Below are 57,671 nucleotides of genomic sequence, written 5' to 3'. Positions count from 1 at the left end.
TTCCCGGCGGGGTGGGGCCCATGACTGTAGCCATGCTGATGAAAAATACGCTGCTGGCAGCCAAGAAGTCGATTTATCCGGGATAAAGGCCGTTACCGGTACGGAGCGTCCCGGTCAAAACGGCTAAGGATAAAGAACACCGTTGAACGGATCGCTTTTAACCTGGCAGCAGGCGTTTGTGAACTTCTCTCTGCGTACCGGCCATTTTGTTCGCCATGATGCGGAACACATTTCCTGGTGAAACATTGGCACCTTTTATTGTCGGTAACATATCAGCATAATAGTGCGAGCTGTTCCCTGTTGCCATGGGTAAGTGCCTTCCCGGCATTGCATAACCCGTCAGTTCCTCGTATATTTGACCACTCAAAATCAAAGGCAAAAAGAGTTTTACAATCATGAAAAAAGGAATTCACCCCGACTATCACGAAATTACGGTTGTTATGAGTGATGGCAGCGAATTCAAGACACGCAGCACGCTTGACACCGAAGATGGCGTTTACCGCAGCGAAGTCGATTCCAAAAACCATCCGTTCTATACCGACAACCTGAAAGTTCAGAAAAAAGCCGACCGTATCGACCGCTTCCACAAGCGCTACGGCAACAAAGATTAGGTTTTCTATTTCAGAGCGATACTGAAGGGTGCAGGACTCGTTTCTGCATCCTTTTTTTATTGGCCGAACCGGAAGAATAACCCCGTCCACTTATACCCCGCACCGATCAATACATAACTGAACAATGCAGCTATACCAATACAACGTCGGACCCTTTGCCGAAAACACATACCTGCTGACAAGGGATAATGCAGCGATCCTTGTTGATCCCGGATTTTATGAGGAATCTGAATTCAACGAGTGCAAAAAAGAGCTGGCAAGTCAATCCGGGACGCTGCAGGCAATCGTATTAACACACGCTCATGTCGATCACATTCTGGGCTTAAACCGGGTGTTGAAGGAGTTCGAGGTTCCGGTTTACCTGAGCGACAAAGACCGCTACCTGTGGGAAAACTATTCCTCCCAGGCCCAGATGTTTGGTTTTGACGTGGAACCGATTGAGACAGTTCCGAGCCGGCTGCCGATATCAGAAAACTGGAAATTGGGTCCATTTACTTTTGATGTGCGGTACACACCGGGACACGCGCCCGACCACGTTGTGCTGTACCTGCCTGTAGAGGGAAAGCTCATAGCGGGCGATACACTCTTCCGGGAGGGGATCGGTCGCACGGATCTTTACAAGGGCGACTTCAACACGCTGGAACATTCCATCAGAACGCAACTCTACAGTCTGCCAGACGACACGGAGATCTACCCGGGACATGGACCTAAAACAACAGTGGGCCATGAAAAGGCGAACAACCCGTTTATAAAAGGATAGCAGGAGAGAAGTTACTCCTCTTCGTCTGATGCGTTCAACTGCTTTTTCAGGCGTTCGATCTGCTCATCGTAGTACGTTTTTTTGTCGCTATTCAGCCGTTTTAAGCGTTCGTAGGTACGGATTGCAGCTTCGGTTTTTCCCTGCGTTTCATGAATTTTTGCCAGCGTTTCAGAGGCGATGTCATCAACCTCATCCTCGTCTTTTGACCTGACCGGGTGAGATCTGAGTTTGGTTTCACGTTCCGATATGGAGATAGGTTCGGAGTCAACCTCTGATAACCGGGCAATCAAGTTGTCGAGATCTAAAATCGGTTCAGGTCCTTTTTGTGGCCGGTATTTTTGGGATGAATATTCAGAAATATGCTCAGGTGTCCAGGCGGCAAAGGTGTCTGGATGAGACATATAATAGTGCAATTTTTCCAGGAACGGGCTGCCCGGGGCATACGCCTTCGCCTTCAGTGCCTGCTCAACAGCCAGGTCGCTGCGTCCCTTGAGGTGGTAGAACCAGGCCAGCAGGAAGTGCCCGACGGCATCCGGTCCCCGGCTTTCGAGGTGTTTTTTGAGCCTGTTCGTACTTTTCAGCGGATCATCTTCAAACTGCTCGGCATAGTTAGCAAGTGACTGTGGTATGTTGAAAGGAAAATCCGCCATGGGGTATGATTGTTTGAGTCGATAGTTATAATCTCACAGGCCGGGTGGAGCATGTCTTATGCCGGGAAATACAGTTGTTCACCTCCCAACGGCAATACAAGGGATCCCAATAATACAAACAGCATCAGATAACAATCAACATATTTTGAGATCCGGATCTACGTTTGATGTTACCAGTCGCTGACTGCGTCGTTAAACATGTTATTGACCACTTGTTCGATCGCTTCAGCGGCGGCAATTTCTTCGCCTTCAATCGGATTCTCGTTGGGATCGTAGGTAGCCTGCCCCGAAAACTGCTGATTCCATTCCGGCTGCTCTTCACTGGTATATTGATAGGTGGCACGCACCGTGACGGTCACCTGGTTTTGGGAAGTCTCCTCCTCTCCGGTAACACTAAAAGGCTGGTTGGTGTAGTTTATAATCTGTCCCTCGAGAACCGCGTCGGCATCGCTTCTGGAATTGGCTAGCTGCAGTCTTGTTTGATTGACAAACCGCTCAATGAGCACCTGGTTAAGCTGATCGCTCAAATTGCCGATGCTGCTGTTCGACTGGTCGGCAAAAAACGGTATATAGATGGAGTTGACCCCCTCGGGGATGGAGGTACCGGTAAAACTGTAGCTGTAGCATCCCGCAAGGGAAAAGGGCAGGATACAGAGCATAAGGAGAACAACGATCTTCCGCATGCGGTCCGGAATGTACTTCGGCCGCCCCGAGGCGTCGGGTAGTTGAACGGTAGAAGAGACAGCTGTTTTATCGTTATTCATCATTGAAGAAGCTGTAGTGCATTGGGGGCTAGTCAAGTCCATACTGGTCCAGTTTCCTGTAGAGCGTGCGCTCGCTGATTCCCAGCGCTTCAGACGCTTTGCGGCGGTTGCCGTCAAATTTTTTTAATGCCTGTTCAATCAGGAACTGCTCTGTCTTTTCGATCGAGGGGATGCGATCTCCATTAAAAAACCGCTGAAATTCAGTGGTAATCTCCTCTTCAGGTTCATCCTCTTCCGAAATATCGGCTTCGGCAAAGTTCTGCACGCCCAGGGTCCCGGCTTCTTCCGGCTCGTCACCGAAATCGATATCCGACATATTGGAGTGTTCCACCTCGCTCTGGATATTTTGGGGCAACGCCTTGAGCTGGCGGCCGGAGAAGGTACCATAGAGAAAGGTGGCAAGCATCTTTTTCATGTCGCTGATTTCGCTTCGCAGTTCAACAAGCGCCCGGTAGACCAGCTCGCGATCGGCTTTTCCAAAAGAAGACTCCGGTCCGCCGGACTGCTTGGAATCACCGGAAAGCACCGGCAGGTTGTCGGGCGATCCCGCATGCTGGCGACCTTTCAGGTATTTTTTCAGGGTTTCGGTGTCGATAAACTGAGACTTTTCCAGCACTACCAGCTGTTCTGCCACGTTCCGCAGCTCCCGCACATTACCCGGCCACCGATAGGAGGTCAACAGCTCCTTCGCCTCGTCAGAAAACCCCTTGAACACGGAGTCATATTTAGCGGAAAATTCGGTTACAAATTTGCGGAAAATCGGGATGATATCATCGGGGCGTTCGCGCAGCGGCGGCAGCTTGATCTTGACCGTATCGAGTCGGTAGTAGAGATCTTCACGAAATTCACCATTTTGTACGTGCTCCCAAAGATCCTTATTGGTCGCGGCGATAACACGAACATCGGTCTTTTTCAGTTTGCTTGAACCCACCCGAAAATATTCGCCGCTTTCCAGCACGCGGAGCAGTTTAACCTGTACATTCTTCGGGGTGTCCCCGATCTCATCCAAAAAAATGGTGCCGCCGTTCGCTTTTTCGAAGTATCCTTCTCGCGCCTCATGGGCTCCGGTAAAAGCACCTCGTTCATGGCCGAACAGCTCGCTTTCGATGATGCCTTCCGGTATCGCCCCGCAGTTTACGATTACGAGGTCGTTGTTTTTACGCTTGCTGATGGCGTGGATCGCGCGGGCTGTAACGTCTTTGCCGACGCCGCTTTCGCCCTGTAATAAGATGGTAATATCGGTATCGGCAACCTGAACCGTCTTGTCGATAACCTGTTTGAGCGCAGTAGATTCACCGATGAGTCCGAATCGTTCTTGAAATGCTTCGCGGTCCATTAAGCTTGTGTACGGTTAAAATTTTACGATCCCTGAGAATGCTAAAGCTTAAATTTAAGCATTCCTGATGGGGGATGCATAACTCTTTCGGAGCCCAATTTTTTTGCCGGATATTCTACTTGCCAAACAGGATTACATAAGCGCAGATACCAGTCGGAATAGCCGCTTTAATCCCCCTTACTTTTAAAAATCAATTTCTTAAATTTGGAATTGATTTGAACCGAAAATGAATCTCTGATATTGGCCGATATATCAAAAAACGATACAGAACAGTTGGAACTACATAACGATTTTGCATCGCACTTCAGAAAAATTTACGGTGAAGAGCAAGCCGGGGCGTGTGTAGAACGACTCAAGTCGATGATCCGGGAGTACAAGCCCAAAATTGATGTTCCGGAGACCGACCGCGACAAATGGTCCGAGAAGGACTCGATCCTGATCACCTATGGCGATGTGCTGCGGGACCTTAACCGTCCCGCAGAACCGCGCCTCAAAATTCTGCATGAGTTTCTGGAACGGTACGTGGGTGATTCCGTGACCTCGGTTCACATACTCCCGTTTTTCCCGAGCTCTTCCGATGGGGGATTCTCGGTCATCGACTACAAGAAGGTGCGGGAAGACCTTGGCAGCTGGGATCATATCGGGAAGCTTTCAGAAAAGTACCGGTTGATGGGCGACCTGGTGATCAATCACGCCTCGCGGTACAGCGACTGGTTTCAAAATTTTAAAGAGAACAGAAGACCGGGCAAAGATTATTTTATCGATGTCGATCCGGATCTTGATATCTCGCAGGTAACCCGTCCCCGCAATTCCCCGCTGCTGACGCCGGTACAGACCGACAAGGGGAATCGCTGTGTCTGGACCACCTTCAGCGAGGACCAGGTGGATGTCGACTTTTCCAATCCGGATGTTCTTTTTGAATACCTCGATATTTTCCTGTTCTACCTTTCAAAGGGCATACAGATTGTGCGGCTCGATGCGATCGCGTACCTGTGGAAACAGCTTGGCACCAACTGTATTCACCGGCCTGAGACGCATGAAGTGGTAAAACTGTTTCGTACCCTGGTTGACGAGGTGGCACCGCACGTAACGCTTGTTACGGAAACAAATGTGCCACACGAGGAGAATATAAGTTACTTCGGCAACGGAGAGGATGAAGCCCACATGGTGTATCAATTCAGCCTGCCACCGCTGCTTTTGCATGCCATTTTAACGGAAAATTCCCGATATCTGACCGAGTGGGCCTCCCGGCTTGAGGGGGTTAAAAAAGGGTGCTATTTCATGAATTTTACAGCCTCGCACGATGGCATCGGCGTTCGCCCGCTGGAGGGACTGGTTCCCGACGAGGAATTTGACGTTATGATTGAGGAGGTATTTAAGCGGGAAGGTTTTGTCTCGTACAAAAAAAACGAGGACGGCAGTGAAAGTCCCTACGAGCTGAACATCACCTATTTCGACGCGTTCTCCGTTCCGGGTACCGAAGAAAAGACAGTACAGGTGAAGCGGTACCTCTGCTCGCAGGCCATTATGCTGGCATTTAAAGGGGTGCCGGGGATCTATTTCCACAATCTTACAGCGACCGAGAACAACACCGGGGAAGCCGTATCAACGGGACATAAACGAGCTATCAACCGAATGCAGTGGGAGTATGAAGAGCTGGTCGACCGGTTGGAGGATGAATCGACCACCACGCACCAGGTTATGCAGAAATACAGGGAGATGCTCCGGGTTCGGGGAGAACACCCGGCTTTCCATCCCGATGCGCCGCAGAAGGTATATGACTGCGGAGCCAACCTGTTTGTAATAAAGCGAACAGCCCTGGACGAAAGCGAGGCTGTTGTTGCGGTCAGCAATGTTACCGGAGATTCGTTGAGTGTGGACCGCGAGCTGCTGCCGCTTCCCCCATCTCAGCGTTCGTGGAAGGATCTTTTGAGCGACAGCGAGCGGGGTGGCGATGGCACGCTTTTGCTGGAACCTTTTGAAACAGTTTGGCTGGTACCGCCGGAGGGAGATTGATTTCAACCCGTATCGATGGTTTTGCTCAGTATTTCGCCTTGATCCGGGTCTTCTCCGTGCCAGTGGTAAAATAAGATGCGATTTCCCGGGGCGTACCCATAGACATCGTTGAACTCGATCTTGACCGTGTGAAGGGGATCGATCCGGTTACTGTCTGAAGAGATGGGCGCCCAAAGTATCAGCATAGATAGATTTGATTCAACGGCAAAATAGTAGATCGGTTCTAAAAACCTGTTCTGAACAAGCAGTGCGTTATCGGTAACCTCCACAGCGATGTCGTCGTTCTCCCCGTGTATATCAAAGAGGTTCCCGGAACAGCCGGCAAAATTGATTGTCAAAATTAACAGCGCGTAGCTAAGTGGTCTTTTAGTGGATTGCATGGCTCAATGACAGCGGGTCTGTGCGCCCTGGATTCCGGGAGCATCCGCACGGGAGTTAATTTCCGATTAATTTCGGGCTGTAAAAGCTGTTGAAAAGGATTCAGATCCGATATCAAATGTAATACATCGGCTGGCCTTAGGGATCAGTTCCTTTTCCCGGGTTTGTGTCGTCATGGAATAATACACCCCGCATATTTGCTGTAACTATATTACTGATATGAACAGTAAGTTGAACAAGGTTATCTGAAGTAATGACAAAAGAAGAATGGATGAATAAATCGATTGATGAGCGATTGGAGTGGTATGTTGCCCAGGTAGGTTCACTTATGGAAGAGGAGGGGAACTCCGGGCAGAAGACGCGGAGACAGCTGTTACAGGAGGTTAAAAAGCGGATCATTTTTGACGGAACGCCCTCTGAAAACAGGATGAAAGAAGGCAACAAGCGCGAAAAAAGATATTATGCTGCCGTCTACAAGGCGTATAAAGCACTTCCGAATATTGATACGGAGCAAGAGAAATGGACTGATATGCTGGACGAGGCCCAGAAAATTTTAAGGGATACTTCTTCCTAGCCCGGATTTCGGCCGTTACTGCAGAACGCGGATACCACCGATCAGGCCAATCTACACGGATAGATCATGTGGAGATGCTGTTTGAACAACTACGCTGTGGTTAATCTGCAATATCAGTATCCGGTAAATCCGAATGGTTATGGTTGACTGCACACTGAAAGGTGATGAGCGGAAAGACCTCGCTGCAAGGTTTTTGAGACTAACCTGTAAGGGGTACTCACATAAAAGACAGAGGGAAAATCAGCTCAAAATATTGTTATACCAAATAATTTACCGAGACCTGAATTTGAATCTCTACAAGAGTTCTTAATTGACTTTGAGATTATTCAACTCGACAGCTCAGTTTCTCAAACAGCGGTTGAATTTTTTTAAAACTACCGGTTGAGCCATGGAGTATTAATTCCAGATATGTTCATAGCATCCACTGCCCTATTTCTTGATATTCCTTTGTTATCTAAGAACAGAAAAGACTTTCGGTTCATTGATGGATTGGAAATGCTGAAATACAAAATCGGGTAATTATTTGTTTTAAGCTTCAAGAAGGGGACGCGCCTAGCCCGGGCCTGCTCGTATTAAGGGTACTGGCGACAAATACTAAACTGGAGATGAATTAACACCAATTCGCGCGCCCGTTAAGCGCAATGTCGTTATGTTTCTCCCATTTTCAGACGGCCATCCCCAGGCACTCCGTAATCTGCCCCAGGTTGGTGATCATCAGGTCCGGCTTGACATCGGCACAGCGTGGATCCTCGGGCCGGAGCTTCAATGAGCGGGCATCACCGGCAAACAGCGCGGTTTTCATGCCCAGCCCGGAGGCCGGCATGATATCCTTGAGCATGTCGTTACCCACATAGAGCACCTGTTCCGGCTGCAAGTTGTGTTTGTTCTTCAGGACCTCCAAAAAGCGTTCATAAAAATGGGTAGAGGGTTTTTTGACACTGGCCTGGTATGACCATACCCGCAAATTCTTATCAAAGCCGACTGAAGTGAGCTCCCGATTTGTCAAGGCCTGGAACGCCAGGGGAGTATAGAACTGGGAATTGGAGATAATACCGAGGATATATCGTTTTTCCCGAAGCGACTCAAGGGTTGACATCAAATCGGGAACCGGCCATACAGCGTTGAACCGGAATTCATACTCCACGGCAAAGCGTTGTGCTGTTGCGCGATCAAGTGCTCCTTCTACAAGATCGTTTTCAATGAGGTGCTCCAGCACTTCATGCCAGATAAGCACGATATCCGGCTCAGGATAGTCTATACCGCGGGACTGCTGCAGTTCTGTATACTCCCGGATCGCCCGGTCAAACGTTTTAAGTCCGGTAAGCGGTGCTTCTTCGTCCCGCAGGGTAAAGCCGGTATCCTGCAACGCCTGCCCGAACAACTCTACGCTTTCTGTGTTCTGTTCCTCATCGATGCCAATATCCCCCACGCCCGAGAGGAACATGGTGCCATAAAAATCGAACGCCACGGAGTGGATACCAGAAAGCGACTGCAGCCGGGCCTGCTGTTCCGTTGGAACGGGGTCCATGGGAGAAGAAAGATCGCGGATACGACTGATTAGCAACGCCTTGTCCATCGGTTAAACAGATTAGGAGTTAGTGTTTGCAAATGTTTTGATCCAACACGACCACACCGGTATGGTTCTCCTTTCTCGGCGAAATGCAGCGAGAAGGATATGCCGTTGGGATGAGAACTATTCGGGGTTGCGGTCAAATTTTTTCCGGTATTCCTCAATCTCGATCATGGGGGGGCGTTCTTCCTCCACAATCTCGATCTCCTCCTGACCGTAGGAGTCTTCCACTGCCTGGGTTTGCCGCAGTATTGTCTCGTGATCGGCAATATCTTCGATGATATCCAGCGCCTTGGCCCGCTTTATGAAGGTCTGCAGAATGCCGAAAGCCATCTTGCCGAGCGCGCGCGTGGGCTTGTTTTCATGAATCCGCTGGTCAAGGTCGGTCTGGGCAAAAGCGTCGAGCCCGTACCTGGTGTACACATCGATGAGATGGGAGGTCTCCACACCGTAGCCGATCGGAAAGTGAATCTGTTCGAGTACCTCGCGCCGGACTGCATATTCACCGGAGAGCGGCTGGATGATACCGGTCAGTTCCGGGAAAAACAGGGAAAACAGGGGACGGATCAAAATTTCGGTCACGCGCCCGCCACCCGAGGGACGAATGCCGCCGGATACGGCCAGCGGTCGATCGTAGAACGCTTTCACGTACTGGATCTCCTGTCGCTGAATAAGAGGGGCCACCAGGCCGTAGGCAAAGCGTGGGTGAATGTTGCTGATGTCCGCATCTACATACACGATGATATCACCCTTGAGCTGGTATATCGCCTTCCAGAGGTTCTCGCCCTTCCCTTTTTTGGTTTCCAGGTTGGGCAAAATGTCGTCTGCCAGGTACGTGTCGGCACCAAATCCCTCTGCGATCTCCAACGTTTTATCCGTGGAACCGGAATCGATCACCGCTATTTCATCCAGCAGCGGGTATCGGTCCATCAGCTCCGACTTGAAGATCACCACCTCCTTGCCGATCGTCTTCTCCTCGTTCAGGGTGGGCAGGCAGAGAGAGATAGTCAGATCCTGCTCCTCCTTTTTTTCCACGAGTTGTTTGAGATCCCAAAATTGGGAATGGTGATAGGTATTATTCTTAATCCAGTTCTTAATCTTCTTCACAGTAACCTCCGTCAATTGCTAGCAGCGTGCCGATTACTTGGGCAATTCCCTTGAAAGTAGGGGCAATTTCGATGTTCTCGTTTACTTCGTGAATTTGGTCGCCGTGGGTAAGTCCCAGCGTAATGGCGGGGATATCATGGTCGATAAAGGCGGAAAGTTCCGACGTGCTGGGACCGGGACGCGATTCGATTTCCAGCTCCTCCATGATCTCCCTCGTCCGGCGTATGAGCGGGTGCGAAAAGGGGATTCCGCCCGGCTCGCGTTCGGCGAAAATATCGAGCTCAATCGTGTCTCCGCTTTTGGAGGAAACTTCGGTTACAATTTCATGGATCGCCCGGTTGATGTCGCTGACCAGCTGCGCCGATTCCGACCGTATCTCGAAACCGAGAGTCGATTTCAGAGCGGTTGTATTGAACGAAGTTCCACCTTCAATGGAGCCCATCACGATGCTGGTGCGCGGCCGCTGGGGCAGGCGAATGCCGTTTATCTTGTTGATCACCTCGTTAAGCGTCAGGATGGCGCTGGCATCACCAAAACGCGACCAGTCGTACTCTTCAGGCACTTTGCAGGTGATCTCCCCGCGCTGCATGCCGATGGAGGTGTGACTGAGACGTCCCAGCTCAACTCCCTCCAGGCCGATCCCCACTTTAACCGGCCGGTCGGCATTGGAAAGGAAGAAACGCAACCCCTCGAGATTTCCCCGGCCCAGGCTGCGGGTGGCACCCATCAGGAACAGGTTCTGCTTCAGCGTGATATCAAACTTATCAAGGAAAAAGGGGAGCGTGGCAAGTACGGCCAGCCCCAGGCTGTTGTCGGCGACACCGGCCCCGGTAACAGTATCGGGCTGAACCGTCAGGGTGTGATCGGTTTTTTTGGAGTAGACGGTATCGGCATGGGCAACGATCAGGATATTTTCTTCGCCCACTTCACCTTCAATCATACCGATGCCGTTTCCCACCTCATCTACCGAGGTTTTGTCGAGCTCGGCCTCCTTGAAGCGATTCAATAGGAATTCTATACGCTCCTCCTCCTCGAAAGTGGGAGCAGGTATCTCCCCGAGCATCACGAGGTTAGCGAGCAGAATCTCTTTCATCTCCCGCGACTGCTCTACCAGGGGGGCAAGTTTGTTTAAAATGTCATCAAATGATTTAGTAGCCAAAATGTACTAATTGTGATTAGGATAAATAGTTCTCGTTTGTTTAAATAAAAATTTTCTGCAGGAAAAAAGTTTCAAAAGAGATGTTCATACGCATTCAAGTATGGCGATTTCAAGTGGTTAATTCAACTGTTAACCGGGTTGTTTTGATAAATTCAGTAACGTTTTCCTTGGTTGATCGTCCTATCTTACAAGAAGCGGAAAGTTGTTCTTAACCGGTTCCCGTTTCAGGGACATCCAGGTTTTGCTGATGTAGTTTTAATATAGCCTGCAACGGAGTTAGCTGTAAAGGCACAAAGATAAGTTATCAGAATCAAAAGGTTGCAGAACCTGCTATTTTGGTGGAAGTTGGTTGTACCACCGACCTTGTTGACCTTTTAAACGGGAGTACAACTCCCTCAGAATGAGGATTTTGCAAAGCCCTCACTTAATAAGTAAATAGCTACTACCTGTAGCGAAGGTGTTAAGTCAATTAATGGGGGCAAAGGCCTCATTTATGAGCATTGATAGCGTAACAAATTGAGTATTGATGGAGCAAGCTGGCAAAGAATTTGAACTGGTAGAAAAAATCCTGGACGGAGAGGTACAGCGCTATCAACTACTCGTAGACCGGTATGCCCCGATGGTTTTTCACATTGTTCGCCAATTTGTAACGGATGAAGAGGTAGTAGAAGAGCTGGCACAGCAGATTTTTGTTAAGTGTTATGAACGACTCGGTTCTTTTAATATGAATTCCAAATTTTCTTCCTGGCTGTATATGATTGCCAAGAATCATTGCCGCGATTACGCCAGGAATGTGAGGCGGCACAACAAGCAGTTCAGCGAAATGGATGAATATGAGCTGGAAGCGATGATGGCTACAACCGAAACCCCGGACCAACAACTGGAGCAGGAGGAGTGGAACCAGCTGCTGGATGAAGGACTTGCCCGTTTATCAGAAGAGTATGCGCAGGCGTTTTTGTACAAATACAGGGATGACATGACATACCGGGCGATGGCAAAACGGATGGATGTTTCGGAGAGCGCCCTGAAAGTACGGGTTCACCGGGCGCGAAAAGCGTTGAAGGAATATTTTGAAACCAAAGGTCAATTGTGATGAATGCACAAAAAGAGGAACTTTTCAGGAACTATCTGGATGGGGAACTCCCCGGGAAAAAAGAGCGGAAAATCCTGCATCTGATCGCGGATGACGAGGAATTGAGATCGCTGCTTCGTTTTGAGATAAAACTCCGGCATTCATTTCGGGGCGGGCGGGATCCCTCATCATTCGAGGTTCCGGAGGGATTCAGCGACAGGGTTATGAAACAGATAACACGTTCAGCTCCTGTTGCTGAAACGTCAAAACAGGCGGAGGAGCACAGCACCTGGGTTGAGTGGCTCTGGCGTCCCCGGCCGATCCAGTGGAGACCGGCCTATACGATGGTATTGTTGCTGGTTCTGGCGGTTTTACTGGTCGTTCCCCCGTATCTGGGGCAGCAGCAGTCGCCCGACCGGGAGCTGGCCTCGGGCCAAACGGTGCGGGAAATTTCGGCCTCGGTAGACCAGGTCTGGACCCGTTTTGTGTATATCGATGAAACAGCTCGTTCCGTGGCGGTGGCCGGTGATTTTAATGACTGGGAGCCGCAGCCGCTCACCAAAGAGCAGGTGAACGGAAAAACCGTGTGGACGGGCCTTGTTTCGATGAACCGGGGCGAGCATCGCTACATGTTTGTTAAAAACGGGGAGCAGTGGGTAACCGATCCGCTGGCCCCGATGCACCGTGAAGACGGATTTGGCAATAAAAATGCTGTAATCTACTTATGAGAATCATATTCCTGGCTATGGCGGTATTATTTTTTATAGCGGGGCGGGCCCATGCCCAGCAGTGGCAGACGGTGTTGTATTTCGATTCCCGGGTGGGATTCTCTTCCAATACCTACCTGAATCCCTACTTTTCCGAGTGGGACCGCTCGGTTGAATCGGGCTATGGCACGGTTTCGCTCATGGGGCAAACAGCCTGGTTTGATGAAAAAAATGTGGCAGAATTTACCGGCAACGCCGTATGGGAGCCATATTTTGGGAATGATGATACCTGGAAGGGATTTCTGGGAATGGCCAATTACCGTCGATCATTGTCAGATAATTTGACGGGGGGCATTGAAACCGGCGGCAGTTATTTCAGCTCCTCGTTTAGTCGTACTCTCTGGTGGGCTCAGCCGGCTTTGAGCTGGCATATTACTCCTTTTTCAAGCCTAAGGATAAAAGCCGGTACGAGTTACCGGCAATACGACAATTATGTGGTGGACAGCACCCGGGTGAACTCTCAAGATCAGACCGGTATCTATGCCGTTGAATTTGAAACATGGCCCAGCTTCCGGTGGCAGCTGTCGGCGGGACTGTATGGCAGCCTGGAAACACTGCCTTCAGTGGGAGAAGGATTTCGAAGCACGGTAAGTGCCGCCCGCCTGTTTGAGGGAGGCACACAACTTCGTTTGACGGCGGGACTTGAGCAATACCAAAATGAATTCACCGCCACGGCGCCGGATGGAGGCAGTGGATTTCCACCTGTGGGAGGATCTGCAGGCGGCTCTGAAACAGTGGAAAAGACCAATCGCCTGTTTCGACTGGGGATTGAGGGCAGCTATCCCGTCAGCAATCGGATATCACTGTTTCTGAACGCTGAAGGGCTGCACTACCAGTCGGGGGCCTCAGCCGGTAGTCTTCGGGATCTACAGGTAGCGGGCGGTGTACGGCTGAGCTTTGAGCCCGACCGGCGGTCCGGCGGGAGGCGCATTGAGCCTGAATGGCAAAACAGTGCGAGCCGGCAACACGTGTATATTCGGTATGCCGGTGAAGGACAGCTATACCTTGTGGGCGACTTTAACAATTGGGAACGCCCGGGTATACCGCTGGTTGAGCAGGAAAACAACCGGTACATGGCAGAACTTTCCCTGGAAACCGGAGCGTATGAATACAAGGTGTTAAAGGTTCTGGGAGAAGAGGAAGAATGGATCTCCTTTTCGGATAACGTGTACACCGTGAACGATGGTTTTGACGGAACAAATGCAATGCTTTTGATTGAACAATGAAATCACAATAACGCTATGAAATATCTGACAAAAGATCGGCTGTTACAACTCTTGCTAATCTTGCAGTTGCTGTGTCTGGTCGGGATCAGTCCCGTTAAAGCCCAGCAGGAAGCGGTCGATCAACTCATGCAAACGGCAACTGACAACGGCATGGAACAGTCAGCTCTCAGCGAGTTGCGGAGCAGGGCTGACAGCCGGGGCATGCAGGCCGGACAACTAATCGATATCATCCGCCCTGCCGCGAGCCTGGCCGAGCAGAATCTGCCGGCAGACCATCTCATCCAAAAAGCCCTGGAGGGCCTCTCTAAAGGGGTGCCGGATCGGCAGATCGTCTCTGTAATCAACAGAATCCACAGCGCAACAGAGCAGGCCGCCCAGGTCGTGGATCCCTGGATGCAGAACCCCGGCGTGCAAAAGATGATTGAGCGCACCGATGGACCGGGGAGCAACCAGCGGGTGCGCAACCGTATGATCGAAGCCTCCTCGAAGGCAATTTCCCAGGATATTCCTGTGGAGTCAGTCAGCCAGATGTTGTCGGAAATGGGCAGCGAATCGATCCTTTCCAGGGCCACCGCTTCTGACATCATAACGGCCATCGGCATTCTGCCGGATATCGGGGCGGCAGAGCAGCCCCGGACCGCCCGCGCATTCGTTATTCGGGCTCTTAAAGGAGGGTTTAACAGCAGTGAACTCCAGAAGCTGCCGATGGCGGTCAATATGGCACAAAAACGGAGCCGGCTTCCGGCAGCCGGGGTACTTAAGGGAGCCTCCCAGCAACTGCAGGTCGGCACCCCCGCATCCCGGATATTGCAAAATCTTTTTAACGGCAATATTGGGGGCGGACCGCCGGGCTCTGTTCCAGGGGGAATGCAGGAAAACCCGGGGCAGGACAGGGGACCGGGACAGAGTCAGGGGAGAGGGAATAATTAGGCTTTCTTTTAGAGACCTTTGCCAAACCCTCTATTCCTCGTTCGGAGAGCGTTATACTACCGTTTAAAGGCCCATAAGGTCGGTGGTACAATCTCACCACCCAACATAATAGTAGGTTTTGTAAAGATCCTTTTTCGCAAATTACCCATCAGCATACCAATAGCGAGGAGATAAACAGACTGTTTGGGAGGCAGGGTTTTCGAGTGTTTGTCAAATTCCTGAACCATGGGTGTATTTCAGCAGGAACCTGGGGCAGGTCGGTAACAGTTGACTTGTTCCTGCGAGACCGGTCGGAACAAATATTCAATAATTCAGTAACCATTTCCTGTGCTGTTCGTCACACTGTTGCAGACGGTATCAAAATAACTCTAAAAAATATATCTACAGCTATGCTACAGACTAGACTGCGTAATCACGTAATATTGTTAATAATGGGACTGGGACTGCTTATTTCCGGGTGCGATGAATCCGGAACAAGTACCAATTCCGGTATGGGAACGCTGGAGGTGCGCATGCACGATGCCCCGGCCAGCTACGATGAGGTAAACGTGTTCGTAGAACGCGTCGAGATCAACCGGGAGGAAGATTCCGAAGGATGGATGACGATCAGCGAACCGCAGCAGACATATAACCTGCTCGAATTAACCAACGGTGCCTACACGGTGCTGGGGGATACTACGCTTGAGACCGGAACCTACCACCAGATCCGGCTGATATTGAACAGCGATGGTCACAGCGTAGTTGTTGACGGAGAAGAAAAAAGCATGTTCGTACCCAGTGGTGCACAAACCGGCATAAAGCTGAATGTAGACGCCGAAATAGAGGAAGACCTGGAGTATGTACTGTTGCTCGATTTTGATGCCAGCCGGTCGGTTGTCAAACGGGGACAAGGACAAGCTAACCCGGAATACCTGTTGAAGCCGGTGATTAATGCCACCAATGCGGCGGTTACCGGCAACATAGACGGTACCGTTACGCCGGTCGAATCTGAGCCGGTCGTGTATGCCATTGCCGGTTCCGACACGTTGGCTACCACGTATGCAGACACCACTGATGGCTATTTTAAACTGATAGGGCTCGAAGAGGGGAGCTATACGGTTGCTTTCGACCCAACCAACACCGATTTCAGTCCTGAAGATACAAGCGGTGTTGAAGTAACGGTGGGCGAAACGAATGAACTCGGTACAATTGAGTTGGAACAGGCTCAGTAAATAATATTGTACAAAAAAACATCCAGGAATGTTGAATTCCTGGATGTTTTAATTCTTTGAAGGCTTTACAAATTCCTCTATTCCCCGTTCTGAGGGGTTGTACTCCCGTTAAAAGGTCACCAAGGTCGGTGGTACAAACCAATCCTCCATAAAATAGCAGGTTCCGCAAAGGTACCTTCTTTTTGGAAAAAAGACTGTCAGGCCGCCACCATTTCGCGGTTAAATTCTTTGATGCTGCTTCGACCGATCACATCTGCCATCAAGGTAGCTGAGGTGCAGTCGGTAATTTCGACTTCCACGTACTCACCTTTCTGAAGATCTCCGCGATCAAACACCACCATTTTGTTGGTATCCGTACGGCCCTTTAGCTGCTCATCAGAACGTTTACTCGTGCCTTCAACCAGCACAAGGTGTCGTTTGCCGATCTCCTGCTTGTTGCGCTCTTCCTGGATCTGCATCTGTTGCTCGATGATCTCCGTAAGCCGACGTTTTTTGACCTTTTCGGGGACATTATCCTCGTATTTGCGGTGCGCCAGGGTTCGCCCCCGCTCGGAATAGGCAAACATGTAGGCCAGGTCGTACCGAACCTCGGCCATCAGCGACATGGTATCCCGGTGCTCCTCTTCGGTTTCATCGCAGAAGCCGGCAATAATATCGGTAGAGAGGGAGACGCCTGGAATGATATTGCGCATTTTTTCCACAAGCTCAAGATATTGCTCGCGCGTGTAGGGGCGACGCATCCGCTCAAGCACAGACGTACTGCCCGACTGTGCCGGAATATGGATATAGTTGCACAGGTTGGGCCGCTCCGCGATAAGGTGAAGAAGCTCTTCGGGAAAATCCTTCGGGTGTGGCGAAGAAAACCGTATCCGCATCTCCGGGTCCACGTTGCTGGCTTTATCCATCAATTCCGTGAAATCCGTACCTTCAAAATTGTAGGAATTGACATTTTGTCCCAACAGGGTAACCTCTTTATAACCTTGCTCACTCAGATCGTGCAACTCATTTAAAATGCTTTCCACCGGTCGACTTCGTTCGCGACCGCGGGTGAAGGGCACCACGCAGAAGGCGCACATGTTATCGCAGCCGCGCATAATGGTTACAAAGGCGCTGACTCCGTTGTCGTTGGTGCGCACGGGAGCGATATCGGCGTAGGTCTCTTCCAGGGAGAGCAGCGTGTTTACAGCTTTGCGCCCGTCGTCCACATCGGTCAGCAGCTCTGGGAGATCACGATAGGCATCGGGACCGACCACCAGGTCTACCAGGTGTTCTTTTTCAATAATCTTGTCGCGAATCCGCTCGGCCATGCAGCCCAGCACCCCGACAGTCAGCTTCTCTTTCTCCTCTTTCAGAGAGCGGAATTCGGTGAGCCGCTTCCATACCTTGTCTTCGGCATTTTCGCGGATAGAGCAGGTGTTGATAAAAATGATGTCCGCCTCATCGGGTTGCTGTACGGGCGTCATACCCTCCTCCATTAGTATGGAGTTTACAATCTCGGTGTCCGAGACATTCATCTGGCAGCCGTAAGTCTCAATATAAAATGTGCGTTGATCCAAAATACAGAAGTGATCTTTTTGGGTTTACTGCGTTTTATTTAGAGCAGTAAATATAACAATGTTTGAAAAGAAATTAAGCATATTTGCTGTGGCACCATGCGGCAGGTATATGGCTTCTTTTTCAGCAACCTGAATGTATTATATGAAGCGAAAATGACGATATTGGCCAAAACAACGATTGTGCAAAGACCTCTGTGAGAATAAGACAGCATCAACCATCTTTCGGCCAGGTTTCTGGATTGGTCCTCCATTCACTAAGGAGCTCCAGGTCCGTTTTTTCGATAAATCCTTCCTGGACCGCTACATCGATCAGAGTGGTGTAGTCGGTAAGGGTATGTACGGTGACTCCGGCATCCTTAAATTTTTCCATCGACTTGTCGAAGCCGTAGGTGAAAATACTGGTAACAGCCTGGATATCCGCCCCGATAAATTTAAGCGCTTCCACAACCGAGAGGACTGATCCCCCGGTGGAGATAAGGTCTTCGATAACCACGGTTTTTTCGCCCTTTTCAACTCCGCCCTCAATCTGGTTGCCCATACCGTATGCTTTGGCCTTGGAGCGCACGTAGGCCATCGGTTTCTCCATTCGGTCGGCCACCCATGCGGCATGGGGAATACCGGCGGTTGCAGTGCCGGTAATTACGTCTACGCCGGGATATTTCTCTTCGATAAATGAAACAAACTGGTCTGCAATTGCGGATCGTATTTCCGGGTAGCGAAGCGTCAGGCGGTTGTCGCAGTAGATCGGTGAATTCCAGCCGGAAGCCCAGGTAAAGGGATCGTCCGGCCGCAGTACCACGGCGTTGATCTCCAGTAGATGAAGCGCTAGTTTTTCCGCAAATGAAGCGTCGATTATCATAGTTTAACTCTGTCAGTTTTAATTTTATTTTGGCCCCCTCCGGACAATCTTCAAAAGTAAGAAAATCTTGTTAATAATTTATAAAGCCAATATGGTTAAAGTATAATTAAAAGTAGAACTTTCAGAACGATAAAAGCGTAGAACCCAGCCAGCAGGTCGTCTACCAGTATGCCCCAGCCTCCGGGCAGCTTCTGCAGGGCATCAACTCCAAGAGGTTTGGCGATATCGAAAAAGCGAAAGATGATAAAACCTGCGATCAGGATGAGTATGTTTGTGGTCAGGTCCGGCGTAAAGGAGATCGCAATAAAAGCCATGCCCTGTCCCGCAAACTCATCCATAACCAGCGGGGAGGGATCGCCGCCCCACACCCGTTCGCACTCATCGGAAACCCAGAGGGTAAGGAATGAGCAGACGGCGGTAAAAAGGGCGATTCCATACCAGGGGGCATACACTCCGACAAAATAGATTGGAAAGAGTGCAAAAAAGCTGCCCCAGGTTCCCGGAGCATTGGGTAGAAAGCCGGCGTTAAAAAAACTGCCGATAATCGGTTTAAGTCGTTGCATTGTTGTTTTTCTTGAAGATATCGCGATTAATAAATACGTATTCGAACCCGGAGTATACTGTAAGTATAACGATGGCGATCATAAGCCATCCCAGCAGTTCCGTTTCCAACAGCTGTTCGCAAAACTCGCTGAGCATCACATCCGTTTCAATGAAAACGCCCACCATCAGTGTAATATACAGGAAAAACATCTGGCTCATGGTTTTGAATTTGGCCGTTAAGCGGGTTTTCATCTCTACATTGCGCTGATCAGCCAGCATGCGCATACCGGTTACAAAAAGATCTCTGAGCACAATAAGTGCAACGGCCCACCACGGGAACTGGTCGGCATCAATAAAAGGTAAGCAGATAAAACCTGCAAATGTAAGTATCTTGTCAGCCAGCGGGTCGAGGAATACCCCATATGAGGTTTGCGCCCCGTAGAGCCTGGCAATGTACCCGTCAAAAAAGTCGGTGACAACCGCTACCGCGAATACGGCGATACTCAGGGATCTCCAAACCACTTCATCCTGGATATACATAATCAAAAAGATGGGAGCCAGGATAATCCGCAGCGTACTTAATATGTTGGGTATCCGTTGCACGGTGGGAAGATAGTAATAGTTTTACAGAATTAAATCTTTTCTGTTGATGAAATATGAGCTTCGAAAAGCGTACAGAGTTTGATATTTTCTCTTCATTCCATGAATCGCCAAATCCATTTATGAAAGCAGAGATTATAAGTATCGGCAATGAGCTTCTTATCGGTGACACCGTCAATACCAACGCCAGCTGGATTGGACAGCTGTTGACGGAAGAGGGAGTGGAGGTTCTCGGGATCCATACCATCGGAGATGATCTTGACGTGGTAAAACAAACCCTGAAACGAAGTATGGAGCAGTGCGACCTGGTTATTACCACCGGCGGATTGGGGCCCACCCATGATGATGTCACCAAGCTGGCGCTCCAGCAGCTGTTTGAGGTGGAAACTGTAATTGACGAGTCGGTGCTCAGTTTTGTGAAGGAGATGTTCGAAAAGAGGAATATCCCGTTTACAAAATCGAATTACCACCAGGCCGAGAGACCTGAAAACGCAGAGGTTTTATTCAACTCGCAGGGCACGGCCCCGGGCTTGTGGTTTGAAGAATATGGGTGTAGCCTGGCGGTATTACCCGGCGTCCCGTTCGAGATGAAGCACCTGATGCGCGAAAAAGTGCTCCCCAGGTTGCGCGAAAAGCTTCAGGATCAGTGGTTTCGGCGCTCAAGATACCTGGTAACGGCCGGCATCGGGGAGAGCACGCTCAGTGATGAAGTGATCGGGGAGTTAGACCATCTGCTGCAAAGCGGGACAACAGTCGCCTATTTGCCGAGCCCCTACGGCGTGCGTATCAGGATTACCAGTCCCGGGCGTTCAGTGGAGGAGATCGAACAAAAGATAAAGCCGGTCGCCGATTACATTTATCAAAAGGCCGGCGATCTGGTTATCGGCGAAGGGAAAGACCTGCAGCTCAGTGAAGCCCTCGGCGCAAAACTCAGGGAAAAAAAGCTGACAATAGCGACGGCTGAAAGCTGCACAGGCGGACTCCTGGCAAGTACACTTACGGATATTCCGGGCAGTAGTGACTACGTGACGGGAGGGACGGTTGCCTATGCCAACAAAGTCAAAACGGATGAATTAAACGTCTCCCGGTCCATGCTGGCTGAACACGGGGCCGTCAGTAAACCGGTGGCCCTGCAGATGGCCCGGCAAATTGCCAGGAAATACGGTACCGATATCGGGGTGTCCACCACCGGGATTGCAGGTCCCGGTGGGGGAACCGATGAGAAACCGGTTGGAACGATATGGGTCGGGTTTTGGTCAACCGGGAAACATTTTGCCCTCAACACACTTTTTACCAATAACCGGCTTGTCAACAAAGAACGAACCGTAGCAGTAGCGATGGAGATGGTCCGCCGCGTGCTGCTGGACCTCGATACGATGCCATACGGCCTAGAACCCGAGTGGGCTTGAGTCGACAGATTCTGACATACCTCATCACGCTCCTCATTTTTGCCGTGACCGGTGTATCTGACCTGCAGGCTCAGGTTGATTCGCTACGGATCGATTCACTTCCTGTTGACTCCCTTCAGATTGATCTGGCTCCGGATATCGATCTGGAAAATGCCCGGGTAAACGCGGCTGTTGCTGACACCACGCTCCAGGACACCACTTCCGGTCCACCTGAGCCCGCGATAACGATTGTTCCCTGGAAATATAACCAGGCTATTGATGCCCAAATGGTGTCAAATGACAGCCTGATGCGGTGGCAAAACTGGCCCGACTGGACGGTTAAAAAAAATCGGGATCCCGGGGTACTTAGCTTTCGTTTGGGTACGGTGGGTCGCAGCAATGCAATCATGATTGATGCTCACGAACCGCGTCATCAGCAGCTGCTTTGGGAAGATATCCCGATGCAGAATCGGGTAAGTGGCACCGTAAACTGGAATGTAATACCGATCCACAAGATCGAATCCATACATGAGCAGAACCGGGGGATCACCCACACAAGCAACTTTCACCTGAAACAGTATTACGTAAACAAGCCCCGATCAAGACTAATTTTTGATGAAAGTAAATATGACCGGCGGGCCCTTGAATTTTGGGTTACACAAAATTTTACCCAAAAAACAAATGCGGAACTGAGCTACTGGGACCGGCGCGGCGGGGGGGGATACAGTAACTCCTCGTTTACCGGCAGCCAGATATTCGCCCGGGTCTATCATCAATATGACAATAAGCAGTTTTTTAAACTGCGCTTTTTAACCGGCAGCAGGAATCTTGGGGAACCGTTTGGTTACAACATCCCGGACCTGCAGAATTTTGCTTTCAATCGTTTTTCCGCCACGGCCAATCAGTCGAGCGGCAGGTCGGAATCAGGGAACACCACGGTAGCCCTTTCCTATCACCGGCGGCCGGCCGACTCCACACTTGTGACCGAGCGGTTTCGGGCGGGGATGTTTATGAACAACCAAAAGCGTTTGGTTCGGTTTTCGGAGGATACGACCAGCTATACACTGGGTTCGGTCGGGGCCTACGCGCACAAGTGGATGGAGTTGAATCCATTCAGAGTGGAGGGGCTGCTGCGCTACGAGCTTTTTACGAACAGGGAACGGGAGGCATCCAGCCTGGATATCGGTCGCTGGAGCCAGCTGACGGCCACGGGAAATGCGGCGTTTGAACCCGTTGCCTGGGGAAAAGCTGTTGGCAGAGCTTCGTTCAGGCAGCGCGGGCAACAGCGTGACTACTCGATCGGGGCTGACATGGAACTGGATTTCAGCGGCCGCCTGAAGCTTGTGGGAGGAGGGTCGCGCGGCACCCGCATGGCAACCCTGCAGCAGCTTTACTGGAGTTCATCGGGAGTGGAGGGATCTGAAAACCTGAATCCGGAAAAGATTACGGAACTCCACGGATCTGCTGAATTACGCCTTTTCAGCGGGGGCAGCGTGGGGGGCAGGGGGCAGCTCAAGCAGATAGAGGATGGTATCCTGCTGAATACCGATGGCCAGTTCGTGAATATACCGGGATATGAAGCAGTTTCGGTTACCGGCTTCATGGATTTTGAGAATTCCCGTTTTGAATTGTCGGGCTCCGGCACGGTACAGCAATATCGAAATATTCAGCTGGATCCGGCTGGTGAGATACCCGCCTTTAACACGACCCGCATCTGGCTGAAGGGAGGGGCGTACTGGAAAGGATATCTTTTTAACCGGGCTACCTACGTGAAGGCGGGACTCTCTGGGATGTTTTCTCCCAGACAGTATCTTGCCGAACATTACGATCCGGCCCTGGACTACTGGCAGCCCGCCAGCACCGATCAGCCGCTGCCGTGGTACAGTCGACTGGATGTCGATATTTCCGCACGGGTGCGCTCCATCATGTTTGTGCTCCGCTTTGAAAATGTGCTTGACGATGTTAGTCAACTCGGCTACTTTGAGACGGCCGGTTACCCGATGCCGCCCCGCCGGTTCATGTTTGGCGTACGGGCGGTATTCAACAACTGAAAACAGGAAAAATCATCTTGCGGCATCCCCGATAAGGGGTGAAACAGCTGTTATTGATACAAAGTATAAAACATGAGTTTAGGTTACGTTATTAAAGAGGGTCTGGCAGGCTTCAAGCGGGCGCGCCTGGCCTCCTTTACGTCCATTTTTTCGTTGTTTATTGCAGTCCTTTTGCTGGGGATACTGGCGCGAATATCATATAACGTTTACGAGGTGGGCAACGCGTTGAAACAGTCGATTGACGTGGAGGTGTTCCTGGCAGACCTGGATGAACGGACAACCGGGGAACTCCGGGATAAACTGGAAGAGGAGCCCCTGGTACAGTCGTTTACCTATATCTCAAAAGACAGCGCTGCGGCCATTTTTCGAGAGGAGTTTGGTGCGGGAGGAGAGTCGCTGGCAGAGCTGAAATTTCTGCCGGCCTCTTTTCGACTCAGTATAGATCCGGAGGCTGAAGTCAGTGATATAGCAGTCCTGGTGGAACGGATTGAGGAGTATCGGGGAGTCGAGGAGGTCCAATTTAACCAGCAGCTGCTGGAGATGCTGCAATCGCGGTTCCAAACGATCGCCGTTGCAGGCGGAGGGATCGGGCTGTTGATCTTGTTAGCCGCTTTAATCCTGGTGTTTAACACCATACGCCTGACCATCTATGCCAAACGCGGCCTGATCAAGGCGATGAAGCTGGTCGGAGCCACCAATGCCTTTATTCGTCGTCCCTTCGTGGTGGAAGGGATCATCCAGGGACTGATAGCGGGAGTGGCGGCCGTAGGAGTTATGTACCTGTTTTTCCTGTTCCTGCTGCCGGAATATATCCCGCAGTTCGGGGTCTTGTCCTGGCCGTTTGGGCGCTGGTATTATCTCTGCGGGGCGATGCTGTTGCTTTCGGTCTTTATGGGATACCTGGGAAGTTTGTGGGCCGCACGCCGTTTTATCCGGAAAACATCGGTGTCTGAATAAAACCGGCTGTAACAAAAGAAAGTGGATAGCCTCAACTCGTTAAATCTTCTGAGAATGGGACATGTCGTGAGGTTGCTGCGCCGATTAAATGTGGCAATCAAAAAATACCTCATCCAGAATTTTTAACCGAAACGGGCTTCCAGGGCACGGTAGCGGTAGTCAAAAATTGACTCCAGCTGATTCCTGATAAACAGCCGGTTTGCAAGCTTTCCAAGTACACCGAAGGGAGGCAAATAGGAGACCTGGTCGGTCATCACCACGCCGTCACTGGTGGTCTCCAGCCCGTGGAAGTGGTACCAAAAGCGATACGGGCCGATCCGCTGCTCGTCGATAAACTGCCGGCTGGGGATAATATGTTTGATCTCCGTCACCCAGTCTGATACTCCCAGCAGCGGAAGCGTCACCTCGTACCGGATCAGCAAACCGTTGTGCATGGTATCCGGAACGGGAGAAGTGATCACAAAATTGAGTTCCGGGGGCGTGATCTTGTTGAGGTTGGCCGGATGAGCAATAAACCGCCATACCTCTTCGATCGGGGCTTGCAGGGTCTGCGTTTGATTCAGCTGATACATGCGGTTCCTGTTTCCTAATTTTCAGTTGAGGTTGAGATTTTCAATAGAAAGACATCGTTGATTCAATCTTCGTTCAGAAAATCTGGTTCACCCCGGGGTTCTTTGGGATAAAATAGGGTTAAAGGAATGCTGATGCAGCGGAATGAGAAGACGACGACTGCGCAGAGAAATAGGAATTCCTATTTCTCCATTCATTATCAGAACCAATAATCCTCTCTTCGATACACCCCTTTTTTTCCTTATCTTTGGCGACTAATCCTAAATTTAACATTTAGTTAAAACAGACTGCATGAGCTCGTACAATCCGGAAGATATTGAATCCAAGTGGCAGGAATACTGGCAGGAGAATAAGACTTTCAAGACGCCGGAGAACCACGACAAGCCCAAATATTACGTGCTGGATATGTTTCCCTATCCCAGCGGTTCCGGCCTGCATGTAGGTCACCCGGAGGGCTACACCGCCACCGACATCCTGGCGCGGTACAAGCGCATGCAGGGCTTCAACGTGCTGCACCCCATCGGCTGGGATGCATTTGGCCTGCCCGCCGAGCAGTACGCCGTGAAGACCGGCACCCACCCGCGCGACACCACTGAAAAGAATATCAACCGGTTTCGCGAGCAGCTGCAGTCGCTCGGCTTCAGCTACGACTGGGACCGCGAGGTCAACACCACGGATCCCGACTACTACAAGTGGACCCAGTGGATCTTCCTGAAGCTGTACGACATGGGCTTGGCCTACGAGGATGACGTGCCCGTGAACTGGTGCCCCGAGCTGGGAACCGTGCTGGCCAATGAAGAAGTGATCGACGGCAAGAGCGAAGTGGGCGGCTACCCCGTCGTCAAAAAGCCGATGCGCCAGTGGGTGCTCAAGATCACCGAATATGCCGACCGCCTGCTGGAAGGGCTCGACGACCTGGACTGGCCCGAATCCACCAAACAGATGCAGCGCAACTGGATCGGCAAGTCAATCGGTGCCGATATCGACTTCCCGATTTCCGGCTACGAGGAAGACATCAGAGTATTTACCACTCGTCCTGATACGATTTTTGGTGCTACATACATGGTGTTGGCGCCCGAGCATGAACTGGTCGATAAAATCACGACCGATGATCAGAAAGAAGCGGTCAAAGCCTACCAGGAAGAAGCGGCCCGGAAATCCGACCTGGAGCGCACCGAGCTCAGCAAGGAGAAGACGGGCGTATTTACCGGCGCGAATGCGATCAATCCCGCGACTGGAGAAGAAATTCCGATTTTAGTGGCCGATTATGTCCTGGCTACTTATGGCTCGGGTGCGATTATGGCCGTTCCGGGTCACGATGAGCGCGACTGGGAGTTTGCCCGGGAGTTTGATCTGGATATCGTGGAGGTCGTCAAAGGCGGCGATATCACCAAAGAAGCCTATACCGATACCGAAGAGGGCGTGCTGGTCAATTCCCAAAATGATGAGGTTTCCCTGAACGGGCTTTCGGTGGATGAGGCCAAGAAGAAAATCACGGACTGGCTGGAAGAAACAGGGCAGGGGAAGAAGTCTGTCAATTACAAGCTGCGCGACTGGCTGTTCTCCCGCCAGCGCTACTGGGGCGAACCGTTCCCGATTATCCACGTGGATGGCGAGCCGAAGCCGCTGGATGAAGACGACCTGCCGGTAACGCTGCCGGAGGTTGAGGATTTTGAACCTACGCCCGATGGCGATCCGCCGCTGGCCCGGGCCAAAGACTGGGTGCAAACCACTGATCCCGAAAGCGGCAGGCCGGCCCTGCGCGAGACCAACACCATGCCGCAGTGGGCGGGCTCCTGCTGGTACTACCTGCGGTATTGCAGTCCCGATTTTGACGGGGCACCTGTGGACCCTGACGAGGAAAAATACTGGATGCCGGTGGATATGTACGTGGGCGGCGCCGAGCACAGCGTGCTGCACCTGCTCTATGCGCGGTTCTGGCACAAGGTGTTGTATGACTGCGGGGTGGTCTCCACCAAAGAGCCGTTCCAGCGGCTGGTGCACCAGGGGATGATCCTCGGGGAGATGGAGTATACCGGTTTTAAGAAAGATGGAAAATGGATTTCACCGGACGAAGCAGAAGAGCTGGAGGATGTGGAGCAGGTCAGGCTCGACGAGAGCGAAATCGATAAGAAAGGTGACGGGTTTGTATTGAAAGGGACCGACATCAAGGTGGATGCGAAGGCCCACAAGATGTCGAAGTCGCGCGGAAATGTAGTGAACCCGGATGATATTGTAGCTCAATACGGGGCCGATTCGATGCGCTTGTACGAAATGTTTATGGGTCCGCTGGAGCAGGTCAAACCGTGGAGCACCAAGGATGTGGACGGGGTCTATCGCTTCCTGGGTCGCGTCTGGCGGCTGATTATCGATGAGGAGAGCGGTGAAATAAACAGCGCTGTACAGGATACGGAGCCGTCAAAAGCGCAGTTAAAAGCGCTGCATGAATGTATTAAAAAGGTAACTGGTGATGTGGAGAACCTCTCCTTTAACACGGCAATTTCTGCAATGATGATTTTTATCAATGAGGCGTATAAATGGGACCAGATTCCCCGTGAAAGCCTGGAGTCGTTTCTTGTTTTGCTCTCTCCCTTCGCTCCTCACATAGCGGAAGAGCTTTGGAGCAGGTTGGGACATGACCAGTCCATAGCATATGCTGCATGGCCCGAATTCAACGAGGAATACCTGGTCGACGAAACAACGACCTACGCCATACAGGTGAATGGCAAAGTCCGCGGAGAGATTGAAGTATCCACTGATAAGGCTGAGAACAGGGAGCTCGTGCTGGGTCTGGCCAAGGAGGAGAAAAACGTCAAGCGGTATCTGGATGACGGGAAGCTGGTAAAAGAGATTTTTGTGCCGGGCAAGATTGTGAACCTGGTCGTAAAATAATGGGTCCTCAAAAAGGGGGCTCACCAGCCTTCAGATTACGGAGGTTGATCTTTATTTCCAGAGGGTTTTGCAAACCCCTCAATTCTTCGTTCTGAGTTTTACTTCCGTTTAAAAGGTCAACAAGGGCGGTGGTACAACTCCTCCCAACAAAATAGCAGGTTCTGCAAAGCTCCCTTTCAGTCGGGCTTCCTCTAAATAAAGAAAACCCTGGCGGCACGATTGCACAAACTGGTGTAGTGCTTACCAGTTAATTCCTATCCGGAAAAAGGATTGGGTAGCTTGCAATCCCAAGCCCTGCTGTTTTCCGGAAATCACATCCAGCAGCTGTTTGGCGTTGTCTGCCCTTTCATCGGTCCAGTGCAGCCAGCGCAGGGTCAGGCCTGCCGTAACGCCTGTTTTGCCACCGAGCAGGCGTTCAAACTTGGCTTCAAAATTGAAATCGGTGTTTTTGGTGAGCCGGATACCGCTTATGGCGTCCCCTGAATCGGGCATCGGGTCGTTGGTGAGCCCGGAAAATTCGCCGATCCCCCCAACGCTGGTAACTACCGAGGCAAACGCGGTGAGGTTATCTTGCAAGACCGGCAGGCCGGTGGGAATTCGAATGTGGGCGCCGAGTCCGCCACCCAGGCTGGCGGTGCCGATATTGACAGCGTGCCCCGGATATTCCGTGTTGTCCATCAGTTCCAGATTCCGGTAGCCCATATTTACCCGAACGGGAATAAAGCTGCCGATGGGCACGCCAAACAGGTGCCGAAAGATGCTAATATTACCGCCCAGGTTTAGGTCGGCTGTGATACTTCGAATATCTCCTTCGGTCTCCTGCGCATCAGCAATACCGTAACTGAATATGGCAGAAGAGGATCTGGAGCTCAGCATAATACCCGTCGATTTGCCGTTAAACCGGTATCGGTAGCTTCCGTTATCACTTCTCAGGTTAAATTCATCTTCGATATATCCTGCAGTCACCGACGTGGTATTTCGCCGTGTTTTTTCCCCGGCGTCGTTCGTGATACCCGTTCCCGTGTTTTGAAATGGAAAAATCCCGGCTGTAGAATGGACTGATTGCAAATCGGAACCAGGAGAGTAAAGGTAGGTATCTGAATAGGTTGATTGTCCGGTAGCTGTTGAGGCAATAAAAAACATACAGAAACACAGACAGAAAGCGGTAATTTTATTCTCTGAACTCATGATTTCACCCTTGACAGTTTTATGATAGGTATCGTGCTTTTAAAAGTATAAAAAATAAATACTTATAAAATGAACGTTCCCCTGTTAAAACTGCTTAATCATTACGAATTGCTGTTCACATATGTATCAGCATGATCGCTTTTGTCCCGTTTACAGCTGGGATTTTCTGGACCTGGGATACCCTTGAAATGGTATTTTTCCTTCGCCTGTGGATGTATTCATGCAATAAAGAAATATTTCTGCCACACGAGATCGATATCAAGATGTTATGAGGCCCTATTGATGAAGGAAAAAGTCAATATCTTCCCGTTTTTTCAGCAGTTTGGGCAGCTTGCTTTGTGCAGAACTGTTGTCCTGTTGGTCCAGCCAGCTGTTGATTTCCTGCTGGGTGATTGAACGGATTACTGGCCGGCCCAGTGCACCACTTTCTCTCCGGATGGCGTAATGCCTGTTCTTTTCCTGCAGGGACTGGTCAACAGCGCGGGCAAGTCGTTCGAGTGTCTGCTTGTGCTGAGGTTCCACAAACTGTACAAACCAGTGGTGTCGGGGCAGTTCCTGCTCAGACGTAATGCTGCTGCCCACGGTAAACGAGCAGGTTTCGATTTCCATCCTGCCCGCTGTTTCGTTCAGAACCTGTTCCGCTTCATAGAGGTGAAGGGCTTCTCCGAAATCATCCAGCATCTCACTTAATCGGCCCATAACTGAAATGCGCGGAGGCGTGACCGAGGTAAACTCCACGATATCATTGACCGCATAACGCCAAAGCCCGGCATTGGTGGTTACGAGCATGGCGTAGGGCCGGTTGGGCTCTGCCTGCCACAACGGTATAGTCGGCTGAATACTGAGTGATTCCATCTCTGGAAGAGGATCAGGTACAAATTCGTAGAATATGCCGTTGTTGTATACCAGCTTCATATCTTCATTATTTGGCGTATCAGTATAGGCGAAGTAGCCCTCGGAAGAACCGTATGTTTCTATAAAATCGAGGGGAGATGCTTTTTCCCCGTAGAGCTGTTCCAGGTGCGGTTGGTAGTTTGAAAGCTTCACTCCGCCACAGATCAGCAATGCAAGATTAGGCCAGATTTCCGAAACTTTTTGTTTACCGGTTCGATCGAGAGCCTGCTGGAATAGTGTTAAAATCCAGCTTGGTACGGCTACAATGACCTTGATATCAGATTCCAGGGCGGCCCCAAGAACGGTTTCGAACTTTTGTTTGAAGGGAAGCCGGGTCAGTTCGGCGGGAGGCTTGAGGTGAAAGGGCCGAAGCCACCAGGGCGAATGCAGGGCCGTGAAACCACTTATTTCCCCAATTAAAAGGTGATCTCTCCGCTCCACTGTGCCCGGAAGGCTCAGATGTTTGCCCAAGACCGGGGGAATACGATTCCAACTTTTCAGGTAGCTGAAGGCCACCGAACGCATAAACCGGCAATCGCTCTTGAGTCGCTCGTCTGAAAGAGGGAGGTGCTTGCCTTTTCCCGTAGTGCCGGCGGAAACGGCAAACCGGTTGGTGGTTCCCGGCCACAACAGGTTGGGCGCGCCCTGCTTTACCGCCTCTATCTTATCTTCAATATCACTGTAAAAGCTGATCGGCAGCCGGGTGCAAAAATCCTGGTAGCCCTCAATTTTGTCGAAAGCGTGTTGCCTGCCGTACCGGGTCCGCTTGCCGCGAGACAGCAGTGAGAACAGAATTTGAAGCTGTTGTTCCTTGACACTCAGCATGGACTCCAGCGGCTCCTGAAAATTAATGTGGTTGGATGATGGTAAAACGACAATGAGAATTTACGAAATCGTATCCGTGCCCAGTACCGGCATTTGACGTGTATTTTAAAAGTTGCATGTACCAGGCATGAATGTTGGGTTGAATCTGTTTTGCCATCAAAATTTGATTTGCAGAGGTCCCTGTAAAGAGAAATAACGGTGAAATAAAAGCATGTAATTATTCTTTAGAGGATATTTTTGGAGATATCAGGTGTCCAAGTGGTTTCTCAGGGCAGACATTGCGGCGTGATATCCGCACATTCCGTGAACTCCGCCGCCGGGCGGGGTCGAAGAGGAGCAGATATAATACGAAGTCTCGGGGATGTGATAAGGATTAAAGAGCCCCGCGGGACGCGTGAAAAGCTGGGTTATATCCTGCAGCCCGCCGTTGATATCGCCCCCGATATAATTGGCGTTGTACCGTTGGATCTGCTCGGTGTTCATCGAGTGCCGCCCGATAATCCGATCGCGAAAACCGGGGGCAAATCGCTCGATTTGATTTAATATTGGCTCCGACATATCCACGGTAGAGCCCTGCGGTACATGGCAGTAAGCCCAGGCGGTGTGTTTGCCGTCGGGCGCACGAGTATCATCAAAGAGGCTTTGCTGGGCGACGAGCACATACGGTTTCTCAGGATGGTTGCCCTTAAATGTGGCTCGTTCGGAGTCGGCAATATCTTCGAAGAGGCCGCCCAGGTGAACCGTTCCGGCTTTGAGACAGCGGGAATCACTCCACGGTATCGGCCCGTCGAGCGCCAGGTCCAGTTTGAAAACCCCGGCCCCGTAGCGGAATTTCTGTAGCTTTCTGGCATACCCCGGTGGAATCGATTCTCCCGCAATTTCCAGTACCTGGGCAGGGGTGAGGTCAAAAAATACTGTCCGGGCATGTTCCAGCTGATCGATCGATTCCACGTTGCAGTCGGTCTCAATTTCGCCACCCAGGGCTCTGAGGTGAGAAGCCAGGGCGTTGGTAATTTGGTGGGATCCCCCTTTTGGAAGGGGCCAGCCGCGATGGTGGCCCGCAGCACCAAGTATGAGCCCGATGGCAGCGGAAACGGACTGCTCCAGTGGCAGGATGCTGTGGGCCGCCAGTCCGGCGAAAAGGGCTCGCGCGCGGTGCGATTCAAATCGTGAAAAAGCGAGGGATCGGGCCGACTTAACGGCATTCCACCCAAAGCGGGCCATCAGGATCGGGGTGTCCGGGAACGGGGAAAACGGGGCCAGCAGCTGGGGAATCAGCCGTTCGAAGTTAGAAATAATCGGTCCGAACAGCTTTTTGTATGCCGGGGTATCCCGGTTCAGCTCTCCGGCCGTCTGATCCAGTGAAGGGTACAGCACAACGGCCGGTTCTTCATCCAGCGGGTGGGCCAGTGGATATTCCGGGTAGATCCATTGAAGACCATGATTTTCCAGCGGAAGCGTATTAAAAAAGGGAGAGGCCAGTGCCATCGGATGGATGGCCGAGCATACATCGTGGTGAAAGCCGGGCAGGGTCAGCTGCTGTGTTCGGGTGCCGCCGCCAATCGTTTCCCGGGCTTCCAGTACTTTAACGTGAAGGCCCCGCTCAGCCAGCGCTACAGCGGCCGCCAGACCATTTGGACCGGCCCCAACAATAATTGCATCATAGGTTGATATAAACACAGACTTGAATATTAGTTGCTCAACATTATGCAGTAATGGTAAGGTGATCGCGGGAGACCGGCAAGTATTTTAGCCTGTACTTTACACATTGGTATCACTTTCGTCCACGATTGGCCGGGACAAAATGAAGTTCCCTGAATTGCCAACCGCATGCTCGGTAAAGTGTGCGTTGTATATCCTGCGAGAAGAATATGTAGACAATATTCAGGCACGCAATGCAATTTGTTCCTCTGGGATGAACTTTTATCTTACCATTCGGACCAACACGCCCGGACCGGGTACAGCAACGATTAGGGACCACCCTGTGCCGGGATGATTTGCAAATAATGACGCATGAATAGTCAAATAAAGTCAACTGAAAAAATAAGATAAGAATATTGAAATCTTCAATTCGCATTGCATCGGCCTCGGGTTTTTGGGGAGATCTGCCCCGGGCACCGGTCGACCAGGTTACAAAGGGCTCAATCGATTACCTGGTAATGGACTATCTTGCGGAGGTCACCATGTCGATCCTGCAGAAGCAGCGGATGCGCAATCCCGATCACGGTTACGCCCTCGATTTTGTTCACGTTATTGATCAAATCCTGGAGTATATCACGGCGCGCGGAGTCAGAGTGATCAGCAATGCGGGCGGCGTGCATCCGGAGGCGTGTAAAGAGGCGATATTGACGCTGGTCAAAGAGCGCGGATACGAGGATATCTCGGTAGCGGTAGTCGACGGCGACGACATCCTGGGAAAAATTGATGCGCTGGTCGAGGGGGGTCATCAGCTTGAAAATATCGATACCGGTGAGCCGATCACATCGGTGCGTGACCAGCTGACAAGTGCAAATGTATACCTGGGCAGCCGCCCGATTGTGGAAGCGCTAGACCAGGGTGCGGATATCGTTATCACCGGCCGGGTATTTGACGCCGGGCTGATTCTGGGTCCCATGATACATGAATTCGGCTGGGATTTTGATGATTATGACCGGATCGCTTCCGGTATTGTGGCGGGCCACATAATTGAATGCGGAGCCCAGGCCTCGGGGGGCAATTTTACGGACTGGCAAGAGGTCAAAGATTTTGTCAATATCGGGTTCCCGATTGTCGAAGCATTCCCCGACGGAACGTTTGCCGTTACCAAGCACGAGGGCACGGGGGGATTGATCAACCAGATGACGGTGAAGGAGCAGCTCGTGTATGAGATCGCAGACCCATCAGCCTACCTGACCCCGGACGGGGTGGCTGACTTCACCACACTCCAGCTGCAGCAGTCCGGGCCGGATCGTGTTCGTGTTTTTAATATCAAGGGCAAGCCGCCTCCCCGGTCGTACAAGGTCTCTGCCAGCTACAAGGCGGGTTATAAAATAACTTCTACTTTGGTATATTCCTGGCCCCGCGCCCTGGGCAAAGCGCAAAAGGCGGCCGATATCCTGCAGGGCAGGGCCGAACAGCTCGGGCTTGAGCTGGGGAAGTGGAAAGCGGAATATATCGGCTACAACGGGTGCAGTGAAAACCCGGTCACGCAAGAAGCCCTGGAACGGGAGTTTGAGGAAATTCAGCTTCGAATTTCTGTTTCGGGGATGAACCGGGAAGTGCTCGACCGATTCGGAAAAGAGGTTATTCCCCTGGTACTGACAGGCCCGGGCGGGGTAACTGGCTATGCCGCCGGCCGCCCGAAAGCTGCGGAAATTGTCGCCTACTGGCCCGCCTTGCTTGACAAGAGTGCAGTAGAGCCCCGGATGAGGTTGTTTACGATTTGAACACCCCGTACCGAAAGATTTAAGGGACCTTTGCAAAACCTGCTATTTTGTTAGGAGGTAGTTGTACTACTGACCTTTTAATGGGAGTATAACTCCCTCAGAACGAAGAATTGATGGTTTTGAAAAGTCCTCTTTAAATCACCGGAAAAGTCCGTTCGCAAAACCGTTGTTTGCAGAGTCCTCACTGGAAATAAATTTTTCCCGTTTGATAGCAACAAGGTGGGCTCGTAACCGGTGAGCTTGCGGGCAGATATCACCTGTCCATTTGTCCATACGATATGCTTGGAGGTAGTTCCGGATTTAGGTGATTCGAATTTCGGATTTATACAATATGATTTGCTATTTTATAGTTGAGAACTAATCAAAATTTAATTTTACAGAATGAAGATAGGAATTATCGGATCGAGCCTGGCAGGTCTTGTAGCGGGTAAAAAACTGGGTCAGGCAGGACATGAAGTAACCGTTATTGAAAAAACAAGAACGCTCGGCGGACGGATGGCCACGCTCGATGATGGAGAAGGAAATATATTTGATTACGGGATTTCACACTTTCACGCCAACAACCCGGATTTTGTCTCATTTGTCAACTACCTGAAAGAGGAAAACCTGGTGGATGAATGGTCGTCCCGGTTTGAGTATTTTGACGGTTCTCAGCTTCACGATCTGAATCCCAACCGCTCTCCAGAACTGCATTATGCGTCAACCAGGGGCTTTTCCAGGGTTGCACAAAAGTTGAGTCGCTGGGTCGATATTAAGTCGTCCGTACAAGCGGGGGGATTGACCTACATCGGGGCCGACCGCACCAAAAAACGGGCGTGGATGATCAATTTAACGGATGTCAGCGTTTTTGAGTGTGATGCGGTAATCATCGCCACCCCCGCCACGGTGGCCTACGGCATCCTGATGACCGCACAGGATGAGACGCCGGCCCGCCGTATTATTCGGCATGTCGATGAATTTAACTATGACCCTTCATTCACCGTGATGGCCAGCTACAGGAACCAGGAGGTGCCCGACTGGGATGCTGTTGAATGCGCTGGAGAGCACCTGAAGTGGGTAATTAATGAATCGTCAAAACGGGACAATGCCGATACCTCTCTGGTCATTCACTCTTCCGCCGCGTTTGCCCGGAACAACAAGGAAGAAGACCCACAAAAGGCAGCTTCCGGGTTGCTGCAGCAGGTTGCGCGCATCACCGGTCAGGACTGGATCGCCCAGCCCACGGCCGAGCATTACCACTACTGGCAGTATGCAAGCTGCAGGAACCCGATTGACGAGCGTTTTATGGAACTGGAGATGGAAGAAGCCCCGCTGGCCCTTATAGGGGATTACCTGGGAGGGAACTCGGCAGAAAGCTCCTATTTATCAGGACTCCGCCTGGCGGAATACTGGAACGAAAAATATGAGCTGGCCAGGGTCTAAATATTGTTACCTAAATCTGAATCATTCATCCTAACCCACTGTTATATCATATAAATTTGCTCGGTTGTACCTCCTGAAATAATAAAAAGCACGGAGGCATTTCGTTACGGCTGTAACATAAAAGGTTCTCAGGCTGTAAAATACTTGTCTGCCAACAATCTATTGATCTTTAAAACAATTTCTCCTTGACAGGATCGCTCAAAAAGCTGAATACATATTTCAAAAAGTACCTGGGGACCATCATTCTCGGGTCTGTTTTCCTGGTTGCCTCCAATTTCTTTTTGGTCTGGATCCCGATATTTATTCGGCGGACCATCGATGAAGTAGCAGCACTGGAGAGCAAGGGAGGCGGCTCTTTTGACGGGCTCGCAGAAGTGCTTTTTAGCAGCCAGGCGGGGGCTATATTGGCAGAGAATGCGCTGATGCTGGTGGGTGCGGTGGTCGCATCGGGCCTGCTTCTTTTTGCGACTCGACAGACGCTGATCGTCACCTCACGGAAAATTGAGTTCGACCTCCGGAATGATGTTTTTGACAAGCTGCTGGAGCTGCCTCAACGTTTTTTCAGCGAATTTAACAAAGGAGAAATTTATGTGCGCGCAACCGAGGATATCTCCAAGGTGAGAGAATACTTTGGTCCCGCATTCATGTATACCGTCAACACGCTTTCCCGGGCGGGATTTGTTATCGCCATGATGATTATTGTAAGCCCGGAGTTGACGTTCTGGGCGCTGCTGCCGCTTCCGCTTCTCTCCGGTTTTGCCTACTGGATCAGCGGCTATATCAACACCCATTCCAGGATTATCCAGGAGCAGTACTCCAACGTGGCGGGCCGGGCGCAGGAGGCTTTTTCAAGCATCAGGCTTATTAAGGCGTATAACCGCGAGGACTACGAACAAAATCGGTTTGAGGATGAAAGCGAATCGTACCGAAAGAAGAAACTGCGGCTTGACCTGGTTGAATCGCTGTTTCACCCCGGGCTCAACTTTTTGATAGGTATTTCTATTATCCTGGTTATCTGGAAGGCGGGCCAGTACGTGATCGAGGGTACGCTGACGATCGGGAATATCGTCGAGTTTGTTGTATATGTGGCCTACCTGACATGGCCGGTAGCGTCGCTGGGATACACCGTTAACCGGTTCCAGCGCTCCATGGCCTCCTGGAACCGGGTAGACCAGGTATTAACCGAGAAGGTGGAAATAAGCGATAATAATCGCACTGATCAGTCAGTTAAAGAGATTGAAGGGTCGATCGAATTTGTCGATGTATCATTTAAATATCCCGGGGCCGAGGTATATGCCGTGAAAAATATAAATCTGAAGGTCAACGCCGGCCAAAATGTTGCCATCGTGGGGAGAACAGGAAGCGGAAAATCCACGTTGGTGCAGCTTATTCCCCGGCTATTTGATCCGACAAAGGGAACCATATTGATCGATGACATCGATATTAAGACCATACCGGTTAAAAAATTAAGAGCGGAAATAGGTTTCGTCCCCCAAGATACTTTCTTATTTTCCGATTCTATTGGCGAAAATATTGCTTTCGGCACGGAAGAGGCCAGTGAAGAACAGATACACGCAGCTGCGGAAAAGGCCCAGGTCCGTGAAAATATTATGGATTTTGACAAAAAATTTGAGACCATGCTCGGCGAGCGGGGGATTACCCTTTCCGGCGGGCAAAAGCAGCGGACGGCCATTGCCAGGGCCTTAATCCGGGACCCTAAAATTATTATACTTGACGATTCGTTAAGTGCGGTAGATACCAAAACCGAAGAGGCAATTCTCCAGCACCTGCGAGAAGAATTAAAAGGACGTACAACAATTATGATCAGTCATCGGATTTCTACCATCAAGGATGCTGACATCATTTACTACATGGAAGAAGGAACAATCAAAGAACACGGAACACACGATGAACTTCTGCAAAAAAAAGGTAGATACTCAGCTATGTACAAAAAACAACTGCTAGAAGAAGAATTGGCTGAGATTTAAATAAAACCAGAAACAAGTAATCGGGGTCTCATTGCTTGAACGCAATCCCCCAACGTAAAAAACGGGAGTAACAATAATGATTATCGTACCACTCGGAGTTGCATCTGCAACACCAACCGCCACAAGACATTTAGCATCGGTAGCAGTATGGAGAGAGGGAAGTATATTTCTATTCGATTGCGGAGAAAACACCCAAATGCGTATGCTGCAGGGTGGAATGAAACGTTCAAAAATCGAATGCATCTGTCTTTCTCATTTTGATACCGACCATTATTCAGGACTTATCGGGCTGCTTTCCACGCTTCAGTTACAACGCAGAGACCAAAAGCTGACGATTGTAGCTCCCAAAGGGATCAAGGAGTATGTGGAGTTCAACGTCGACTTTGCCGGTATTGAGCTGAATTACCCCATCGATTATGTAGAGATCGAAGAAGAGGGCTTTGAACACGAACGGGTCCTCGATGAGGATGAATACTACATTGAAGCCCGACCGCTGAACCACTCCAAATTTTGCATCGGCTATCGATTCCAGGAGAAGGACAAGCCCGGCAAGGTAGATGCCGAAAAAGCTCAGGAGATGGGAATCTCGGAAGACTGGCAATACAAGGAGCTGAAAGCGGGGAATGACGTTGAACTCGACGACGGGACAGTCGTCAAATCTTATGATATTGTGGGGCACCCGCGCCCGGGAGACAGCTTTGCCTACATTACCGACACCCGGTATCACCCGAACTCGGTTAAGCTGGGGATGAACACCAACGTACTGATGCACGAGGCGACTTTCAGCGACAGCCTCGCTGACAAGGCCGAGGAAACCGGCCATTCCACGGCCAAGGATGCGGCCCGGGTGGCGAATGAGGCGAAGACGAAGTTGCTGGTACTGACCCACTTCTCAGCCCGGTATACCAACCAGTATGTATTGCTGAGGGAAGCGCGCGACGATTTCTTCCCCACCTGGGTTGCCACCGAGCTTCGTCCCATTTTCACTGATCCCGCTCATGAAAAAGGCATTATCAAGCCCAAGGTTTATCTCAAGGAGATCAACAACAGCGGTGGAAACAAGAATAAAGGGCGATCCAAGAATAAGAACCGGGGCAACGACAAGCGGAAGAAAAAGAAACGTTTCCGCAAGCGTAAGAGTTCTAAAAGCAGTAGCCGTTCCCGCTCCAAGTCGAGCAGCAACTCCGGCCGGAGCAAGCGTAAAAGCAGGAGCAGCGACAGTAATTCACGCAACTACAATAAAAAGAACAGCAATAACAACGGCGGTAATGACAACCAGCGAAAGCCCAAACATATAACGCCGCGCACTCCATTTGACGATTTCGATCGTTTTTAAAATTTAGCAAGGTACGTGAACAAATCGAACAGTAGTAAAGCCGTCGACAGGGATCTTCTTCGGCGGCTTTACTCTTTTATAGAACCGTATAAATGGTATGTCCTCCTGGGCATCGGTCTGACGCTGACAGCGTCTTTTCTGGGGACGGTGCGTCCCAAATTGACCCAGATTGCCGTAGATGAGTATATACGTACAAACGATTTTGAGGGATTGCTGTGGATTATTTTTCTGCTGGCCCTGGCCCTTGTCGGAGAGTTTATTGTGCTGGTTGCCAACACCTACCTGACCCGCTGGTTTGGACAGGGTACGCTGTTCAGCCTGCGCAATGCGGTATTTAAAAAGATACAGTCCCTTCATGTTCAGTTTTTTGACAAGAACCCGATCGGCCGGCTCATAACGCGCACCACCAGTGATATTGAGGCCCTGAGTGAGCTGCTCAGCGACGGAGTGGTGAACATGGTGGGCGACCTGTTTCGGATCTTCTTTATCCTCTATTTCATGTTCAGCATGAGTTGGGAACTGACCCTGGTTTCTATCTCAGTGCTGCCGATCCTGTTCTACGTTACCTTCTGGTTTAAAGCCAAGGTTCGGGTGGCATTTTTGAATGTGCGCGACCAGGTGGCCCGAATGAACTCCTTTGTACAGGAACATATCAATGGCATGGATATCGTTCAGCTTTTCAATAAAGAGGAGCGGGAACGCGAGCGTTATCATTCCATCAACAGGGAGCACCGGGAAGCCCACATCGACACCATTTTTTATTATGCCATCTTTTGGCCGGCTATCGAGGTTATCTCGAGCTTGGCGCTGGCGCTGGTGATCTGGTACGGCGGCGGACGTGCCCTGCTGGGAGAGGTGACATTCGGTATCCTGCTTGCGTTTGTACAATACGTGCGCCAGTTTTTCCGGCCGATACAGGGAATCTCGGAAAAATTCAATACCCTGCAGTCGGCACTGGCCTCTTCGGAACGAATTTTTAATGTGCTGGATACCAAAAATGAGATCACCGACCCTGAAAACCCCAGGGTTATACGTAATCCCAGTGGGAGAATTGAGTTTGAACATGTGTCGTTCAGCTACAACAAAGAGGAACAGGTGCTTAAAAATGTTTCCTTTTCGGTAGAACCGGGGCAAACTGTGGCTATCGTGGGCGCTACGGGGGCCGGCAAAACGACTATTATCAACCTGTTGATGCGTTACTACGATATTGACGATGGGGCCATTCTGCTGGACGGGGTGGATATCAGGGATTTAAAACTGGAGGATCTCCGATCGAATTTTGGAATGGTATTGCAGGACAACGCCCTCTTTTCGGGCAGCATCATGGAGAATATTACGCTGGGCAATCCGGCTATCAGCAGGGAGAAGGTAATTGAAGCTTCCCGGGAGGTCCAGGCCCACCAGTTCATAAAGCGACTCCCGGGAACGTATGACTATGAGCTGAATGAGCGGGGCACCTCGTTGTCGATGGGACAGCGGCAGCTGATCTGTTTTGTACGGGCCATGGTGTACGATCCCCGGATATTGGTATTGGATGAAGCCACCTCCAGCGTCGATTCCGAAACCGAGGCGATTGTCAACAAGGCGTGCGACCGCATGATGAAGGGACGCACCTCGATCGTGATTGCCCACCGCCTTTCGACCATCCAGGGCGCCGACAATATTTTGGTAATGCACAAAGGTGAAATCAGGGAGATGGGCACGCATGCCGAACTGCTTGAGAAGAGTGGCGGTATCTACCGCAAGCTGTATGAACTTCAGTACAAAGACCAGCTTTTGCCGGAAGAAACGGAAGCCGAAGAACCACAGGCGGCCAAATGACAGCGTATGCCGCTGTTCTTCGGGACAAGCACCTACAATAAAAAAACGTCGACCCATCAAACCGACGTTCCTGCTTTTGATTTTTGATTTTATACCGTCTGGCGGAAAAAAGCTCCCAATGCCTGAACCTAAAGCATGTATCCAGCCAGCATGCTCAAGTAAAAACTGGTGAAAATTTTCTTAAAAAGGGCATTGAAAAACCAGGAGTTTTGGTCAAGACCAACCCCTCAGCGGATTCGAAACCGCGAAAATGCCGATATTGGCCAAAACAACGGTTTTGCATAGACCTCTTAAATTAAGCATGCTTTGCCCTTCTTAATTTCACGTGTAATTTTCTAAACTATGGGATCACTTCCAAGTTAGAAATACTTAATCAGGACCTTTGCAGAACCTGCTAATTTGTTGGGAGATGGTTTACAACCGACCTTATTTGCCCTTTTATGCGGGCAGTACAACCCTCAGGTCGAGGAATCGAGGATTTTAAAGCCCTCCAAGCAGGGAGATACTCAAAAAGTGGTTGCAGCATTTCCCAGGCAGGGGTATTCCTGTTTGTGAGAACAAAAATGAACCTGAATCATCGGTTGGGAATTATGGATGCAGAATGAAGAATTTCAAGGGAGGTTGTATAAACGGGTTATAGCACCATGTTCAACTGGTAGAAGTTCTGTCTGACGAGAGGAGGCAAAAAGTGAACCCGCCTTTCCGGTCTTGAATGGGGCGCGGAAGCCGGGTGCCAACATTTTTTCCGCTAACATACCGAGATGCAGGGTTAATCCAGGAGGGCGTTCCCAACGCCTGTTTTCCGGTCTTCTCGTTTAAATGAGAGGATGAATTTGGTCCCATTTCCGGTGTTTTGATATTCGCTTTTCCCGATCAGCTGTGTGGTTAGGGTATCAATAAGTTTCATGCCCATCGAGTTTTGTCCCTCCTTTTGAGCGTCCCGTATTCCAATTCCGTTGTCTTCAATTTCAACATTTATCGTCCCGTTGTCTTCAACGATCGTTAACTTCAGGTTTGCCTGATGATCTCCCGTGAAGGCGTGTTTATAGACATTCGTCAGCACCTCGTTAAGTATCAGTGAAGCCGGTATCGCCTGGTTTACATTCAGCGTTACGGGATCGCAGTGGATCTCACGGGTTACCGAATGATCGGCCTGGAATGTATCCGATATATGGCTCAAAAGCTCTTTTATGGTATCGGAAAAATTGAGCCTGGAGAAGCTGTCCGATCGGTATAACAGTTCATGCACACTCGCAATGGTTTTGATACGGGCGATGCTGTTGTAGAGTTGATGCTCTAATTCTTTGTTGTTCGTGTCAAGTACCTGTAGCTGCATCAATCCCGATATTACCGCCAGGTTGTTTTTAACGCGGTGGTGGATCTCCGAAAGCAGCGTTTCCTTCTCTACCAGTGAGGTTCTCAGGTTTTTCTCGATCTGCTTGCGCTCCGTAATATCCTCGATAAAACCGTTTAGATACACTCTCTCGTTCTCCCTGTCTTCGATCGGCTGCCCCTTTTCCCATACCCAGTGAATGTCTCCGTCCCTGTCGACGATCCGATACTCAATTTCCCACTTTTTCCCCGCGGTAACGGCCGCCCGCACTTCTCGGTCCACACGCCCGGTGTCCTCCTCATGGATGATACTCTCATAGGATCTGACCCTGTTGCCGATAAACTCCTCTGCCGGGTACCCGGTAATATCTTCAACGCGGTCGCTCATATACAGCATGGTCCAGTGCTCATCATTTTCACAGTTGTATACAATTCCGGGAAGATTGGATACCAGGCTGCGATAGACCTGCTCGCTTTCGCGCAGCTCCTGCTCCGCCTGCTTGCGGTCGGTAATGTCCTGTATAATGCCCCGGTAATGCAGAACCTGGCCCCTGTTATCTCTCTCAATAAACGTCCAGTCGGTGACCCATTTGACGACTCCCTGTTTGGTAACAATCCGGTAGGGACGGTGCTCAAACTCTGATACATCGCTTTGGCTGTTGGCTTGAACTTCGGAAAAGACCCGCTCCAGGTCTTTCGGGTGGATACAGTCTTCATATGTGACGCTGCCAGAGGTGAACTCCTTTTCGGAATATCCAAAGACTTTCCGGACATTTTCCGAAACATATTCCACCGGCCAGTTTTCCTCATTTTTCCAGGTAAAGGCGACCAGTGTACTTCTGTCGATAATATTCTTTGTCTCCTCCAGCTTTTTTTCGGCCTGTTTTCGCTGGACAATTCGTCCAATTCTATCAGCTGCCGCTTCCAGTAGTTGTCGCTCCTCCTTCAGAAAGGGACCCTCATCCCGAATGGGTCGTTCTTCCGAATAGCCGATCTCAACCTTTCCCCGGCGCTTCCCCTCAATTTCGATACTGCTGCTCTGGGTCCACTGCGAATCGGTGGTTGACCCGGATTTATATTCATGTCCTTCCAGCACAATTCTGCACCAGGCTATTTCCGGGAACTGCCAGCTTTCGGGCAACGTATCGGCTATCTGTTGCAACATCTCGGCCAGGGAGGTATCATGGTGCGATATTTTTGAGAGATAGTACATCGCACTCAGCTCTTTGGTGCGTTCCTGGCTCTGGAATTCCGCCTCCTTTTTGTTAGTAATATCGATCAGAAGCGTAGCGATAACCCGCTTTTGGATGCGCCACACCTGTACCTCGAACCATTTGTCCAGATTACTGAGGTAAAGTTCAAACTTCTCATTTTGTCCACTCGAAGCAACCCGGGTATACGCCCGTCTCCAGCTGGTTGCTGCATTATCAGGATCGGGCAACAGTTCGGATACCCGGGTGCCGGCAAGATCCCCGGGCGTTCGATCAAAAAATCGGGCATAAGCATCGTTGGTGGTCCAGATTTCAAAATCGGCAAGGTCGTCATCCCCGTCAATAGTTTTATAATATGCCACTGCAGATGGACACGATTTAATACTATCTCTCAACACCTTTTCCTGGATTCTATCCATTTCTCAATCCAATAAACAGTTGGGCCTGGCCCTTGAACAACTCAAGTACCATCGCTTGATTTTGGTTTAGTCAACAAGAAAAATACGAATTTATTTTCGGACAAATATGGAAACAGAACCGTCCCGGCAGATGAAGAGTACTGCAAAACCGTACGGCTGCAAATTCCTGGCTGATATTGATAAAAAAGTGGATGGGGAGTTGGGAAACCAGTAACCTTCTAAAATACGGGCAGAAAAACCCCGCCCAGTATAGCCAGCGTCAGCACGATTATTGAAATAATGAACTCTCCAAAAGTGTAAATCTTCAATCCGCCGGTTACCGAAAAACCGCTGAGTTCAACTGTAACCCAAAATCCGCTGTCGTTGACATGGCCGATACTCATTCCACCGGAAAGGGCCGCCAGCGCTATCCATACCGGGTGAAGTCCGACGGTGGTCGCCAGGCTGGCCCCGGCCATGATATTCATGGTGGTTATGGAGGCCACGGTGCCGGATCCCTGGGAGACACGAAATATAAGCGCTATCCCGTACGTAATGAGGATCGCCCAGATTGCAGAATTGGAAAAACTGCTTATGCCGCCGGCCAGCGTAGTGCCTATCTCTGTGCTCTCGATGACTGCTCCAAATGCTCCACCTGCCCCGGTAATAAGCAGTACGAGGCCTGCCGCAGACATCGCATTTTGAACAGAATCGGATATGACTTTTTTCTTCATCGAACGTACAGCAATGAGATAAGCCAGTATGGCCCCCACAAGCATGGCGATCACCTTGTGACTCAGAAATTGAATGATACCGGGGACCTGTTCAGAAAAAGCCTGGTATGCGGTCCCGCTCAGAATCAGCAATATGGGAGCAACAATGGGTATAACCGCCAGGAGGGCACCCGGGGCGTTCGGAGGGTGCTCCTCCGTAACTTCCAGCGGTTCCTTGACCTGGTCTTTCTCCTCGTTCCAGAAACCGTGATCGAGAAAATAAAAGAGGATCTTGATGGAGAGGGAGACCGCGACGAGGCCAAAAAGCAGGCCTGCCACGATCATGATCCCGAGATCAAATCCCAAAATATCGGCAGCAGCCAGCGGGTTGGGCGTGGGGGGCACAAGCGTATGTGCAGCAGCCGCCCCGATAACCATGGCCCCCACGGCGTAGGGAAGAGGCTTATCAAGTTCTTTAACCAGGGCGAGGGCCAGGGGAATCAAAATAACGAAGGTAACGTCGAAAAATACAGGTATCGAAAAGAGAAACGCCGTCAGCCCGATACCGTAGAATACCAGCTGACCGGGGAAAATGTCGACCATTTTGAGAGCGATTGAACGCGCGCCCCCACTGTCATATATCAACTGCCCGATAATAACGCCAAACCCGATGGACAAACCGACTGCTGCCATAAGCTCTCCGAATCCCTCAGTAATTTGATGGACGGTTTCCATCAATCCCAGCCCGGAAGCCAGTCCCATATAGATGCTTCCGCATATCAGGGCGACAACAGGACTCCACCGAAACGCGATAATAGCTACCAGGATAATGGCAATGGCCACTACTAAATTGGTAATTAACAGCGAAGTGGAGATCATAAGCGGGCGGTCTCAGATTTGCAATAGCATGTCGGAGTCGGTGAAAGACAATATCACTGGTTTTTGATCTTTTCTTCCATGTTGGATATCACTGAATTATATGCCTGGTCCAGGAGTCTCTTCAACTCTGGCAGACCGTTCTCCTGTTCCTTTTCCCATTCCCGGGAAAATTTGCCGTCTTCGATATACTGGTAGGCATCGGCCAGTGTTTTTCGGATAAAAGATTTGTCCAGATCTTCGATACGCGACAGCTGCCCGTATTGGCTGGTATGAGAATGATAGGGGAACTGCTTGAAGAGGCCGTCTTCAGCCATTTTTTCAAACATGTAGGCAGGCTCTCTCGACATGTACAACTCGATCAGTGAAGCTTCCGGGGGATGTCCTTGTTCAACTTCAAAATGAAAAGCTTCGGTCAGTATGGATATGATCATCGGCCATATTGCCTGCTCTGCCAGCAGATCCAGCATCGTTTCATCTTTGAAGGTAACCTCGATCGATCCCATTTTTGTGGCCCCCATCGCCCTTGCAAGGGCAAGGGCGGTTTGCAGGGCTTCTCCCGATGCGTCCTGTTCTACCGCGATAAAGGCGGGATAGCCCTTCCCGTTTAAATAACGGTTGCGAACTCCGTCCCCGATCATGCGGGGAGCAACCATGATAGTATCGCAATGTGAGGGCGGTGATATGTGATCAAAGGTGATGTTGTATCCCGAGGCAAAATTCAACACGTTGCCCGCTTTGAGATGGGGTTCCACCTGCTCTTGGTAGATACGGGGCATGATCTCATCAGGGATTAACAGAAACAGGATATCGGACTGGATCGCGACTTCGGGCACATCATCCACTCTGAACCCATCTTCCTGAGCCTGGGTAAATGTTTCATCCCTGGCCGTGCCGATAAAGATATCCGACAGGCCGGAATCACGCATGTTCAACGCCTGGGCCCTGCCCTGATTCCCATAACCAATTATTCCAATATTCCTTCCCTCGAGGACGGATATATCTGCATCCTGGTCGTAGTATATATTTGTCATTTTACGTGGTTTATCGATTCCCGGGATGCGATCGCCTCACACCATGAGGCTGGAGCCTATAGCGAACCATCCCATATTGGCGTGATTTTGCGATATTTTCATAAAAAGATCCCGTGTTCACTTCAAAAGATCGCAAAATCTGCCTTACATTGGCTGATTCTCGTTACTATTCTTTAAGTTCGGCAGATTCACGGAAAAGATTATGCAAGAACCTGTTCCTGCCTGATAACTGGTTCGGTCGGGGAGGCAGGTGGTTTCAATCCCGTTACCTTGGTTGTATCTTACATACCGAACCCTTGCAAGCCAATAACTTGCAAGGGTAAAAGTACCGGTGGAGAGACTCGAACTCTCACTCCCAGAGGGAACGCGATTTTGAGTCGCGCGCGTCTACCAATTCCGCCACACCGGCAAATCGCCTAATCCATTTGAATACAATGGGTTGCAGGGACACTTAATTGTTTTAAAAAGTAGTTCATATCGTACTTTTTAGTGTCTGAAATTTTCCCCGTCGTTGCTTAAACGGGAAATTTATCAGTGATCAATATTAATCACCTGCAAATATAAAGCATAAAGAATTACTTCTTCAAAATACTTTTTATTTTTTATGCTAAGCAAGTAAAACCGTTATAAAAAATGTAACCAGATCCTCACCCCTCAGCCCAGGCCTGTGAAGCTCTCCGCATTCATCCAGGAATATTTATTGCTATCCGCGAAAGTCCATAGCCGTATATCAGTATTATTGATCGAAATTGGGATTTTCTCATTTATAAAGAGGGCATAATTTGTACGGTTCACTCTCTTTCAAGACCCAGATTGATGGTTCGTTGTATATGCTTGAAATTACTATTGCAGTTGATTGGTATAAGCCGCTCAGGAAGCCGGTACGACACAAATGAGTCGACCTCCGCATAATGAACACTGTGCCATGCTTTTAATCTAATACCGGTAGAATCGCATCGATGATATGCCTTTGTACTGGTATCGACCATATAAAATCCAGCACCACTGGTTTGTCCAATGCTGCCGGATGAAAAGGTTCTGACTATTAGTTCATCATCACCCCAAAAGTCCACGCCCCACAATTCGATTGCAGCTTGGGGCAGTGGTGATCCAGAATCTTTATCATAAACCATTCCGCTTATTTCAATTGGCAAGCCGGAATCCGAAGTGAAAAAAATATTGCATCCGGAAATCAACCAAATACTTGGAATTATCAATGTAAGAGCTCTCATGATTACCCCATTCTAGATTGTGCTTGTCTATCTGCAGGGAAATAATCTCTTAAAAAAATAAGCCCGACCGGTTTAACCGGCCGGGAACAAGCTGCTCTACAAGTGTCCGCCAACTTTTGGGAGTATAGGCGGATAATTATTTTAACGTCAAACGCTGGTATTAGATCAGCGATTAAACGTTATTTTATTTGGCCCCGGATCTCCCCCGGTGGGTTTTGCGTAGTATGTACATTGACATACGTATTTCCAGCCTTCATCTCGCTGATCAGTGCATCAAGTGTTTGACCTTCCAGTGACCCAACAAGTTCATCCGCTGTGATGGTCCCTTCGGCAAGAATGCCCTGGGTTTGTCCCTCGATCAGCTGGGGCGGGGGCGCCTGCGGATAGAGCCAAACCACTACACCGCCATTTTGACCGGAGGGGGCGTTATGGATATGAGCCATTAACACATTTTCAATGTTTGCAACAATCAGCTTATAGTCAATGGAGCTGCCGTCCTTACTTACCTGGAAGATGGCCTGTCCCTGCGCGTCCGTCTCTACCGGCGGAACCTCGTTGCTGCCTTTTAGGTGAGCACGAAAGTTTCGCTGGTTTGAGCTGGCCCATGCAGGTGCTTTACCTTCCACGTTTTGAGGACTAACTCCATGTTCCTGTCCGGAATGGACCGGGTTAAATGATTGATCCTGGCACGCATATCCAATCACGAACACAATTGAAAGTAATCCGATTAGCCATACTGTTTTATTCCTCATAACATCCCTTCCTGTTTAGTTAATATTTGTAATCCACGTACGTCTTGACCGTGTTCCGGTATTAGTCTATACAAGTTCTGGAAGGAAAGGGTTGCCTGAGTACATATTATTACCGGTTTCAGGTGTGCCATAGGGAGGGATGGAGCTGAATTTCATAAACTCTTTTAGAAAGACACTGATTTTAGCCACTATACAGGAATTTTACATGGATATTTGGATGGGACAGTTATTGGTAAACCAATCAGGAGAAGATGGATGAAAATTTTTGTAGGGGACTTGCAGGTATTTAGTGTTGGAGGAATACATACCAGATCTGCAATGGGCCCTCATCGTCGATAGATATCACATCACATATAGAAAAAAGAAAATCAGCTCCTGCGGTTATTTGGCATATCCAGTCTATATGATACCATTGAAATTGAGATACCAGAGCTTGTTTAATCGCTTATTTATATACTCAATAGCTAGTGTGGAAAAGTGTGTATTCCTGGAAAAGATTAAACAATCTGGCTGGATCCCCAATAAATGCTTGTTTTATCCCTTAAAAAATTTATATATAGGGCACAGAACAAAAGCGTTAAACAAGAGAATAACGGGGTTACATGCCGACAAACCTAAAAGAACTCGAAGACCGGCTGTGGCAGGCCGCCGACAACCTCCGCGCCAACTCCAAACTTAGTTCTTACGAATACTCCACGCCCGTGCTGGGACTCATCTTCCTGCGCTACGCCTGGCACCGATTTCAGCCGTTGCACGAGGAGCTGGAAGGCCAGTCCTCCGGGCGGCGCACCATAGGCCCGGCCGACTACAAGGCCGAAGGCGTGCTCTACCTTCCGGAGCAGGCGCGGTACAACTACCTGCTGCAGCTGCCCGAAAGCGAGGATATCGGGCAGAAGGTGAACGAGGCGATGGAGGCCATTGAAGAGGAGAACCCCGAGCTGGCCGACGTGCTGCCCAAGGACTACAAGCAGTTTGAGGACCGGGTACTGAAAGACCTACTGAAGAACTTCTCCAACGTGGGCGCCGATGTGGAAGGGGACGTGTTCGGGCAGATCTACGAGTATTTCCTCGGCAAGTTTGCGATGAGCGAGGGACAGAAAGGCGGCGAGTTCTTTACGCCCACCGCCATTGTCAAGCTGATCGTGGAAGTGCTGGAGCCCTACGGCGGTAAGATCCTGGACCCGGCCTGCGGCTCCGGCGGCATGTTTGTGCAAAGCGATAAATTTAGGAATAGGCATCAGAAAAACGGAGATGACTCCGTACGGACACGCCATGGCGTGTCCCAACAGGCTAAGGATATTTTATCTATCTACGGCCAGGAGAATAAAGAAAATACGGTGCGCTTATGCAAGATGAACCTGGCCGTGCACGGGCTGGAGGGTGACATCCGCACCGGCAACACCTACTACGAGAATGCCCACGACTGCGTGGGACGGTTCGACTACGTGATGGCCAACCCTCCGTTTAACGTGAGCGGGGTGGACAAGGAGGCCATTGAGGGCGACCCGCGCTACCCGTTCGGCATCCCCAGCACCGACAACGCCAACTACCTGTGGATGCAGGAGTTTTTCAGCGCCCTGAACGATAGCGGCCGGGCCGGGTTTGTGATGGCCAACTCCGCCGCCGATGCCCGCCACAGCGAGCAGGAGATCCGCAGGAAACTCATTGAAGAGGGCGTGGTGGATGTGATCATCTCCGTCGGCTCCAACTTTTTCTATACGGTGACGCTGCCCTGTACCTTGTGGTTTTTTGATAAGGGCAAGCAGCAATTGCCGGAAATAGATATCGAGGATGTACGGACACGCCATGGCGTGTCCCCACAGGATGAAGAAAAGGGCAGAGATGAAGTATCCACCCGCGGTTGCAATACCGTGCTCTTCATCGATGCAAGAAATATCTACCGGCAGCTCGACCGCGCCCACCGGGATTTCACCGACCGGCAGCTGGATTTCATTGCCAATATTGTGAGACGATACCGGGGCGAAGAGCTGGATTCTGTGAAAGGAGATGCTGCCGTACGGACACGCCATGGCGTGTCCCAACAGGCAGGGAATGAGGAAATGGCAATGGCTGCCGAGGAGGCAGAGGAATACCAATCTGTAGGGCCGTACCACGGTACGGCCGATGAGGACACCCAATCGTCCAATATCACCCAGCCCGATAACATGTACGAATTATTTGATGACGGCCAGTACCGGGACATCCCCGGCCTCTGTAAGGTGGCTACGGTGGAAGAGATTGAGGAGCAGGGCTGGAGCCTGAACCCGGGCCGCTACGTAGGCGTGGCCGAGCGGGAAGAGGATGATGTGGATTTTCAGGTGAGATTAGGTGAATTATATGAGGAGTTGGAACTGCTCAATGCAGAAGCTGATAGTTTGGAAAATCAGATTACAGAGAATATTCAATCTATTCTAAATCAGTAATTGATGCTGTTTAAAGATTTCGTACAGATAAATCCCAAAGTAGATTTAAAGAAAGGAAAAACCTATCCCTATGTGGGAATGGCTGATGTTAACCCATCCCGTGGTTATGTTACAAATTCTGAAACACGGGAATACAAGAATAGTAGGTCAAAATTTAAGGAAGGAGATACTCTTTTTGCACGTATCACTCCTTGTTTGGAAAATGGGAAAATTACTCGGTTTAAATCAGATGGAATAAAGAAGGGTTTTGGCTCTACTGAATTTTTTGTTTTTCGGGCTAAAGAAGGTGTTTCAGATCCAAACTTTGTTTACTATTTGAGTAGAAGTCCACTTATTAGAAAAACGGCTGAAAAAAGTATGGCAGGGGCTTCGGGTAGACAGCGAGCAGATATAACAGCTGTCGAAGAAGTTGAGATTGATCCTCCCGATCTTCCCATTCAGCAAAAAATAGCTTCCATTCTCTCCGGCTTTGACGACCTGATCGAAAATAACACCCGCCGCATTGAGATCCTGGAGGAGATGGCGCGGCGGATCTACCGCGAGTGGTTTGTGCACTTCCGCTATCCCGGTCACCAGGAGGATGAGCTTGTGGATTCGGGTACGGAGCTCGGGGAAATTCCTGAGGGGTGGGAGGTGAAGAAGCTGGAGGATTTTGGAGAGATTGTTTTAGGTAAAACACCAAGCACCAAAGATTCTGCAAATTATGGTGACTACATGCCTTTCATAAAGACACCTGACATGCATGATCAAATTTTTATTCATGAAACTGAAAATGTTTTATCAAAAAAAGGTGTCAAAACCCAAGAGAATAAAACCTTGCCGGCTAGCAGTATCTGTGTAAGTTGTATTGGTACAGCTGGTGTTGTTGCTCTTACATCGGTGCCCTCCCAAACCAATCAGCAAATAAATTCAATTGTACCAGAAAACGAATCCTATAGAGAGTACTTGTACTTCACTACAAAAGACCTAAAGCCGTTGATGGAAAAAATTGGATCTACGGGGGCAACCATGACAAACGTTAGTAAAACTAAATTTAAGGGGCTGCCAGCTCTTATGCCTAACCAAGATTTACTTGATACTTTTCATTATAAAGTTGGGCCTCTATTTGATCAAATAAGTACACTTCAAAAGCAGAATATTAAGCTTAAGGAAACGAGAAATTTACTTTTGCCGAAGCTTATATCGGGAAAGATTGATATTCAACGACTAAAGAATCAAGGATTAGTTCTATGAGCAAAAAAATAAAAATTAAAAGGACTTCAGGGAATAAAAGTAAGGAATCGGAGAACTTGGATAAATTTCTAGCTCCAAATAGTTCTGAATGGAAACTACTTGAATTACCTAAGGACGAGCAAGAGGACAAGGAGAAACAAAAGGAAGTTGAAAGTAACAGTGAATCTATAAAAGAAACCCTTTTATCTTCATTACAGATGCCACACTTAGCTGTATTGGCGGGAAGTGGCACATCTTTGGGCGAAGTAGGTGGGCCATCTATGGGTGATCTTTGGGAAAAGGTCACTAATAATAACCCCACTTACAGGTATAAAGATAATGGCGAAGAGAAAGAAATTGAAATAAACCCAGAGGAGATAATAGAGGTTGTAAAGCATGATTCACGTGATAAAAACATTGAGGCTTTACTTACCCAATGTGAGGCATATTTAAGAATCGAGGAAGAAAACTTAAAAGTTGAAGGATTTTTAACTGAAGCAAAAAAAATAATATTAAATGAGTGCTCTTCTTTTCTAAATAACGATAATCTTGAAGGACATAGAACTTTTCTGCACCGTTTATCGAAAAGGAGAGTTAGAGATCCAAGACTTAAAATATTTACAACCAATTATGATTTATGTTTCGAAAGAGCAGCATCACTACAGGGATTAATAATATTAGATGGTTTCTCTTTCGTTAATCCAAGAAGATATGATCCAAACTATTTTAATTGTGATATCGTAAGAAGAACAAATAGTCATGATAAAACCACTAATTTTCTTGAAGGGGTTTTTCAATTATTTAAACTGCATGGATCTGTAAATTGGGAAAGGAATGGGAGTGAGATTATCGAAATTGATGAACCTAATCCGAAAAAGGCCTGCATAATTTATCCAGCACATGGAAAATATCAGCAATCATATATTCAACCGCATCTAGAGCTTTTCTCAAGGTATTTAAGTTCACTACGAGAACCGAATACTTGTTTGATCATTTCAGGGTTTGGATTTAATGATGACCACTTGGCAGAACCTGTAATTTCGGCAATCGATACCAATCCACACTTAAAGGTTGTAATCGCTGATCAATTTGCAGAGAAACAATTGGAAGCTGATAAACCATCAAAATATTGGGAAAAATTGAAAGAGAAGGCATTAGCTGGTGAGGATATTTGGTTTATCAATGCCTCATTTCAAAAGTTTGCACAATTGATTCCGAATTTAAAAGCCCTTACATCTGCACAACAACTTGAGCGTACCATTAAAGACATAAGTTCGTAGCCATGGATTTTTCAAAGGAGTTGAACAAGCTTGAATCAAAAGGAATACTTAGATCTGAACTATATTTAGGGAGCATTTCTTCAGTTTCTGCTACAGAAGTGCGTGTCAATTTATATGATGCCGGTAAGCCAAGTGGATCATTTTTTGAAGGCAGCAGGTATGGCAAAGGTGAAGTTGGAGAATTCTTATTAATTGAGGGACAACAAAATTTGCTTCTTGGTCGAATGATCGAGGTAAGATTACCTGAAAGAGAGCGTAGAAACATTGATAAAACACTTACTGGATCACCTGATTTAGATGCTATTGGAATTATCCAATTGTTAGGAACAGTGACTACTGATAAAATGCGAATTAGTGCAGGACTCGAAACCTATCCTCGGTTAGGTGACAAGGTATACTCAGCCCCTCATACCTTTATTTCATTAATTCCAAGTTTGATGGAGGACCAATTAAAGAGTGAAAATGATGTGAGACTTAAAATTGGTGCTATCGAAGCGAATACACAATCTAATGTGTCAATAACCCCCGAAAAGTTATTTGGAAGACATTGTGCAATACTTGGAGCAACAGGAGGTGGAAAGAGTTGGACAACTGCTCACATTATTGAAGAGTGTCTCAAGTTTGATAGTAAAATCATATTACTAGATGCTACAGGTGAATATAGAGACTTTAGTCACGATTCAATTAGGCATTTGTATTTGGGGGAACCCGTGAACAAAGCTGATAATGCAATAAAATGTTCTTTACCTCCAAGTAATTTCGCAGAATCTGATTTTATAGCGATGTTCCGACCCTCATCGGGTATTCAAATGCCAAAATTAAGGGAGGCTATAATAAGCCTAAGAATTGTACATGAAGATCCATCTCTTGCTGATGCCAATGGTTATTTTGTTAAAACAGGAAGAACATATGAAGAGTATAACGAAATTTTGTCTAGGTCGGATATTTCTAAAGTTGCATATAACCCAAACGCCAAGTTCGATGTTAATAAGTTAATAGGCCAAATTGAAAACGAATGTGTGTGGGAAAATGATGAATCATATGGAAGGAAAAACCAACAACACTGGGGTTATTGTTCAACTCTTGTAAGTCGGATTGGAAACATATTAAATAGCAATGAATTTGATTTCATCTTTAGCACGGATAATCTTCCATCATTAAATAAAAAAATTGATCATTTCTTAAATGATCAAAATGGTCAGAGTAATCAAAAACTATTGAGGATTAGTCTATCAGGTGTTTCTGAGGAGTATCAAGCAAAAGAAATTGTTGCTAATGTTATAGGAAGAAAATTATTGACGGAGGCAAGAAAAAAATGCTTTGTTGAAAAACCCCTAGTAGTTTTTGTTGACGAAGCCCACAATTTTCTAGGGGGTACGCTTGGAAGAGATGAAAATTCTGCTGATTTAGATTCTTTTGAACTTATTGCAAAAGAAGGGCGAAAGTACGGACTTAATATTTGTCTCGTGACTCAAAGACCACGCGATATTACCAAAGCAGTATTGAGTCAAATGGGAACATTAATAGTTCATAGACTCACTAATGATCAGGATAGGTATATAGTTGAAAAAGCTAGTGGAGAAATTGATAAATCAGCATCATCCTTTTTGCCAAATCTAAAGCCTGGTGAAGCAGCAATTATTGGAATTGATTTTCCAATTCCTTTGAGTATGCAGATAATTCCTCCAAATACTCGACCATTATCTGAGGGCCCAAACTTCCAGAAATTTTGGAACAGAATTACTAACACTTGAGTAATGTCCAAATCCTCCGAAGACAAAGCGGTAGAACAGCCGGTGATTGAGCTTTTCGAAGAACTGGGATGGGAGACGATCAACGCCTACGACGAGGTGCTGGCCTCCGTTGATAAGCCACGGAATACTGGCCAAGTACGGACGTAGCATGCTACGTCCCCACACGCAAAAGAATGTGATAGGTTCAGCAATCTTGTGATGGTTTACAATTTTAAGATTAGATGCCAAAGAGAAACCTGCCATACCGAAAATCAATTAGATTAAAAGGATGGGATTACCGGAATCCCGGGCTGTATTTTGTGACCATCTGCACCAAGGATCGGCAGCATCATTTCGGGGAGATCCGGGATGGTATCATGGGCCTGTCGGTGCCGGGGTGCCTGGCCTGGCATTATTGGCGGCAGATTCCGAGCCATCAATCCAATGTGGTATTGGATGAATTTGTGGTAATGCCCAATCATCTGCATGGGATTGTGGGGATCACACCTGATCATGTAGATCATGCCCGGGTAGGGACATGCCATGGCATGTCCCCACAAAATGGCATGTCCCCACAGAAGGAAGATCATACCACCAACCAACAGAACCAGGCACAATTTGGAAAACCACAATCCCAATCATTATCCATGATAATCAATCATTACAAAGGATCCCTCACCCGGTGGTGCAATGCCAATGGCCATGAATATTTTGCATGGCAGTCCCGGTTTTACGATCATATAATCCGCAATGAAAAGGCCCTGCATCGTATCAGGAAGTATATTTTTGATAACCCATTGCGTTGGCAGCAGGATCGGGAGAATCCGGAGCGGGGTCATGAACAGGTATTAAATATATAATTGCCGATAATATTTGGGATAATGCTCCTGTTGGGTTGTAGCATGCTAATCTCTACAGGATCTACCTACATACAATCTGACGGCAAAATTTTTGTTATTTTAAAGAAGTTATGCCTACGGCCCGTGTAAATATAAACCCAGAGACCCTATCCTTCGCGCGTGAGCGTGCCGGGTATCCTGTAGGCAGGATTGCCGAAAAAATGCGGGTTAAGGAAGAGCAGTGGGTGCAGTGGGAGCAAGGGGAGAAAAAGCCCACCACGAATCAATTAGTAAAATTAGCCAAATATTTAGATCGAACTCCGGGATTTTTCTATCTGGAAGAAGTCCCTGAAGAAACAGATCCCCTGTCTGAGTTTCGTACAATCAATAATCAGCTGCTGTTAGAAGCAAGTCCCAAGCTTATCAAAGCCATTCGTGAAGCTAAACGGAATCGGGATATACTGCTTGAGCTTTATCAAGATCAAGGAAAAACTCCGGCTGAAATTCCTACTATTAATCCTGAAGATGAGGACATCGCTTCACTGGCCATAACCATCAGAGAATGGCTTGAGGTATCGATAGATGAACAAAAAAGCTGGTCCGGCTCATCCACAGCATTGACGCGATGGAAAGAAGTTCTGGAAAATAAAGATATCTACGTTGTTCAATATCCGTATGTAGATGTATCGGAGTCCCGTGGATTTGCACTGGCGGAGTCAAAAATTCCTATTATTGGCATTAACTCCAAGGATTCCTCAAATGCCCGCATCTTTACGCTCATCCATGAACTGATCCATGTGCTGCTGCGGGATTCCGTTATGATTAATGATAAATTGACCAGCTATTTCCCCAACGGAAAGCGTAATATTGAACAGTTTTGTAATCGATTGGCTGCCGAAATATTGGTGCCTTCAGAAGAGTTGGTCCTCGACTTTAATGCAGATACTGAACCTGTCAAACAAATCAGGGGCCTGAGTCGTCGGTATGGGGTATCTACCTATGTCTTACTGATACGGCTTAAGACTGAAGAGCTTATCAGTGAGGAAGTGTATGAAGCCTGCCTGCCCGAAGTCACTTTTTATGATAAAAGCAGGCAGAGCGATGGGGGTGATCCCTATTACACGAGGATCGTTCAAAAAGGGCGACTGTTTATGCGTAATGCATTTCAAAGCTACTTCCAGGAACAGATTACATTAGGTGAATTAGCCAATATCACCGGCTGGAAAGTGCCGAATTTAAATGAACTAGCGGCCAAAACCTTCGGGTGGCCGGAGGAGGGCAGCTACGTTTGAGGTATTCGCTCGATTCAGACGCTGTCATTCAGGCATGGATAGATTACCCGATCGACTTCTTCCCAAAAGTGTGGGAGAGTCTCCACCAGTTGGCAAAGGATGATGTAGTAGGTATAGCCCCGGTCATTTATGAAGAATTAGAACGAGGCGGGGATGAGTTGTTTGATTGGGTGAAAACTCGTAAAGGTGATTTTGTGGTTGAAAACAGTGATGAGTTACAAGAAGCGGTAACCTACCTGGTTAATACCTACAGCAATTTTGGTTTAATTACGGGTAAGAATGAAGGTGATCCGTATGTTGTGGCTCTAGCTATGGTTGAAGATTGCCTGGTTGTCACGAATGAATCTATGACGAATAATATGAATGGGCCAAAGGTGCCGGATGTGTGCCGTGCTGAAGGAATACGCTGGACGAAATTTGTAGATATTATCAGAAATGAAGATTTAGACGTTGGTTAGTTGGGTTTAGAATTAGATGTATCATCATGTCCAAATACTCCGAAGACAAAGCGGTAGAACAACCGGCAATTGACCTTTTCGAAGATCTGGGATGGGAGACGATCAATGCCTGCGATGAGGTGCTGGCCTCCGGAGGACTGGGCTAAGATGCCGGGCCGTGTACGGACATGCCATGGCATGTCCCCACAGCTACAAGAATGAGATAAGTTCACAAATCATGAGATGGTTGTAATCCGGGAGATGAGATGCAAAAGAGAAACCTGCCATACCGAAAATCCATTCGCTTAAAGGGCTGGGATTTACCCCGTGAGATAAATAAATAATGCCATGAAATTTTATTATGTATAACGCGTTTAGGGGTTAACCTTAAGCAGCCAATGCATGTTTAATGCGATTAATGGGTTCATCGTTTTGCCAATTGATGTACTGCAATAGCGTCA

Annotated in this window: 48 protein-coding genes and 1 tRNA gene (1 of these 49 running past the window's edge); 27 read left to right on the top strand and 22 right to left on the bottom strand. The window is 49.1% G+C overall.

The features are described from left to right. A protein-coding gene (gene folD, locus ACG2F4_RS12155) for a bifunctional methylenetetrahydrofolate dehydrogenase/methenyltetrahydrofolate cyclohydrolase FolD (protein WP_395261072.1) crosses the window boundary here: on the top strand, positions 1–86 show its end. It extends 805 nt beyond the left edge of the window; only the last 86 of its 891 coding nucleotides appear in the window; its start codon lies off the left edge, out of view; its stop codon occupies positions 84–86. A gap of 71 nt (positions 87–157) precedes the next feature. Here the strand turns inward: folD and ACG2F4_RS12150 are convergent, their stop codons facing one another. Next, positions 158–397, bottom strand: a complete 240-nt coding sequence (locus ACG2F4_RS12150) for a hypothetical protein (protein WP_395261070.1) — start codon at positions 395–397, stop codon at positions 158–160. On the opposite strand from ACG2F4_RS12150, the gene rpmE reads away from it, so the two are divergent. Both rpmE and ACG2F4_RS12140 read left to right on the top strand, forming a co-directional pair. Continuing rightward, positions 396–611: a 50S ribosomal protein L31 gene (gene rpmE / locus ACG2F4_RS12145; protein WP_395261068.1), complete on the top strand. Its 216-nt coding sequence runs from the start codon at positions 396–398 to the stop codon at positions 609–611. The genes ACG2F4_RS12150 and rpmE overlap by 2 nt on opposite strands. A gap of 124 nt (positions 612–735) precedes the next feature. Further along, the gene (locus ACG2F4_RS12140; protein ID WP_395261067.1) at positions 736–1,371 is read left to right on the top strand and encodes an MBL fold metallo-hydrolase; all 636 of its coding nucleotides are present in this window, start codon (positions 736–738) and stop codon (positions 1,369–1,371) included. A gap of 11 nt (positions 1,372–1,382) precedes the next feature. Here the strand turns inward: ACG2F4_RS12140 and ACG2F4_RS12135 are convergent, their stop codons facing one another. The 3 genes from ACG2F4_RS12135 to ACG2F4_RS12125 form a co-directional block, all read right to left on the bottom strand. After that, positions 1,383–2,021 carry a hypothetical protein gene (locus tag ACG2F4_RS12135; RefSeq protein ID WP_395261065.1) on the bottom strand — a complete coding sequence of 213 codons (639 nt, stop codon included), beginning with the start codon at positions 2,019–2,021 and terminating at the stop codon, positions 1,383–1,385. 170 nt (positions 2,022–2,191) lie between these two features. Beyond that, positions 2,192–2,788: an LPS assembly lipoprotein LptE gene (gene lptE, locus ACG2F4_RS12130; RefSeq protein WP_395261064.1), complete on the bottom strand. Its 597-nt coding sequence runs from the start codon at positions 2,786–2,788 to the stop codon at positions 2,192–2,194. Positions 2,789–2,813: 25 nt separating this feature from the next. Then, a complete protein-coding gene (locus ACG2F4_RS12125) occupies positions 2,814–4,121 on the bottom strand; it encodes a sigma-54 interaction domain-containing protein (RefSeq protein ID WP_395261062.1) in 1,308 nt (435 codons plus the stop codon). 273 nt (positions 4,122–4,394) lie between these two features. Here ACG2F4_RS12125 and ACG2F4_RS12120 point away from each other — a divergent pair, with 273 nt between their 5' ends. After that, the gene (locus ACG2F4_RS12120; RefSeq protein WP_395261061.1) at positions 4,395–6,137 is read left to right on the top strand and encodes a sugar phosphorylase; all 1,743 of its coding nucleotides are present in this window, start codon (positions 4,395–4,397) and stop codon (positions 6,135–6,137) included. A gap of 2 nt (positions 6,138–6,139) precedes the next feature. Here the strand turns inward: ACG2F4_RS12120 and ACG2F4_RS12115 are convergent, their stop codons facing one another. Next, entirely contained in the window at positions 6,140–6,517 is a 378-nt protein-coding gene (locus ACG2F4_RS12115; RefSeq protein ID WP_395261060.1) for a hypothetical protein, read from the bottom strand. Positions 6,518–6,768: 251 nt separating this feature from the next. On the opposite strand from ACG2F4_RS12115, the gene ACG2F4_RS12110 reads away from it, so the two are divergent. Continuing rightward, positions 6,769–7,089 carry a hypothetical protein gene (locus tag ACG2F4_RS12110; protein ID WP_395261059.1) on the top strand — a complete coding sequence of 107 codons (321 nt, stop codon included), beginning with the start codon at positions 6,769–6,771 and terminating at the stop codon, positions 7,087–7,089. 664 nt (positions 7,090–7,753) lie between these two features. On the opposite strand, the gene ACG2F4_RS12105 is transcribed toward ACG2F4_RS12110, so the two are convergent. The 3 genes from ACG2F4_RS12105 to ACG2F4_RS12095 all read right to left on the bottom strand — a co-directional run bounded on the left by ACG2F4_RS12105 (position 7,754) and on the right by ACG2F4_RS12095 (position 10,925). Then, complete coding sequence (locus ACG2F4_RS12105; protein ID WP_395261057.1) at positions 7,754–8,665, bottom strand: HAD family hydrolase; 912 nt, start codon at positions 8,663–8,665, stop codon at positions 7,754–7,756. Positions 8,666–8,782: 117 nt separating this feature from the next. Further along, positions 8,783–9,766 carry a glucosyl-3-phosphoglycerate synthase gene (locus ACG2F4_RS12100; RefSeq protein ID WP_395261056.1) on the bottom strand — a complete coding sequence of 328 codons (984 nt, stop codon included), beginning with the start codon at positions 9,764–9,766 and terminating at the stop codon, positions 8,783–8,785. Next, positions 9,753–10,925: a M20/M25/M40 family metallo-hydrolase gene (locus tag ACG2F4_RS12095; protein ID WP_395261054.1), complete on the bottom strand. Its 1,173-nt coding sequence runs from the start codon at positions 10,923–10,925 to the stop codon at positions 9,753–9,755. The genes ACG2F4_RS12100 and ACG2F4_RS12095 overlap by 14 nt, the downstream gene beginning before the upstream one ends. Before the next feature lie 526 nt (positions 10,926–11,451). Here ACG2F4_RS12095 and ACG2F4_RS12090 point away from each other — a divergent pair. The 5 genes from ACG2F4_RS12090 to ACG2F4_RS12070 all read left to right on the top strand — a co-directional run bounded on the left by ACG2F4_RS12090 (position 11,452) and on the right by ACG2F4_RS12070 (position 16,131). Next, positions 11,452–12,018 (top strand): RNA polymerase sigma factor, encoded by a 567-nt coding sequence (locus ACG2F4_RS12090; protein WP_395261052.1) that lies wholly within the window; start codon positions 11,452–11,454, stop codon positions 12,016–12,018. Then, entirely contained in the window at positions 12,018–12,725 is a 708-nt protein-coding gene (locus tag ACG2F4_RS12085; protein WP_395261050.1) for a hypothetical protein, read from the top strand. Before ACG2F4_RS12090 ends, ACG2F4_RS12085 begins: the two co-directional genes overlap by 1 nt. After that, complete coding sequence (locus ACG2F4_RS12080; RefSeq protein ID WP_395261049.1) at positions 12,722–13,990, top strand: glycogen-binding domain-containing protein; 1,269 nt, start codon at positions 12,722–12,724, stop codon at positions 13,988–13,990. The genes ACG2F4_RS12085 and ACG2F4_RS12080 overlap by 4 nt, the downstream gene beginning before the upstream one ends. A gap of 15 nt (positions 13,991–14,005) precedes the next feature. Then, a complete protein-coding gene (locus tag ACG2F4_RS12075) occupies positions 14,006–14,920 on the top strand; it encodes a hypothetical protein (protein WP_395261048.1) in 915 nt (304 codons plus the stop codon). A gap of 389 nt (positions 14,921–15,309) precedes the next feature. Beyond that, positions 15,310–16,131, top strand: a complete 822-nt coding sequence (locus ACG2F4_RS12070) for a DUF4382 domain-containing protein (protein ID WP_395261046.1) — start codon at positions 15,310–15,312, stop codon at positions 16,129–16,131. A gap of 197 nt (positions 16,132–16,328) precedes the next feature. Here the strand turns inward: ACG2F4_RS12070 and miaB are convergent, their stop codons facing one another. The 4 genes from miaB to pgsA form a co-directional block, all read right to left on the bottom strand. Next, the gene (gene miaB / locus ACG2F4_RS12065; RefSeq protein WP_395261045.1) at positions 16,329–17,687 is read right to left on the bottom strand and encodes a tRNA (N6-isopentenyl adenosine(37)-C2)-methylthiotransferase MiaB; all 1,359 of its coding nucleotides are present in this window, start codon (positions 17,685–17,687) and stop codon (positions 16,329–16,331) included. Positions 17,688–17,898: 211 nt separating this feature from the next. Continuing rightward, the gene (pyrE, locus tag ACG2F4_RS12060) at positions 17,899–18,546 is read right to left on the bottom strand and encodes an orotate phosphoribosyltransferase (RefSeq protein WP_395261043.1); all 648 of its coding nucleotides are present in this window, start codon (positions 18,544–18,546) and stop codon (positions 17,899–17,901) included. Between the two features lie 95 nt (positions 18,547–18,641). Further along, a complete protein-coding gene (locus ACG2F4_RS12055) occupies positions 18,642–19,109 on the bottom strand; it encodes a phosphatidylglycerophosphatase A (RefSeq protein WP_395261041.1) in 468 nt (155 codons plus the stop codon). Beyond that, the gene (gene pgsA, locus ACG2F4_RS12050) at positions 19,096–19,692 is read right to left on the bottom strand and encodes a CDP-diacylglycerol--glycerol-3-phosphate 3-phosphatidyltransferase (protein WP_395261039.1); all 597 of its coding nucleotides are present in this window, start codon (positions 19,690–19,692) and stop codon (positions 19,096–19,098) included. The genes ACG2F4_RS12055 and pgsA overlap by 14 nt, the downstream gene beginning before the upstream one ends. Positions 19,693–19,811: 119 nt before the next feature. Between pgsA and ACG2F4_RS12045 the strand changes: the two genes are divergently transcribed. The 3 genes from ACG2F4_RS12045 (at position 19,812) to ACG2F4_RS12035 (ending at position 24,085) form a co-directional block, all read left to right on the top strand. Then, positions 19,812–21,098, top strand: a complete 1,287-nt coding sequence (locus tag ACG2F4_RS12045) for a competence/damage-inducible protein A (RefSeq protein ID WP_395261038.1) — start codon at positions 19,812–19,814, stop codon at positions 21,096–21,098. Next, complete coding sequence (locus tag ACG2F4_RS12040) at positions 21,095–23,128, top strand: putative porin (protein ID WP_395261036.1); 2,034 nt, start codon at positions 21,095–21,097, stop codon at positions 23,126–23,128. The genes ACG2F4_RS12045 and ACG2F4_RS12040 overlap by 4 nt, the downstream gene beginning before the upstream one ends. Positions 23,129–23,200: 72 nt before the next feature. Next, positions 23,201–24,085, top strand: a complete 885-nt coding sequence (locus ACG2F4_RS12035; RefSeq protein ID WP_395261034.1) for a cell division protein FtsX — start codon at positions 23,201–23,203, stop codon at positions 24,083–24,085. A 122-nt stretch (positions 24,086–24,207) separates the two neighbouring features. Here the strand turns inward: ACG2F4_RS12035 and ACG2F4_RS12030 are convergent, their stop codons facing one another. Further along, complete coding sequence (locus ACG2F4_RS12030; RefSeq protein ID WP_395261032.1) at positions 24,208–24,657, bottom strand: hypothetical protein; 450 nt, start codon at positions 24,655–24,657, stop codon at positions 24,208–24,210. Positions 24,658–24,946: 289 nt separating this feature from the next. Between ACG2F4_RS12030 and leuS the strand changes: the two genes are divergently transcribed. Then, positions 24,947–27,547: a leucine--tRNA ligase gene (leuS, locus tag ACG2F4_RS12025; RefSeq protein WP_395261030.1), complete on the top strand. Its 2,601-nt coding sequence runs from the start codon at positions 24,947–24,949 to the stop codon at positions 27,545–27,547. A gap of 240 nt (positions 27,548–27,787) precedes the next feature. Here leuS and ACG2F4_RS12020 read toward each other — a convergent pair whose 3' ends face one another. From ACG2F4_RS12020 to ACG2F4_RS12010, 3 genes are all read right to left on the bottom strand, one after another. Beyond that, on the bottom strand, positions 27,788–28,615 hold the full coding sequence (locus ACG2F4_RS12020; RefSeq protein WP_395261028.1) for a hypothetical protein: 828 nt from the start codon (positions 28,613–28,615) through the stop codon (positions 27,788–27,790). Between the two features lie 396 nt (positions 28,616–29,011). Then, positions 29,012–30,454 (bottom strand): GH3 auxin-responsive promoter family protein, encoded by a 1,443-nt coding sequence (locus ACG2F4_RS12015; protein ID WP_395261026.1) that lies wholly within the window; start codon positions 30,452–30,454, stop codon positions 29,012–29,014. Between the two features lie 246 nt (positions 30,455–30,700). Further along, positions 30,701–32,134 carry a phytoene desaturase family protein gene (locus tag ACG2F4_RS12010; RefSeq protein ID WP_395261024.1) on the bottom strand — a complete coding sequence of 478 codons (1,434 nt, stop codon included), beginning with the start codon at positions 32,132–32,134 and terminating at the stop codon, positions 30,701–30,703. A 377-nt stretch (positions 32,135–32,511) separates the two neighbouring features. On the opposite strand from ACG2F4_RS12010, the gene ACG2F4_RS12005 reads away from it, so the two are divergent. The 5 genes from ACG2F4_RS12005 (at position 32,512) to ACG2F4_RS11985 (ending at position 40,446) form a co-directional block, all read left to right on the top strand. Then, a complete protein-coding gene (locus ACG2F4_RS12005) occupies positions 32,512–33,879 on the top strand; it encodes an acyclic terpene utilization AtuA family protein (protein WP_395261022.1) in 1,368 nt (455 codons plus the stop codon). 381 nt (positions 33,880–34,260) lie between these two features. Beyond that, a complete protein-coding gene (locus ACG2F4_RS12000; protein ID WP_395261020.1) occupies positions 34,261–35,301 on the top strand; it encodes an NAD(P)/FAD-dependent oxidoreductase in 1,041 nt (346 codons plus the stop codon). A 185-nt stretch (positions 35,302–35,486) separates the two neighbouring features. After that, positions 35,487–37,289, top strand: a complete 1,803-nt coding sequence (locus ACG2F4_RS11995; RefSeq protein WP_395261018.1) for an ABC transporter ATP-binding protein — start codon at positions 35,487–35,489, stop codon at positions 37,287–37,289. A 76-nt stretch (positions 37,290–37,365) separates the two neighbouring features. Further along, positions 37,366–38,625 carry a ribonuclease Z gene (rnz, locus tag ACG2F4_RS11990; RefSeq protein WP_395261017.1) on the top strand — a complete coding sequence of 420 codons (1,260 nt, stop codon included), beginning with the start codon at positions 37,366–37,368 and terminating at the stop codon, positions 38,623–38,625. Between the two features lie 15 nt (positions 38,626–38,640). Next, positions 38,641–40,446 carry an ABC transporter ATP-binding protein gene (locus tag ACG2F4_RS11985; protein WP_395261016.1) on the top strand — a complete coding sequence of 602 codons (1,806 nt, stop codon included), beginning with the start codon at positions 38,641–38,643 and terminating at the stop codon, positions 40,444–40,446. Positions 40,447–41,215: 769 nt separating this feature from the next. On the opposite strand, the gene ACG2F4_RS11980 is transcribed toward ACG2F4_RS11985, so the two are convergent. The 6 genes from ACG2F4_RS11980 to ACG2F4_RS11955 all read right to left on the bottom strand — a co-directional run bounded on the left by ACG2F4_RS11980 (position 41,216) and on the right by ACG2F4_RS11955 (position 47,994). Further along, entirely contained in the window at positions 41,216–43,351 is a 2,136-nt protein-coding gene (locus ACG2F4_RS11980) for a PAS domain-containing protein (RefSeq protein ID WP_395261014.1), read from the bottom strand. Between the two features lie 275 nt (positions 43,352–43,626). Beyond that, complete coding sequence (locus ACG2F4_RS11975) at positions 43,627–44,979, bottom strand: GntP family permease (RefSeq protein WP_395261012.1); 1,353 nt, start codon at positions 44,977–44,979, stop codon at positions 43,627–43,629. Between the two features lie 53 nt (positions 44,980–45,032). Further along, a complete protein-coding gene (gene ilvC / locus ACG2F4_RS11970; RefSeq protein ID WP_395261010.1) occupies positions 45,033–46,010 on the bottom strand; it encodes a ketol-acid reductoisomerase in 978 nt (325 codons plus the stop codon). A gap of 326 nt (positions 46,011–46,336) precedes the next feature. Beyond that, positions 46,337–46,419: transfer RNA gene (locus ACG2F4_RS11965), tRNA-Leu, on the bottom strand. A 382-nt stretch (positions 46,420–46,801) separates the two neighbouring features. Continuing rightward, a complete protein-coding gene (locus ACG2F4_RS11960) occupies positions 46,802–47,242 on the bottom strand; it encodes a hypothetical protein (RefSeq protein WP_395261008.1) in 441 nt (146 codons plus the stop codon). A gap of 179 nt (positions 47,243–47,421) precedes the next feature. Continuing rightward, positions 47,422–47,994 (bottom strand): CHRD domain-containing protein, encoded by a 573-nt coding sequence (locus tag ACG2F4_RS11955; RefSeq protein ID WP_395261006.1) that lies wholly within the window; start codon positions 47,992–47,994, stop codon positions 47,422–47,424. Between the two features lie 602 nt (positions 47,995–48,596). Here ACG2F4_RS11955 and ACG2F4_RS11950 point away from each other — a divergent pair. From ACG2F4_RS11950 to ACG2F4_RS11915, 8 genes are all read left to right on the top strand, one after another. Further along, positions 48,597–50,417 carry an N-6 DNA methylase gene (locus ACG2F4_RS11950; protein WP_395261004.1) on the top strand — a complete coding sequence of 607 codons (1,821 nt, stop codon included), beginning with the start codon at positions 48,597–48,599 and terminating at the stop codon, positions 50,415–50,417. Positions 50,418–50,420: 3 nt separating this feature from the next. Then, positions 50,421–51,650: a restriction endonuclease subunit S gene (locus ACG2F4_RS11945; protein WP_395261002.1), complete on the top strand. Its 1,230-nt coding sequence runs from the start codon at positions 50,421–50,423 to the stop codon at positions 51,648–51,650. Further along, positions 51,647–52,909: an SIR2 family protein gene (locus tag ACG2F4_RS11940; protein WP_395261000.1), complete on the top strand. Its 1,263-nt coding sequence runs from the start codon at positions 51,647–51,649 to the stop codon at positions 52,907–52,909. The genes ACG2F4_RS11945 and ACG2F4_RS11940 overlap by 4 nt, the downstream gene beginning before the upstream one ends. A 2-nt stretch (positions 52,910–52,911) precedes the next feature. After that, positions 52,912–54,663, top strand: a complete 1,752-nt coding sequence (locus ACG2F4_RS11935; protein ID WP_395260998.1) for an ATP-binding protein — start codon at positions 52,912–52,914, stop codon at positions 54,661–54,663. 3 nt (positions 54,664–54,666) lie between these two features. Further along, the gene (locus ACG2F4_RS11930) at positions 54,667–54,810 is read left to right on the top strand and encodes a hypothetical protein (protein WP_395260996.1); all 144 of its coding nucleotides are present in this window, start codon (positions 54,667–54,669) and stop codon (positions 54,808–54,810) included. A gap of 74 nt (positions 54,811–54,884) precedes the next feature. Beyond that, the gene (locus ACG2F4_RS11925; RefSeq protein WP_395260994.1) at positions 54,885–55,502 is read left to right on the top strand and encodes a transposase; all 618 of its coding nucleotides are present in this window, start codon (positions 54,885–54,887) and stop codon (positions 55,500–55,502) included. 200 nt (positions 55,503–55,702) lie between these two features. Further along, on the top strand, positions 55,703–56,773 hold the full coding sequence (locus ACG2F4_RS11920) for an ImmA/IrrE family metallo-endopeptidase (RefSeq protein ID WP_395260992.1): 1,071 nt from the start codon (positions 55,703–55,705) through the stop codon (positions 56,771–56,773). Then, the gene (locus ACG2F4_RS11915; protein WP_395260990.1) at positions 56,746–57,231 is read left to right on the top strand and encodes a DUF4411 family protein; all 486 of its coding nucleotides are present in this window, start codon (positions 56,746–56,748) and stop codon (positions 57,229–57,231) included. The genes ACG2F4_RS11920 and ACG2F4_RS11915 overlap by 28 nt, the downstream gene beginning before the upstream one ends. The last annotated feature ends 440 nt before the right edge of the window (positions 57,232–57,671 follow it).

Origin of the sequence: Halalkalibaculum sp. DA3122 (assembly GCF_043951865.1) — a bacterium.
Taxonomy (GTDB): domain Bacteria; phylum Bacteroidota; class Rhodothermia; order Balneolales; family Balneolaceae; genus JAMQKA01.
The sequence above is the reverse complement of the archived record's forward strand: the minus strand, read 5'-3'. Positions and strand labels throughout refer to the sequence as shown.

Coding starts and splice junctions, on each gene's coding strand:
- ACG2F4_RS11925 (WP_395260994.1), top strand. CDS start 54,885: ATGCCAAAGAGAAACCTGCCATACCGAAAATCAATTAGATTAAAAGGA.
- ACG2F4_RS11945 (WP_395261002.1), top strand. CDS start 50,421: ATGCTGTTTAAAGATTTCGTACAGATAAATCCCAAAGTAGATTTAAAG.
- ACG2F4_RS11940 (WP_395261000.1), top strand. CDS start 51,647: ATGAGCAAAAAAATAAAAATTAAAAGGACTTCAGGGAATAAAAGTAAG.
- ACG2F4_RS12150 (WP_395261070.1), bottom strand. CDS start 397: ATGATTGTAAAACTCTTTTTGCCTTTGATTTTGAGTGGTCAAATATAC.
- ACG2F4_RS11935 (WP_395260998.1), top strand. CDS start 52,912: ATGGATTTTTCAAAGGAGTTGAACAAGCTTGAATCAAAAGGAATACTT.
- ACG2F4_RS11930 (WP_395260996.1), top strand. CDS start 54,667: ATGTCCAAATCCTCCGAAGACAAAGCGGTAGAACAGCCGGTGATTGAG.
- ACG2F4_RS11975 (WP_395261012.1), bottom strand. CDS start 44,979: ATGATCTCCACTTCGCTGTTAATTACCAATTTAGTAGTGGCCATTGCC.
- lptE (WP_395261064.1), bottom strand. CDS start 2,788: ATGATGAATAACGATAAAACAGCTGTCTCTTCTACCGTTCAACTACCC.
- ACG2F4_RS12110 (WP_395261059.1), top strand. CDS start 6,769: ATGACAAAAGAAGAATGGATGAATAAATCGATTGATGAGCGATTGGAG.
- ACG2F4_RS11955 (WP_395261006.1), bottom strand. CDS start 47,994: ATGAGGAATAAAACAGTATGGCTAATCGGATTACTTTCAATTGTGTTC.
- rpmE (WP_395261068.1), top strand. CDS start 396: ATGAAAAAAGGAATTCACCCCGACTATCACGAAATTACGGTTGTTATG.
- ACG2F4_RS11960 (WP_395261008.1), bottom strand. CDS start 47,242: ATGAGAGCTCTTACATTGATAATTCCAAGTATTTGGTTGATTTCCGGA.
- ACG2F4_RS12015 (WP_395261026.1), bottom strand. CDS start 30,454: ATGCTGAGTGTCAAGGAACAACAGCTTCAAATTCTGTTCTCACTGCTG.
- rnz (WP_395261017.1), top strand. CDS start 37,366: ATGATTATCGTACCACTCGGAGTTGCATCTGCAACACCAACCGCCACA.
- leuS (WP_395261030.1), top strand. CDS start 24,947: ATGAGCTCGTACAATCCGGAAGATATTGAATCCAAGTGGCAGGAATAC.
- ACG2F4_RS12105 (WP_395261057.1), bottom strand. CDS start 8,665: ATGGACAAGGCGTTGCTAATCAGTCGTATCCGCGATCTTTCTTCTCCC.
- ACG2F4_RS12000 (WP_395261020.1), top strand. CDS start 34,261: ATGAAGATAGGAATTATCGGATCGAGCCTGGCAGGTCTTGTAGCGGGT.
- ACG2F4_RS12125 (WP_395261062.1), bottom strand. CDS start 4,121: ATGGACCGCGAAGCATTTCAAGAACGATTCGGACTCATCGGTGAATCT.
- ACG2F4_RS12135 (WP_395261065.1), bottom strand. CDS start 2,021: ATGGCGGATTTTCCTTTCAACATACCACAGTCACTTGCTAACTATGCC.
- ACG2F4_RS12085 (WP_395261050.1), top strand. CDS start 12,018: ATGAATGCACAAAAAGAGGAACTTTTCAGGAACTATCTGGATGGGGAA.
- ACG2F4_RS12090 (WP_395261052.1), top strand. CDS start 11,452: ATGGAGCAAGCTGGCAAAGAATTTGAACTGGTAGAAAAAATCCTGGAC.
- ACG2F4_RS12075 (WP_395261048.1), top strand. CDS start 14,006: ATGAAATATCTGACAAAAGATCGGCTGTTACAACTCTTGCTAATCTTG.
- ACG2F4_RS11950 (WP_395261004.1), top strand. CDS start 48,597: ATGCCGACAAACCTAAAAGAACTCGAAGACCGGCTGTGGCAGGCCGCC.
- ACG2F4_RS12080 (WP_395261049.1), top strand. CDS start 12,722: ATGAGAATCATATTCCTGGCTATGGCGGTATTATTTTTTATAGCGGGG.
- ACG2F4_RS12030 (WP_395261032.1), bottom strand. CDS start 24,657: ATGTATCAGCTGAATCAAACGCAGACCCTGCAAGCCCCGATCGAAGAG.
- ACG2F4_RS12045 (WP_395261038.1), top strand. CDS start 19,812: ATGAAAGCAGAGATTATAAGTATCGGCAATGAGCTTCTTATCGGTGAC.
- ACG2F4_RS12055 (WP_395261041.1), bottom strand. CDS start 19,109: ATGCAACGACTTAAACCGATTATCGGCAGTTTTTTTAACGCCGGCTTT.
- ACG2F4_RS11920 (WP_395260992.1), top strand. CDS start 55,703: ATGCGGGTTAAGGAAGAGCAGTGGGTGCAGTGGGAGCAAGGGGAGAAA.
- ACG2F4_RS12115 (WP_395261060.1), bottom strand. CDS start 6,517: ATGCAATCCACTAAAAGACCACTTAGCTACGCGCTGTTAATTTTGACA.
- ilvC (WP_395261010.1), bottom strand. CDS start 46,010: ATGACAAATATATACTACGACCAGGATGCAGATATATCCGTCCTCGAG.
- pyrE (WP_395261043.1), bottom strand. CDS start 18,546: ATGATAATCGACGCTTCATTTGCGGAAAAACTAGCGCTTCATCTACTG.
- ACG2F4_RS12140 (WP_395261067.1), top strand. CDS start 736: ATGCAGCTATACCAATACAACGTCGGACCCTTTGCCGAAAACACATAC.
- ACG2F4_RS12070 (WP_395261046.1), top strand. CDS start 15,310: ATGCTACAGACTAGACTGCGTAATCACGTAATATTGTTAATAATGGGA.
- ACG2F4_RS12035 (WP_395261034.1), top strand. CDS start 23,201: ATGAGTTTAGGTTACGTTATTAAAGAGGGTCTGGCAGGCTTCAAGCGG.